At 64.0% G+C, this 55,179-nt stretch carries 56 protein-coding genes (1 of these 56 only partly in view); 30 read left to right on the top strand and 26 right to left on the bottom strand.

Going from position 1 to position 55,179, the window contains the following annotated elements; genetic code table 11:
* Positions 1 to 24 precede the first annotated feature (24 nt).
* The 8 genes from gpmA to K3152_RS11220 are packed head-to-tail and all read left to right on the top strand — an operon-like array spanning position 25 to position 7,526.
* A complete protein-coding gene (gene gpmA, locus K3152_RS11255) occupies positions 25 to 711 on the top strand; it encodes a 2,3-diphosphoglycerate-dependent phosphoglycerate mutase (RefSeq protein WP_221574188.1) in 687 nt (228 codons plus the stop codon).
* A gap of 1 nt (position 712) precedes the next feature.
* Positions 713 to 1,207 (top strand): 5-(carboxyamino)imidazole ribonucleotide mutase, encoded by a 495-nt coding sequence (purE, locus tag K3152_RS11250; RefSeq protein WP_221574187.1) that lies wholly within the window; start codon positions 713 to 715, stop codon positions 1,205 to 1,207.
* Positions 1,207 to 2,274: a 5-(carboxyamino)imidazole ribonucleotide synthase gene (locus K3152_RS11245; protein ID WP_221574186.1), complete on the top strand. Its 1,068-nt coding sequence runs from the start codon at positions 1,207 to 1,209 to the stop codon at positions 2,272 to 2,274. Before purE ends, K3152_RS11245 begins: the two co-directional genes overlap by 1 nt.
* On the top strand, positions 2,271 to 2,762 hold the full coding sequence (locus K3152_RS11240; RefSeq protein WP_221574185.1) for a dihydrofolate reductase: 492 nt from the start codon (positions 2,271 to 2,273) through the stop codon (positions 2,760 to 2,762). The genes K3152_RS11245 and K3152_RS11240 overlap by 4 nt, the downstream gene beginning before the upstream one ends.
* Entirely contained in the window at positions 2,759 to 3,700 is a 942-nt protein-coding gene (locus K3152_RS11235; RefSeq protein WP_221574184.1) for a bifunctional riboflavin kinase/FAD synthetase, read from the top strand. The genes K3152_RS11240 and K3152_RS11235 overlap by 4 nt, the downstream gene beginning before the upstream one ends.
* Positions 3,693 to 6,569 (top strand): isoleucine--tRNA ligase, encoded by a 2,877-nt coding sequence (gene ileS, locus K3152_RS11230; protein ID WP_221574183.1) that lies wholly within the window; start codon positions 3,693 to 3,695, stop codon positions 6,567 to 6,569. The genes K3152_RS11235 and ileS overlap by 8 nt, the downstream gene beginning before the upstream one ends.
* A 1-nt stretch (position 6,570) precedes the next feature.
* Entirely contained in the window at positions 6,571 to 7,116 is a 546-nt protein-coding gene (gene lspA, locus K3152_RS11225) for a signal peptidase II (protein WP_221574182.1), read from the top strand.
* On the top strand, positions 7,116 to 7,526 hold the full coding sequence (locus K3152_RS11220; protein ID WP_221574181.1) for a DUF3035 domain-containing protein: 411 nt from the start codon (positions 7,116 to 7,118) through the stop codon (positions 7,524 to 7,526). Before lspA ends, K3152_RS11220 begins: the two co-directional genes overlap by 1 nt.
* 292 nt (positions 7,527 to 7,818) lie before the next feature.
* On the opposite strand, the gene K3152_RS11215 is transcribed toward K3152_RS11220, so the two are convergent.
* Positions 7,819 to 9,144, bottom strand: a complete 1,326-nt coding sequence (locus tag K3152_RS11215; protein WP_221574180.1) for a hemolysin family protein — start codon at positions 9,142 to 9,144, stop codon at positions 7,819 to 7,821.
* A gap of 169 nt (positions 9,145 to 9,313) precedes the next feature.
* Here K3152_RS11215 and K3152_RS11210 point away from each other — a divergent pair, with 169 nt between their 5' ends.
* Positions 9,314 to 10,012, top strand: coding sequence for a YiaD family glycine zipper/OmpA-like lipoprotein (locus K3152_RS11210; protein ID WP_221574179.1), 699 nt, complete (start codon positions 9,314 to 9,316; stop codon positions 10,010 to 10,012).
* Between the two features lie 80 nt (positions 10,013 to 10,092).
* Here the strand turns inward: K3152_RS11210 and K3152_RS11205 are convergent, their stop codons facing one another.
* Positions 10,093 to 10,875 carry a 3'(2'),5'-bisphosphate nucleotidase CysQ gene (locus tag K3152_RS11205; protein WP_221574178.1) on the bottom strand — a complete coding sequence of 261 codons (783 nt, stop codon included), beginning with the start codon at positions 10,873 to 10,875 and terminating at the stop codon, positions 10,093 to 10,095.
* Between the two features lie 123 nt (positions 10,876 to 10,998).
* Here K3152_RS11205 and sucC point away from each other — a divergent pair, with 123 nt between their 5' ends.
* Positions 10,999 to 12,198, top strand: coding sequence for an ADP-forming succinate--CoA ligase subunit beta (gene sucC, locus K3152_RS11200; protein WP_040964818.1), 1,200 nt, complete (start codon positions 10,999 to 11,001; stop codon positions 12,196 to 12,198).
* Between the two features lie 60 nt (positions 12,199 to 12,258).
* Here the strand turns inward: sucC and K3152_RS11195 are convergent, their stop codons facing one another.
* On the bottom strand, positions 12,259 to 13,131 hold the full coding sequence (locus K3152_RS11195; protein ID WP_221574177.1) for a DUF6265 family protein: 873 nt from the start codon (positions 13,129 to 13,131) through the stop codon (positions 12,259 to 12,261).
* Between the two features lie 202 nt (positions 13,132 to 13,333).
* On the opposite strand from K3152_RS11195, the gene K3152_RS11190 reads away from it, so the two are divergent.
* The 4 genes from K3152_RS11190 to K3152_RS11175 all read left to right on the top strand — a co-directional run bounded on the left by K3152_RS11190 (position 13,334) and on the right by K3152_RS11175 (position 16,964).
* Entirely contained in the window at positions 13,334 to 14,080 is a 747-nt protein-coding gene (locus tag K3152_RS11190; protein ID WP_221574176.1) for an electron transfer flavoprotein subunit beta/FixA family protein, read from the top strand.
* A 27-nt stretch (positions 14,081 to 14,107) separates the two neighbouring features.
* The gene (locus K3152_RS11185) at positions 14,108 to 15,037 is read left to right on the top strand and encodes an electron transfer flavoprotein subunit alpha/FixB family protein (protein ID WP_221574175.1); all 930 of its coding nucleotides are present in this window, start codon (positions 14,108 to 14,110) and stop codon (positions 15,035 to 15,037) included.
* A 102-nt stretch (positions 15,038 to 15,139) separates the two neighbouring features.
* Positions 15,140 to 16,036 carry an energy transducer TonB gene (locus tag K3152_RS11180; protein ID WP_221574174.1) on the top strand — a complete coding sequence of 299 codons (897 nt, stop codon included), beginning with the start codon at positions 15,140 to 15,142 and terminating at the stop codon, positions 16,034 to 16,036.
* A gap of 10 nt (positions 16,037 to 16,046) precedes the next feature.
* Positions 16,047 to 16,964: an energy transducer TonB gene (locus tag K3152_RS11175; protein WP_221574173.1), complete on the top strand. Its 918-nt coding sequence runs from the start codon at positions 16,047 to 16,049 to the stop codon at positions 16,962 to 16,964.
* Between the two features lie 6 nt (positions 16,965 to 16,970).
* Here K3152_RS11175 and K3152_RS11170 read toward each other — a convergent pair whose 3' ends face one another.
* From K3152_RS11170 to K3152_RS11145, 6 genes are all read right to left on the bottom strand, one after another.
* Entirely contained in the window at positions 16,971 to 18,182 is a 1,212-nt protein-coding gene (locus K3152_RS11170) for a DUF445 domain-containing protein (protein WP_221574402.1), read from the bottom strand.
* 83 nt (positions 18,183 to 18,265) lie between these two features.
* Positions 18,266 to 21,463 (bottom strand): efflux RND transporter permease subunit, encoded by a 3,198-nt coding sequence (locus tag K3152_RS11165; protein ID WP_221574172.1) that lies wholly within the window; start codon positions 21,461 to 21,463, stop codon positions 18,266 to 18,268.
* A gap of 4 nt (positions 21,464 to 21,467) precedes the next feature.
* Entirely contained in the window at positions 21,468 to 22,661 is a 1,194-nt protein-coding gene (locus tag K3152_RS11160; protein WP_221574171.1) for an efflux RND transporter periplasmic adaptor subunit, read from the bottom strand.
* A gap of 246 nt (positions 22,662 to 22,907) precedes the next feature.
* Positions 22,908 to 23,174, bottom strand: a complete 267-nt coding sequence (locus K3152_RS11155; RefSeq protein ID WP_040964401.1) for a GlsB/YeaQ/YmgE family stress response membrane protein — start codon at positions 23,172 to 23,174, stop codon at positions 22,908 to 22,910.
* Between the two features lie 147 nt (positions 23,175 to 23,321).
* Positions 23,322 to 23,621 carry a CtrA inhibitor SciP gene (gene sciP / locus K3152_RS11150; protein ID WP_040964402.1) on the bottom strand — a complete coding sequence of 100 codons (300 nt, stop codon included), beginning with the start codon at positions 23,619 to 23,621 and terminating at the stop codon, positions 23,322 to 23,324.
* Positions 23,622 to 23,915, bottom strand: a complete 294-nt coding sequence (locus tag K3152_RS11145; protein ID WP_221574170.1) for a hypothetical protein — start codon at positions 23,913 to 23,915, stop codon at positions 23,622 to 23,624. It abuts the gene before it with no gap.
* A 105-nt stretch (positions 23,916 to 24,020) separates the two neighbouring features.
* Between K3152_RS11145 and mnmA the strand changes: the two genes are divergently transcribed.
* The 3 genes from mnmA to K3152_RS11130 are packed head-to-tail and all read left to right on the top strand — an operon-like array spanning position 24,021 to position 27,215.
* On the top strand, positions 24,021 to 25,175 hold the full coding sequence (mnmA, locus tag K3152_RS11140) for a tRNA 2-thiouridine(34) synthase MnmA (RefSeq protein ID WP_221574169.1): 1,155 nt from the start codon (positions 24,021 to 24,023) through the stop codon (positions 25,173 to 25,175).
* Positions 25,176 to 25,230: 55 nt separating this feature from the next.
* Positions 25,231 to 26,283 (top strand): GDP-mannose 4,6-dehydratase, encoded by a 1,053-nt coding sequence (gmd, locus tag K3152_RS11135; RefSeq protein WP_247713355.1) that lies wholly within the window; start codon positions 25,231 to 25,233, stop codon positions 26,281 to 26,283.
* Positions 26,280 to 27,215, top strand: coding sequence for a GDP-L-fucose synthase family protein (locus tag K3152_RS11130; RefSeq protein WP_345719804.1), 936 nt, complete (start codon positions 26,280 to 26,282; stop codon positions 27,213 to 27,215). The genes gmd and K3152_RS11130 overlap by 4 nt, the downstream gene beginning before the upstream one ends.
* Here the strand turns inward: K3152_RS11130 and K3152_RS11125 are convergent.
* Positions 27,212 to 27,550, bottom strand: coding sequence for a hypothetical protein (locus K3152_RS11125; protein WP_221574167.1), 339 nt, complete (start codon positions 27,548 to 27,550; stop codon positions 27,212 to 27,214). The two genes, K3152_RS11130 and K3152_RS11125, sit on opposite strands and share 4 nt — an antisense overlap.
* A gap of 35 nt (positions 27,551 to 27,585) precedes the next feature.
* Between K3152_RS11125 and K3152_RS11120 the strand changes: the two genes are divergently transcribed.
* The gene (locus tag K3152_RS11120; protein WP_221574166.1) at positions 27,586 to 28,719 is read left to right on the top strand and encodes a serine hydrolase domain-containing protein; all 1,134 of its coding nucleotides are present in this window, start codon (positions 27,586 to 27,588) and stop codon (positions 28,717 to 28,719) included.
* On the opposite strand, the gene K3152_RS11115 is transcribed toward K3152_RS11120, so the two are convergent.
* The 3 genes from K3152_RS11115 to pdxH all read right to left on the bottom strand — a co-directional run bounded on the left by K3152_RS11115 (position 28,698) and on the right by pdxH (position 31,174).
* Positions 28,698 to 29,498, bottom strand: a complete 801-nt coding sequence (locus K3152_RS11115; RefSeq protein ID WP_221574165.1) for a PhzF family phenazine biosynthesis protein — start codon at positions 29,496 to 29,498, stop codon at positions 28,698 to 28,700. The two genes, K3152_RS11120 and K3152_RS11115, sit on opposite strands and share 22 nt — an antisense overlap.
* A complete protein-coding gene (locus K3152_RS11110) occupies positions 29,495 to 30,433 on the bottom strand; it encodes a cation diffusion facilitator family transporter (RefSeq protein WP_345719803.1) in 939 nt (312 codons plus the stop codon). The genes K3152_RS11115 and K3152_RS11110 overlap by 4 nt, the downstream gene beginning before the upstream one ends.
* A 117-nt stretch (positions 30,434 to 30,550) precedes the next feature.
* Positions 30,551 to 31,174, bottom strand: coding sequence for a pyridoxamine 5'-phosphate oxidase (gene pdxH / locus K3152_RS11105; protein WP_221574163.1), 624 nt, complete (start codon positions 31,172 to 31,174; stop codon positions 30,551 to 30,553).
* A 213-nt stretch (positions 31,175 to 31,387) separates the two neighbouring features.
* On the opposite strand from pdxH, the gene K3152_RS11100 reads away from it, so the two are divergent.
* The 4 genes from K3152_RS11100 to K3152_RS11085 are packed head-to-tail and all read left to right on the top strand — an operon-like array spanning position 31,388 to position 35,213.
* Positions 31,388 to 32,374, top strand: a complete 987-nt coding sequence (locus tag K3152_RS11100; RefSeq protein WP_221574162.1) for a DnaJ C-terminal domain-containing protein — start codon at positions 31,388 to 31,390, stop codon at positions 32,372 to 32,374.
* Positions 32,328 to 33,404 carry a YihY/virulence factor BrkB family protein gene (locus K3152_RS11095; protein ID WP_247713354.1) on the top strand — a complete coding sequence of 359 codons (1,077 nt, stop codon included), beginning with the start codon at positions 32,328 to 32,330 and terminating at the stop codon, positions 33,402 to 33,404. The genes K3152_RS11100 and K3152_RS11095 overlap by 47 nt, the downstream gene beginning before the upstream one ends.
* Complete coding sequence (gene fabI / locus K3152_RS11090) at positions 33,401 to 34,210, top strand: enoyl-ACP reductase FabI (protein WP_221574161.1); 810 nt, start codon at positions 33,401 to 33,403, stop codon at positions 34,208 to 34,210. Before K3152_RS11095 ends, fabI begins: the two co-directional genes overlap by 4 nt.
* 1 nt (position 34,211) lies before the next feature.
* Positions 34,212 to 35,213, top strand: a complete 1,002-nt coding sequence (locus tag K3152_RS11085) for an SDR family NAD(P)-dependent oxidoreductase (protein WP_345719802.1) — start codon at positions 34,212 to 34,214, stop codon at positions 35,211 to 35,213.
* 4 nt (positions 35,214 to 35,217) lie between these two features.
* Here K3152_RS11085 and K3152_RS11080 read toward each other — a convergent pair whose 3' ends face one another.
* The 10 genes from K3152_RS11080 to K3152_RS11035 all read right to left on the bottom strand — a co-directional run bounded on the left by K3152_RS11080 (position 35,218) and on the right by K3152_RS11035 (position 42,905).
* Positions 35,218 to 35,589, bottom strand: coding sequence for a hypothetical protein (locus K3152_RS11080; protein WP_221574160.1), 372 nt, complete (start codon positions 35,587 to 35,589; stop codon positions 35,218 to 35,220).
* Positions 35,586 to 36,713, bottom strand: coding sequence for a non-hydrolyzing UDP-N-acetylglucosamine 2-epimerase (wecB, locus tag K3152_RS11075; protein ID WP_221574159.1), 1,128 nt, complete (start codon positions 36,711 to 36,713; stop codon positions 35,586 to 35,588). Before wecB ends, K3152_RS11080 begins: the two co-directional genes overlap by 4 nt.
* A 40-nt stretch (positions 36,714 to 36,753) precedes the next feature.
* Positions 36,754 to 37,353 carry a hypothetical protein gene (locus K3152_RS11070; RefSeq protein WP_221574158.1) on the bottom strand — a complete coding sequence of 200 codons (600 nt, stop codon included), beginning with the start codon at positions 37,351 to 37,353 and terminating at the stop codon, positions 36,754 to 36,756.
* 90 nt (positions 37,354 to 37,443) lie between these two features.
* The gene (locus K3152_RS11065) at positions 37,444 to 37,986 is read right to left on the bottom strand and encodes a demethoxyubiquinone hydroxylase family protein (protein WP_221574157.1); all 543 of its coding nucleotides are present in this window, start codon (positions 37,984 to 37,986) and stop codon (positions 37,444 to 37,446) included.
* Complete coding sequence (locus tag K3152_RS11060; RefSeq protein WP_221574156.1) at positions 37,983 to 38,465, bottom strand: disulfide bond formation protein B; 483 nt, start codon at positions 38,463 to 38,465, stop codon at positions 37,983 to 37,985. Before K3152_RS11060 ends, K3152_RS11065 begins: the two co-directional genes overlap by 4 nt.
* 16 nt (positions 38,466 to 38,481) lie before the next feature.
* A complete protein-coding gene (locus tag K3152_RS11055) occupies positions 38,482 to 39,822 on the bottom strand; it encodes a S41 family peptidase (protein ID WP_221574155.1) in 1,341 nt (446 codons plus the stop codon).
* Positions 39,823 to 39,942: 120 nt separating this feature from the next.
* Entirely contained in the window at positions 39,943 to 41,166 is a 1,224-nt protein-coding gene (locus tag K3152_RS11050) for a murein hydrolase activator EnvC family protein (protein WP_221574154.1), read from the bottom strand.
* A 33-nt stretch (positions 41,167 to 41,199) separates the two neighbouring features.
* A complete protein-coding gene (locus tag K3152_RS11045; RefSeq protein ID WP_221574153.1) occupies positions 41,200 to 41,622 on the bottom strand; it encodes a 23S rRNA (pseudouridine(1915)-N(3))-methyltransferase RlmH in 423 nt (140 codons plus the stop codon).
* A gap of 134 nt (positions 41,623 to 41,756) precedes the next feature.
* The gene (gene rsfS / locus K3152_RS11040) at positions 41,757 to 42,116 is read right to left on the bottom strand and encodes a ribosome silencing factor (protein ID WP_040964822.1); all 360 of its coding nucleotides are present in this window, start codon (positions 42,114 to 42,116) and stop codon (positions 41,757 to 41,759) included.
* A 132-nt stretch (positions 42,117 to 42,248) separates the two neighbouring features.
* Positions 42,249 to 42,905, bottom strand: a complete 657-nt coding sequence (locus K3152_RS11035; protein ID WP_221574152.1) for a nicotinate-nucleotide adenylyltransferase — start codon at positions 42,903 to 42,905, stop codon at positions 42,249 to 42,251.
* Positions 42,906 to 43,254: 349 nt separating this feature from the next.
* Here K3152_RS11035 and K3152_RS11030 point away from each other — a divergent pair, with 349 nt between their 5' ends.
* Both K3152_RS11030 and K3152_RS11025 read left to right on the top strand, forming a co-directional pair.
* A complete protein-coding gene (locus K3152_RS11030; RefSeq protein ID WP_221574398.1) occupies positions 43,255 to 44,343 on the top strand; it encodes a M23 family metallopeptidase in 1,089 nt (362 codons plus the stop codon).
* A gap of 19 nt (positions 44,344 to 44,362) precedes the next feature.
* The gene (locus tag K3152_RS11025) at positions 44,363 to 44,755 is read left to right on the top strand and encodes a bactofilin family protein (protein WP_221574151.1); all 393 of its coding nucleotides are present in this window, start codon (positions 44,363 to 44,365) and stop codon (positions 44,753 to 44,755) included.
* Positions 44,756 to 44,824: 69 nt separating this feature from the next.
* Here K3152_RS11025 and K3152_RS11020 read toward each other — a convergent pair whose 3' ends face one another.
* From K3152_RS11020 to K3152_RS11010, 3 genes are all read right to left on the bottom strand, one after another.
* Positions 44,825 to 46,492, bottom strand: a complete 1,668-nt coding sequence (locus tag K3152_RS11020; protein ID WP_221574397.1) for a long-chain-fatty-acid--CoA ligase — start codon at positions 46,490 to 46,492, stop codon at positions 44,825 to 44,827.
* Between the two features lie 92 nt (positions 46,493 to 46,584).
* Positions 46,585 to 47,310, bottom strand: coding sequence for a DUF1013 domain-containing protein (locus tag K3152_RS11015; protein WP_221574150.1), 726 nt, complete (start codon positions 47,308 to 47,310; stop codon positions 46,585 to 46,587).
* 123 nt (positions 47,311 to 47,433) lie between these two features.
* A complete protein-coding gene (locus K3152_RS11010; protein WP_247713352.1) occupies positions 47,434 to 48,414 on the bottom strand; it encodes an NAD(P)H-quinone oxidoreductase in 981 nt (326 codons plus the stop codon).
* 122 nt (positions 48,415 to 48,536) lie between these two features.
* Between K3152_RS11010 and K3152_RS11005 the strand changes: the two genes are divergently transcribed.
* The 6 genes from K3152_RS11005 to K3152_RS10980 form a co-directional block, all read left to right on the top strand.
* Positions 48,537 to 48,737 carry a DUF1192 domain-containing protein gene (locus K3152_RS11005; RefSeq protein WP_221574149.1) on the top strand — a complete coding sequence of 67 codons (201 nt, stop codon included), beginning with the start codon at positions 48,537 to 48,539 and terminating at the stop codon, positions 48,735 to 48,737.
* Between the two features lie 131 nt (positions 48,738 to 48,868).
* A complete protein-coding gene (gene clpA / locus K3152_RS11000; RefSeq protein ID WP_221574148.1) occupies positions 48,869 to 51,277 on the top strand; it encodes an ATP-dependent Clp protease ATP-binding subunit ClpA in 2,409 nt (802 codons plus the stop codon).
* A gap of 125 nt (positions 51,278 to 51,402) precedes the next feature.
* Positions 51,403 to 52,320: an ABC transporter ATP-binding protein gene (locus tag K3152_RS10995; RefSeq protein WP_221574147.1), complete on the top strand. Its 918-nt coding sequence runs from the start codon at positions 51,403 to 51,405 to the stop codon at positions 52,318 to 52,320.
* Entirely contained in the window at positions 52,317 to 53,804 is a 1,488-nt protein-coding gene (locus K3152_RS10990) for an ABC transporter permease (RefSeq protein ID WP_221574146.1), read from the top strand. The genes K3152_RS10995 and K3152_RS10990 overlap by 4 nt, the downstream gene beginning before the upstream one ends.
* Positions 53,805 to 53,845: 41 nt before the next feature.
* The gene (locus K3152_RS10985; protein WP_221574145.1) at positions 53,846 to 54,877 is read left to right on the top strand and encodes a ligase-associated DNA damage response exonuclease; all 1,032 of its coding nucleotides are present in this window, start codon (positions 53,846 to 53,848) and stop codon (positions 54,875 to 54,877) included.
* A gap of 4 nt (positions 54,878 to 54,881) precedes the next feature.
* Positions 54,882 to 55,179: the 5' portion of a cisplatin damage response ATP-dependent DNA ligase gene (locus K3152_RS10980; RefSeq protein ID WP_221574144.1), read on the top strand. 1,295 nt of this gene lie beyond the right edge of the window; the window shows 298 of its 1,593 coding nt (coding positions 1–298); the start codon lies at positions 54,882 to 54,884; its stop codon lies off the right edge, out of view.

The raw sequence follows: 55,179 nt of genomic DNA, 5'->3' as shown, positions 1-55,179 counted from the left end.
CCGGAGCCGAAAACGGGAGCGAATATGTCGAAGCTGATCCTCGTTCGCCACGGCCAGAGCGAGTGGAACCTCGCCAACCGTTTCACCGGCTGGTGGGATGTCGACCTCACCGAAAAGGGCGAAGCAGAAGCACGCGAGGCCGGACGGCTGATGAAGGCCAAAGGCGTGCTGCCCACCACCGCCTTCACCTCGCTCCAGAAACGCGCCATCAAGACGCTCAACCTCGCACTCGAAGAATGCGACCGGCTGTGGATCCCGGTGACCCGCGACTGGCACCTGAACGAGCGCCATTATGGCGGCCTCACCGGCCTCGACAAGCAGCAGACGCGCGACAAACATGGCGACGAGCAGGTCCACATCTGGCGCCGCAGTTTCGACGTTCCGCCGCCCGAAATGGAGCGCGGCAGCGAGTTCGACCTGTCGGACGACCCGCGCTACGCAGGTATCGACGTACCGCTGACCGAGAGCCTCAAGCTCACCATCGAGCGGGTGCTGCCTTACTGGGAGGAGGCGATCCTCCCGCTGCTGGGCAAGGGCGAGACGGTCATTATCTCAGCCCACGGCAATTCGCTGCGCGCGCTGGTGAAGCACTTGTCGAACATCTCAGATGACGAGATTACCGGCCTCGAAATCCCGACCGGCCAGCCCATCGTCTACGAATTCGACAGCACGACGCCCAAGGGCGAACGCTATTACCTGAAGGACGCGTAAGATGGCTCAAGGGGGAGGAGCAAAGGTCGCAATCGTTATGGGCAGCCAGTCGGACTGGTCCACGATGAAATGCGCCGCCGAGGTGCTGGCGGAACTGGGCGTCGAGACCGATGTCCGCATCGTGTCAGCCCATCGCACGCCCGACCGGATGTACGACTTCGCCAAGGCCGCCGAGAGTGAAGGCTTTCAGGTCATCATCGCAGGCGCAGGTGGCGCGGCGCATCTGCCGGGCATGATTGCCGCACTGACCCACGTGCCGGTGCTCGGCGTGCCGGTGCAGTCGAAGGCGCTTTCGGGACAGGACAGCCTGCTCTCCATCGTCCAGATGCCCGCCGGTGTTCCCGTGGGCACGCTCGCCATCGGCGAGGCAGGCGCGACCAATGCAGGCCTCTTCGCAGCCGCCATTCTCGCCAACAATGATGCCGGCCTTTCGCAGCGCCTCAAGGACTGGCGACAGGCGCGCTGCGACGCCGTGACCGAGAGGCCCGAAGACTGATGCTCAAACGCGGGTCCACCATCGGTATCCTCGGTGGCGGCCAGCTTGGCCGGATGATGGCCATGAGCGCCGCGCAATTGGGCTATCGCACAATCGGCTATGCGCCCGAAGGCGACAATGTCAGCCACAGCGTGAACGACGAATTCATCAGCGCCGGGTGGGACGACGAAACTGCCCTCGCCGCTTTTGCGGAGCGCTGCGATGTGGTGACATGGGAATTCGAGAACGTCCCCGTCGACACCGCCCGCGCCATTCCGCAGGCCAAGATTTTCCCCGACCCGCTCGCGCTCGAAACCGCGCAGGACCGGCTGAACGAAAAGCGCTTCATCGAGGGTCTCGGCGGCAGGCCCGCAGCCTATGCCAAGTGCGATTCGGGCTATGACCTCGAAAGCGCGGTGGACCGGCTGGGTGCACCCGGCATCCTCAAGACCCGCCGCGACGGATACGACGGCAAGGGCCAGTGGCGCATCATGTCGGTGCACGAGGCCTCCGCGCTGAAATTCCCCGATGCACCCTGCGTCTACGAAGGCTTTGTCGAATTCGACGCCGAATTTTCGGTCATCCTCGTGCGCAGCCAGGAAGGCGAAATCCGTTTCTGGGATTCGACCCGCAATGTGCATGAGGGCGGTATCCTCTCCGCCTCGCATTATCCGGCCACCAAGGAAATCGATGCGCAGGTCGCCGAAGCGCGCGAGCTGGCGCGCAAGGTGGCCGATGCGCTGAAATATGTCGGTGTGCTGACGCTCGAATTCTTCGCCACGCACGGAGGGCCCGTGTTCAACGAGATGGCGCCGCGGGTGCACAATTCGGGCCACTGGACCATTGAGGGCGCAGCCACGAGCCAGTTCGAGAACCACATCCGCGCCGTCGCCGGGCTGCCGCTGGGCGACACCCGCACCACCGCTGCGCGGGTGGAAATGCGCAACATCCTCGGCAGCGATATCGAGGAGGCGCACCGCCACCTCTCCGATTCGCGCGCGCACCTGCACGACTACGGCAAGGCCGAGGCGAAAGAGGGGCGCAAGATGGGCCACCTCACGCTGGTCTCGCGCGACACCCGCGGATGAGCCTGTTCCTCATCTACGCCCGCGCCGCCAATGGCGCGATCGGCAAGGAAGGCCGCCTGCCATGGCACCTCCCCGCCGACTTGAAGCGCTTCAAGGCGCTGACGATGGGCAGCCCGATGATCATGGGCCGCAAGACCTTCGAGAGCCTGCCCGGCCTCCTGCCCGGTCGCCGCCACATCGTGCTCACGCGGCGCGAGCGCTGGGATTCGACCGGCGCAGAAGTGGTGCGCTCGGTCGAGGAAGCCCTCGCCAAGGCGGGCGAAGGCGACATCGCGGTCATCGGCGGCGCGGCGATTTTCGACGTTTTCATGCCGCTTGCCGAGAAAATCGAACTCACCGAAATCCACCGCGATTTCGACGGCGACGTCTTCATGCCCCCGCTCGGCCCCGAATGGGAAATTGCCGGGCGCGAGGATTTCGAGGCGGAAGGCGACAGGCCGTCCTATTCCTTCCTCACCTACACCCGCATCGGGGAACCAGCCGCGTGAGGTTCCTCGACCACCGCGACCCGCTGCCCGAGAGCCTGCGCGGCGCCATCATCGCGCTCGGCAATTTCGACGGGTTCCACCTCGGCCACCAGGCGGTGGCGAAGGAAGCCATCGACTGGGCGCGCGCCGAGGGTCGGCCCTCCATCATCGCCACCTTCGACCCGCATCCGGTGCGCTTCTTCAAGCCCGATGCCGAGCCGTTCCGGCTGACCACGCTCGAACAGCGGCAGGAACTCTACCTTGCCGCCGGGGCCACCGCGATGCTGGTATTCCATTTCGACGGCGAGCTGGCCGGAACGACGGCGGAAGATTTCGTCCGCGTGTTGCTTGCTGAAAAGCTCGGCGCGAAGGGCGTCGTCACCGGGGGCGATTTCACCTTCGGCAAGGCGCGCGGCGGAAATTTCGAGCGGCTGGTCGAACTTGGCCGCGAGGTCGGCATCGAAGCGCGCGCGGTCGAGCCGGTGATGGACGGCGGCGAGGCGGTCTCCTCCAGCCGCGTGCGCGAGGCCCTGCGCGACGGCGACCCGCAGGAGGCTGCGCGCCTCCTCACCCGCCCCTTCGCGATTCGCGGCGTGGTCGAACATGGCGACAAGCGCGGCCGTACCATCGGCTACCCCACCGCCAACCTTTCCATCGAGAGCTACCTGCGCCCGAAATACGGCATCTACGCCGTCACGGGCCGCATCCTCTCGACCGGGCAAGAGCTGCAGGGCGCGGCCAATATCGGCGTGCGCCCGCAGTTCGAACCACCCAAGGAACTGCTCGAACCCTATTTCTTCGATTTCTCCGGCGACCTCTACGGTCAGGAAATCGAAGTCGCCTTCCACCACTTCCTGCGCGGTGAGGCGAAGTTCGCTTCCCTCGATGATTTGGTCGCGCAGATGGAGAAAGATTGCGAGAAAGCGCGCCATCTTCTAAGCGCGCGCGGCAATGACTGAACAGCGCGATTACAGAGACACGGTCTTCCTTCCCAAGACCGATTTTCCCATGAAGGCCGGCCTCCCCGCAAAGGAGCCGAAGATCCTTGCGCGCTGGCAGGAAGAAAACCTCTATGAAGAGCTGCGCGAGAGCCGCAAGGACCGCGAGAAGTTCATCCTTCACGACGGCCCGCCCTACGCCAATGGCGACATGCATATCGGCCATGCGCTGAACCGTATCCTCAAGGACATGGTGGTGCGTTCGCAGACGCTGCTTGGCAAGAATGCGCCTTTCGTGCCCGGCTGGGACTGCCACGGCCTGCCGATCGAGTGGAAGGTAGAGGAACAGTTTCGCAAGAAGAAGCGCGACAAGAACGCGATTCCGCCAAGCGAATTCCGCGCCGAATGCCGCGCCTATGCGCAGAAATGGGTCGATGTTCAGCGCGAACAGCTCAAACGCCTCGGCCTGATGGCGGATTTCGACAATCCGTACCTCACCATGCAGTTTGAAAGCGAGGCGACCATCGTTGCCGAGCTGATGAAGTTCGCCGAGGCCGGAAACCTCTATCGCGGATCGAAGCCGGTGATGTGGTCGCCGGTCGAAGAAACCGCGCTGGCCGAGGCCGAGGTCGAATACGAGGATATCACCTCGACCCAGATCGACGTGGCGTTCGAGATCGTGGAATCGCCGATTAAGGAACTGGTCGGCGCGCATGCGGTAATCTGGACCACCACGCCGTGGACGATCCCGGTGAACCAAGCTTTGGCCTATGGACCGGATGTCGATTACGTTCTTATCGAAGCGCTCGACGATAATGTCGAACCCATCGGTCGTTATCTAGTAGCCACCGAACTTTCTGAAGCATTTCAGGAGCGACTTCACGCAGCTGGACTTTGTGCGAAAGCGAACGCCGTCAGCGACTTTTACTTAGGCTCCGACCTCGCCGGAACCGTCGCGCGTCACCCGATGCACCATCTCGGCGGGTTCTACGCGAAGCCCCGTCCGCTGCTGGCGGGCGATTTCGTCACCACCGACAGCGGAACGGGCCTTGTCCATATGTCGCCCGACCATGGCGAGGACGACTTCCTGCTTTGCCGCGAGCACGGCATCGAGCCGGTTTTCGCGGTCATGGGCGACGGGCGCTATCGCGAGGACTGGGAATGGCTTGGCGGCAGCGACGACCGCCGCCGCGCGGTGATCAACAAGGCGTTCAATTCGCCCGACGGGCCGATCTGTTCGGACCTGCGCGAAGCAGGCGCGCTGCTTTCGGCCAGCGACGACTACGCACACTCCTATCCGCATTCGTGGCGCTCCAAGGCCAAGGTCATCTACCGCTGCACGCCGCAGTGGTTCGTGCCGATGGACAAGCCGCTCGACACGGGCGACTTCGATGTCGCCGTGCCCGAAGGCTTTGGCGCCGCTGTCGCCATGGCCACAAGCAAGGACCACTCGACCTTGCGCGAAATCGCCATGCGCGAAATCGAGCGGGTGAAGTTCTATCCCGAAAAGGGCCGCCGCCGCATCGGCTCGATGGTCGAGGGCCGTCCCGACTGGGTGCTCTCCCGCCAGCGCGCATGGGGCGTGCCGATCACGCTCTTCGTCCGCAGCGACGGCACCTATCTGCAAGATCCGCAGGTCAACGCCCGCGTGGTCGCAGCGGTGCGCGAACAGGGCGTCGATGCCTGGGACGAATCTCGCAAGGCCGAGTACCTTGGCGCCGCCCACGATCCGGCAGAATTCGAAATGGTCACCGACATTCTCGACGTCTGGTTCGATTCGGGCTGCACCCACGCCTTCACTCTCGAAGGCGACCGCTGGCCCGAACAGCGCTGGCCTGCCGACCTCTATCTCGAAGGCAGTGACCAGCATCGCGGCTGGTTCCAGTCGAGCCTGCTCGAAAGCTCCGCCACCCGCGGGCGCGCGCCCTATGACGCGGTGCTGACCCACGGCTTCACCATGGCGAGCGACGGCAAGAAGATGTCGAAGAGCCTCGGCAACACCATCGACCCGCTGAAGGTGATGGAGCAGTACGGCGCCGACATCATCCGCCTCTGGGCATTGAGCGTCGACTTCACCGAAGACCACCGAATCGGCGATGAAATCCTCAAGGGCGTGGGCGACCAGTACCGCCGCCTGCGCAACACTTTCCGCTACCTGCTCGGCGCGCTCGACGGTTTCGTCGGCGACATGGGCGATGCGGGCGAGATTCCCGGACTGGAAGTCTATGTCCTTGCGCTGCTGGCGGACCTCGACGGCAAGCTGAAGAAGGCGCTCGAAGAGTACGACTTCAACACCTACACGCGCCTGCTGGTCGATTTCTGCAACGAGGACCTCTCGGCCTTCTACTTCGATATCCGCAAGGACACGCTTTATTGCGACGGTCCGGATTCGACGCGCCGCAACGCCTATCGCACCGTGCTCGACCTCCTGTTCCACGCCCTCGTACGCTATGCCGCGCCGGTGCTGGTGTTCACGGCTGAAGAGGTCTGGACCACGCGCTATCCCGATGGCGGCAGCGTCCATTTGCTCGACTGGCCGCCGGTCCCCGGTGTCACCGCCGACGGGGCGCGCTGGGACAAGCTGCGCGCGCTGCGCGAGCGCGTGACCGAAGCCATCGAACCGCTGCGCCGCGACAAGACCATCCGCTCCAGCCTCGAGGCCGATGTGGTGGTCCCTGCCAGCGCCGTGCCCGAGGGCTTTACCGACGAAGACCTCGCCGAGCTGTTCATCACCGCGTCAGTGACGCGCGGCGATGAGGACACTGTGAAAGTCTCGCGCACCGATGAACACAAATGCGGCCGTTGCTGGCGTCTGCTGCCTTCCGTTGCGGAAGACGGCGCGCTGTGCGACCGCTGCGAACCCGTTGTCGCCCAGATGGATGCTGCCTGACATGAATCCGCTTCTTCGCATGCGCCTGATTGGCGTTGTCGTGGCTTTTGTCATCTATGCCGTGGACCAGTATGTGAAATGGCTCATGGTCGAACCGCTGCAGCTGCGCCAGAAAGGCGTCATCGACCTGCTGCCCTTCTTCGATTTGCGCTGGACGCAGAATTTCGGCGTTTCGATGGGCATGTTCGAGGCGGACAGTTTCGAATCGCGCTGGATACTGGTCGGCGTGACCGCGCTCATCGCGCTGGTGGTGACCGTCTGGATGTTCCGCGAGAAGACGTGGGGCGATATCCTCGGCCTGTCGCTCATCCTCGGCGGCGCGCTGGGCAACATCAAGGACCGCTATGAACTCGGCTATGTCATCGACTATGCCGACTTCCACATCGGGGAATTCCGCCCCTTCCTCATCTTCAACATTGCCGATGCAGCGATTACCATCGGCGTCCTGATAATCCTTGCCCGCGCCTTCTTCATGCGCGACAAGGACGACGAAGAGGTCGACGACCTCATGCAAGGCAAGCCGGCAGACGCCGCGGAGAGCAAGTAATGAACACCATCGCCCGTATCGCCCTTCTTGGCGCCACCACCAGCATGCTGGCCGCATGTGGCAGCGGCGGTTTCCTCAACCGTGACCGTCCGGACGAGTTCGCCGTGCAGCGCCAGGCCCCGCTGGTGGTCCCGCCCGATTTCAACCTCGTGCCGCCGGCTCCCGGCGCTCCGCGCCCGGCAGAAGGTTCGGCTGCCGAGCAGACTTTGGAAGCACTCTTCGGCGGCCCTGCACAGCGCAGCTCTGTCGAAACCAGCGCGCTCGACCGCGCCGGTGCAGCCGAGGCGGGCATCCGCTCCTCGGTCGGTTCGGAAGAAACCAACACGGTCGCCAAGGGCACCGTGGTCCGCGACATCATCGCGGCCCCCGAGGGTGACGGCGCATCGGCACAGGCCGTGATACCCGGCTAATCGCCGGGGATCACTTTCTCTTGTTTTAAGAGCCCGCCTCCGCGGGCTCATCCTCGGTGCTGTTTCGACGCGTGTCCGCGTCGAGCACCTGCGGGCGCGCGGTCGCGCTTGCCGGGCCTCCGCCGGCCCGGTTTTGGCGCGACGCTACCAGAATTCGGGTATGCCCTTGGTCACGGCAGTCATAGGGCGACCGCCCGCCCGCAGCGGGTGCAGCTTGCTGCACGTCTAGCGAGGACGAACCGACGGAGGTCGGTTCGAAAAACAAAAACCCTAGAGCCACTACGCCCGCAGTCTAGTCGCCCGAGACGTCATCGTCCTTCGCAGGCCCCACTGCGCTTACCAGGACCTTATCGATCCGGCGCTCGTCGAGGTCGACCACTTCGAAGCGCCAGCCCTGTTCCTCGAACCACTCGCCCTCGGCAGGGAGCTTTTTCAGCACCGCGAGGCAGAAACCTGCCACCGTGGCGAACTCGCGGTCGTCGCCATAGTCCAGCGCCAACCGGTCGGCGAGTGCGTCGGCACTGAGCGAACCTGCCACCAGCAGCGAACCATCGTCGCGCTCTACGATACCGGGGGTATCGTCGGGGTCCTGGTCGCTGGCGAAATCGCCGACCAGAGCAGTGAGGAGGTCCACCGGGGTCACGATGCCGTCGAGGTGGCCGTATTCGTCATGCACCATCGCCATGGCGATATCGGCCTGTTGCAGCACGCGCAGCGCGTCGACCGCGTCGAGCTGGTCGGGGACGACCTCCGCCTTGGTCATCAGCGCCTCGAGCTGCACGCCCTCGCCTGCCAGCAAGACCCCCAGCACCTCGCGCACCCGCACGAGGCCGAGCACCTTGTCGGGCGAGCCATCCGCCACCGGCCAGACCGAATGCGGGCTTTCCTCGAGCAGCGCGCGAATCGCGGCCTCGCCGGCGTTCACATCGATCCAGTCGACATCGGTACGCGGCGTCATCACCTCGCGCACCGGACGCTGTGCGAGGCGGACCACGCCCGCGAGCATCTGGTGCTGTTCGCTTTCGATAACGCCGGTATTGGTCGCTTCGGCGAAAAGCATGTGCAGCTCTTCCGCCGTTACCGAACTCTGCCCGCCAGGCTTGACCCCAAGCAGCCGTATCAAGGCGCCCGAGCTGGCGTCGAGCAGCCACACAAGCGGCGCGGCGACCCTCGCGAGAAGCGCCATCGGCCGCGACATGGTGACCGCAATCGGCACGGCTGCGCGCAGGGCGACCTGCTTGGGCACCAGCTCGCCGACCACGAGGCTGAAATAGGTCGTCAGCGCGATGACCAGCGCGAAACCGGCCTCGGCTGCCCAATCCGCCGGTACCCCGATGGCTTCGAGCCGCTCGCCCACCGGCCCGCCGAGGCTCGCGCCCGAATAGGCACCCGCCACGATGCCCACCAGCGTGATACCGATTTGCACGGTAGAGAGAAATCTACCCGGGTCCTCAGCCAGCTCGATGGCGGTCCTGGCCCCCGCGCTGCCCGCGCTCGCTGCGGTGCGCAGCTTGCCCGTGCGCGCGGAGACGATGGCCAGCTCGCTCATGGCGAAGACGCCGTTGAGCAGGATGAGCCCGGCAATGATGAGCAGGTCGGTCCAGGGAAAGGGTGTCACAAGCCTTTCGCTAGCACAATTCTGCGCCGCTGCCAGCGCTTCTCGGAACAGGCTGTGAATTCACGTGTTTGATACTCCCAGAGACGCTGGTGGGCGCGTCCCAAGGCACTCGGGCGGGTCAGGGGCAGGAGCCCTCTGCCAGCCCGGCTCGCAAAAAAGGGAATAGAACATGACAAAATCACGGATTTTCCTCGCAGGCTTTTCGGCAGTCGCCCTCATGGGCACCTCGGCCTGCGTGACCGACCCGAATACGGGTGAGAAGAAGGTTTCGCGCACCGTGCTCGGCGGTGTCGGCGGCGCGGTTGCCGGCGGCCTGCTCGGCGGCGTCATCGGCGGCAAGACCGGACGTATCATCGGCGCAGCAGCCGGCGGTGCGGCAGGCGGCTATGTCGGCTATCGCATGGACCAGCAGATCAAGGAACTGAAGGAACAGACCGCCGGTTCGGGTGTCGACGTGAGCGAAGTCGACGGCGGTGAAGCCATCCTCGTCAACCTCCCCGATGGCGTGACCTTCGCCACCGGCAGCGCCACGATCAACTCGACCTTCCGCGCGACGCTCAACAATGTCGCGGCCAGCCTGATCCAGTATCCCAACAGCCTCGTCGACGTATACGGCTATACCGACACGACCGGTTCGACCGAACTCAACCAGCGCCTGTCCGAGCAGCGCGCGCAGGCGGTTGCCAACTACCTTATCGGCCAGGGCGTGAGCTCCTCGCGTATCCGCTGGCAGGGCTATGGCGAACAGTACGAACACCTCAAGGTGAAGACGGCCGACGGCGTGAACGAGCCGCTCAACCGCCGCGTCGAAATCAAGATCATCCCCTTCGACCAAGAAGATGTCGAAGCGGCGCAGGCCAACCAGTAAGCCTGCAAGATCGAACAGTCGCAGAAAGAAGGGGCCGGGTCACTCCGGTCCCTTTTTTCGTGCCCCAGTCTTTTCGGGCCCTAGTCGCGTGCGAGCGAGTTCGCGCGTTCGGAAAGATGCTCGACCGTGGCGGCGTGAATACCCGGCGCGCTGGCGATGACGCCGAAGGCTCGCGGGTCGCGCTTGTTGTAGTTGAGCTTGCGACCGAAGCTGTCTGAGATTGCCGCCCCTGCCTCGCGGGCAATGAGACCAGCAGCCGCGATATCCCACTCGTAGCCCCAGCGCAGCGTCGCCACGAGGTCGGCGCGGTCGTCGGCGACCATGGCGATGCGCAGGGCGATGGAATTGGGCTGCTCGACCCTGGTGAGCATGCGGTCCTGCTTCATCAGGTCTGCCGCCGGGACGCGGGCGCCTGCGAACTCCTGGCGCGTCGAGGCCGAAATGCGCGTACCGTTGAGCGTCGCGCCCTGCCCCGCCACTGCCTGCCACACCTCGCCGCGCGCAGGCGCGCAGAGCGTACCGATGAGCGGCCGTCCGGCGCTGATGAGCGCTACCGAGACTGCCCAGCCCTTGCGGCCGCGGATGAAATCGCGCGTGCCGTCGACCGGGTCGACCAGCCAGATGAGGTCGCGCTCCAGCCGGTCGGGATTATCGACCGTCTCTTCGGACAGCCAGCCGGCAGACGGCAGCAAGGCTCCCAGTTCGCGCTTCAGGAAGGCATCGACTGCAAGATCCGCCTCGCACACCGGGCTGCCGGGGGTCTTCTCCCACGAATCGAGCTCGGCGCCTGCTCCGGGCCACAGGCCGAGCGCTATCTCGCCGGCGTGGCCGACGATGAATTCGAGGCGTTTGCTGTCAATCATGGAAGTGATGGTCGCCCTGCACCCGAAACCCGCTCTTTTCAAGAAGGCCTACGTATGCTTATGCGCGCATCGACTCCCTACCCCCCAAACGCGCGAGCCATGCGCGAAGGAATAGCGACCGACATGAACATCCACGAATACCAGGCCAAGGAACTCCTCGCGAAATACGGCATCGCCGTTCCCGCAGGACACGCAGCAATGACCGTCGAAGAGGCAGTCGCAGGCGCGAAGCAGCTTCCCGGGCCGCTCTATGTCGTGAAAGCGCAGATCCACGCCGGTGGCCGCGGCAAGGGCAAGTTCAAGGAACTCGGCCCCGATGCCAAGGGCGGCGTCCGCCTGTCGAAGAGCATCGAGGACGTCGAAGCCAACGCAAAGGAAATGCTCGGCAACACGCTGGTGACCATCCAGACCGGCGATGAGGGCAAGCAGGTCAACCGCCTCTACGTAACCGACGGTGTCGACATCGAGAAGGAATACTACCTGTCCATGCTCGTCGATCGCGCTACCGGCCAGGTCGCGATGATCGCTTCGACCGAAGGCGGCATGGACATCGAGGACGTCGCGCATGAGACGCCCGAGAAGATCACCACCATCACCATCGACCCGGCGCAGGGCTTCATGCCCCACCACGGCCGCGCGGTGGCCTTCGCGCTCAAGCTGACGGGCGACACCAACAAGCAGGCACAGAAGCTCGCCAAGCAGCTTTACACCGCCTTCATGGACCTCGACATGGAAATGCTCGAGATCAACCCGCTGGTGGAAGACAAGGAAGGTAATCTCCTCGTCCTCGACACCAAGATGAGCTTCGACGGCAATTCGCTCTATCGCCACAAGGACGTGGAAGCGATGCGCGACGAGACCGAGGAAGACCCGGCCGAAGTCGAAGCAAGCGAATACGACCTTGCCTACATCAAGCTCGACGGTAACATTGGCTGCATGGTCAACGGCGCAGGCCTTGCCATGGCGACGATGGACATCATCAAGCTGAATGGCGCGTTCCCCGCCAACTTCCTCGACGTGGGCGGCGGCGCGACGACCGAGAAGGTCACCGCGGCGTTCAAGATCATCCTCAAGGATCCGGCGGTCGAGGGTATCCTCGTCAACATCTTCGGCGGCATCATGCGCTGCGACACCATCGCGGAAGGCATCGTGGTTGCTGCGAAGGAAGTCGACCTCGACGTGCCGCTGGTGGTTCGCCTCGAAGGCACCAATGTCGAGAAGGGCAAGGAAATCCTCGCCAACTCGGGCTTGCCGATCGTACCGGCCGACGACCTGGGCGACGCCGCCCGTAAGATCGTGGCCGAGGTGAAGAAGGCGGCCTGAGCGCCCCTTCCAGACAGGTAGAAAGGCCGTGCCGGCTTCGTGTTGGCGCGGCCTTTTCCTTTACGGCGTGGTCTTCGGCTCTGGCAGGACGGGCGGCGTGCTGTCCATGTAGGTGAGCCAGTTGCTCCAGATTGTCAGTGTACGGTTGTCGGTCATGGAGATACTGCAGGTCAGCCCCATCACGCCGCGGATCGTGCCCTCCTTCCAGTCTTCGTAGACCGCCCCGCATTCCGCATCGCGATAGGCGAGGAAGGCCGCATCGCTGGCCTCGATTTCCTTCGCCAGCTCCGGCCGGTCGGCGTTTAGCTCGATTGCCTTTGCGAGATAGGCCTCGCGCCGTTCATCAGCGCGGGCAAGCACGCCGGCGTAGCATTCGTTCATATCGGAGGTAGTCATGGCGTCTGGGCAACGTTGTGGGTGGTCCGGGCCAAGCGCGTCGAAGCGAAATACCAGCTCCCCGCCTGACTGCATTCGAACTGCGGCCAGGATGCCCTCGCCCGGAAAGTTGGGATTGCGACACTTCAGCGTGAGCGCATGGAAATAGGCCGCGCAGTCCTCCACCGCGATGAGGCGGAAGGTCAGCATGCCGTCCTTCTCCTCCCATCCGGTAAGGTCGGCGTTGAAGTGCTTGAGGCGCAGCACCAGCGTGCCCTCCTCCTCCATGAGATAGAGATGTTCCGTGAAGCGGATTGCGCCCTCGGCGGTCTCCTGCACGAAGATTCCCACCATGGTGCCTCCGCTCGGGGGCAGCCAGCTCTCCATCGCGGGCGCCCCGCCAATTCCAGTTCCCACCCATTGGCCGATCAGCCAGTCCATTTGCCCGAGAGTAGCGAGAGGCGGAACATGATCTTCGGGAGCGACACGCGTTTCCTGAGCGGCAAGCACGCTCGCCGAAAGGGCGATCGGCCCTGCAATCATCATCCAGCCGCGCATCGCAAACCTCCCGTCTGACACGCGAAACTATTCGCCTCGCGAACCATAGTAAAGAAGAGTGGCCCGGCGCGCTTGACCTGCGGTTTTCCGCAGGCGAGGGAGCGGGACAAGCAATGCGAATTCCGGCCCGCCTCGCTTGACGTTTACGTAAACGCAAGCTAGGCGGGCGCCACAGTTTCTTATCGAGAGGAAGGTAACCCCCATGAAAATCCTCGTCCCCGTCAAGCGGGTGATCGATTACAACGTAAAACCGCGCGTGAAGGCCGATGGCTCGGGCGTGGACCTTGCCAACGTCAAGATGAGCATGAACCCCTTCGACGAAATCGCCGTCGAGGAAGCCATCCGCATCAAGGAAGCCGGCAAGGCGGAAGAAATCGTTGCCGTCTCCATCGGCCCGGCAAAGGCGCAGGAAACGCTGCGCACCGCACTCGCCATGGGTGCAGACCGCGCGATCCTCGTTGAAACCGACGACGAAGTCGAACCGCTTGCCGTCGCGAAGATCCTCAAGGCCATTGCCGAAGAGGAAAACCCGGGCATCGTGATGCTCGGCAAGCAGGCAATCGACGACGATTCGAACCAGACCGGCCAGATGCTCGCTGCCCTCATGGGCCGTCCGCAGGGCACCTTCGCCAACACCGTCGAAGTCGACGGTGACAGCGTTACGGTGAAGCGCGAAGTCGATGGCGGTCTCGAAACCGTGAAGCTGACGCTTCCGGCCATCGTCACCACCGACCTTCGTTTGAACGAGCCGCGCTATGCTTCGCTGCCGAACATCATGAAGGCGAAGAAGAAGCCGCTCGATACCAAGAGCCCGTCCGATTACGGCGTCGACACCGCGCCGCGCCTCAAGACCACCAATGTCTCCGAACCGCCGGTTCGCCAGGCTGGTGAAAAGGTCGAGGACGTCGATGCGCTGGTCGCCAAGATCAAAGCGCTCGGCATCGCGTAAGAACCCGGACTGGAAAGGAACAGAACTATGAAAACTCTCGTCTGGGTCGAACACGACAATGCCGAGATGAAGGACGCAACGCTGGCTGCAGTCACTGCGGCGAGCAAGCTGGGCGAAGTCCACCTGCTGGTTGCAGGTTCGGGCTGCCGCGCGGTTGCCGAACAGGCCGCCAAGGTCGCGGGCGTGGGCAAGGTCCACCTCGCCGACGATGCAGCCTACGAGCACGCGCTGGCAGAGAACGTCGCCCCGCTCATCGCCGATCAGATGGGCCACCACGATGCTTTTGTCGCGCCCGCCACCACCACCGGCAAGAACATCGCCCCGCGCGTCGCAGCGTTGCTCGACGTGATGCAGGTGTCGGACATCCTCTCGGTCGAAGGCGACAAGACCTTCACCCGCCCGATTTACGCCGGCAACGCCATTGCGACCGTCGAAAGCTCGGATGAAAAGCTCGTCATCACTGTGCGCGGCACGGCCTTCGACAAGGCCGCGACCGAAGGCGGTTCGGGCGAAATCGAGGAAATCTCGGGCCCTGCCGACGCTGGCATCTCCAGCTTCGTCAGCCAGGAAATCGCCGAGAGCGACCGTCCCGAACTCACCAGCGCCAAGGTCATTGTTTCGGGTGGCCGCGCGCTGAAGGACGGCGAAACCTTCGAGCAGATCATCACGCCCCTGGCGGACAAGCTCGGCGCAGGCATCGGCGCATCGCGCGCCGCAGTCGATGCGGGCTACGTGCCCAACGACTACCAGGTCGGCCAGACCGGCAAGATCGTGGCTCCGGAAGTCTACATCGCCATCGGCATCTCGGGCGCGATCCAGCACCTTGCCGGCATGAAGGATTCCAAGACCATCATCGCCATCAACAAGGACGAAGACGCCCCGATCTTCCAGGTCGCGGACATCGGCCTCGTGGCGGACCTGTTCAAGGCAGTGCCGGAGCTGACCGAAAAGCTCTAACTATCCAATGAAATTGTAAATCCCCCAGCTTCCTGTATTTTACCGGAAACAGGGGGATTTTCTTTGCGCCTTTTACCTTTCTTCGCCGCTCTATTTGGCTTGATGGCAGTTCCGGCCACACAAGCTTCGGCTGAAGAGTTCAAATCCAGCAAATATGCGCCGCAAGGCCAGTGGCGGCTCAACACTTCGGGTGACGGCTGCACCATCATCCGCGACTTCGCCTCGGGCGAGAACCGGCTGAAGTTCACGATCCAGCAGGTGCATCCGGGCGCCATCATGCAGTTCGGCATCTTCGGCGACGAGGTCGAAAAGCCTCGCAAGGAAATCAACGCGGGCTTCCTGCCGGCAGATTCGCTGGGCAAATACGACATGTGGGCAAGAGCCGGCGTTGGCGGTCTCGATGGCTTTGTCGTCGCCGGATTTCCCTTCCCCACCCTGGCGAACAAGGCACAACAACAGGACGGCTTCGAAGAGGCCCGGCAGGCCTATCTTGCCCGGATTGAGAAGAGCGAGACCTATTTCGTCCACGGCCTCGCCGATGTCCCGCTCGAACTGGAAACCGGCGCCATGCGCGAGCCCTTCGAGGCGCTGGAGGAATGCAACAAGCAGAAGCTAATCGCCATGGGCATCACCGACGAGGTTGCGCTGGCCCGCAAAAGCGGCCCGAAGCCCCTCGACATGCAGGTCTGGGCGAAAAAGCTGCAGGAAAACTACCCCGCAAAGGCTGCTCGTTCAGCCTGGGACGGCGTGGTCAACATGCGCCTTGTTATCGGCGCGAATGGGCGTGTCGAACATTGCCATGTCATCACCCAGATGACCGCAAAGGTGCTGCGCGACGCCGCGTGCAACGGGATGGTCGAGCACGCCCGTTACACGCCGGCGAAGGATGCTGACGGCAACTCGCTTCGCAGCCTAGTCCTCACCGCAATCCGGTTCACACTGCTCCGGGGCGAAGGCTTCTCCGCCGATGCCCATGGGTTCAAGATCAAGGATGACTAGGGTTCGCATCATGAGCACACGTACACCGAGAATTCTGGTTCTCGCCGCAGCAGCATCGACCACGCTGGTCGCGCCTGGTCTCCATGCGCGAGAGGCCCAACCCGGCCCCGTGCTCAAGCCTTCAAGTCCGTGGCACCTCGACGCGGCCAACGAGAAGTGCAGGCTTGCTCGCGAGTTCGGGGACGGAACTACGAAACACGTCCTGCTGATGGAGCTGGACGAGCCAAGCACCACTGCCGACTTCCTCGTCGCAGGGCCTGCAATCCGCGAAACGAAATGGAGGAAACCGGCAGGTTTCCGGTTCGGCACTCTCGAGCCCGTTTACGAGGAGCGATACAGCAAGGGCTCTTTCGGCGACTACGAGCCAGCCCTCATGACGGTCGAGACATCGCTTTCGGCCCCGGATCAGCGGGGCAAGGATATCGAGTACAACTGGAACGTCGAAAACGCATCCGGCCTTGCGAGCATCCCGACAGAACGATTTGTCGGTCATGAAATGCTGAGCGTCGTTCAGGACGACACGACCATCGTTACCCTGCAACTACCGAACCTCGTCCCGGCGCTCAGAGCGCTCAACCAGTGCGCCGAGAACCTCGTGGAGTTCTGGGGACTCGACCTCGAGCAGCACCGGACCATGCAGCGCGGTCCCGAATGGACCAATTCCAAGGTGGTCATTCGCAGATTTATGTCGGATTATCCCTCCAAGGCGCTGCGGCGCGGCGAACAGGGCTCGGTACGCTTTGTCGTGCTGGTCGATGAGAAGGGCGAGATCATCGAATGCCGCCAGTCGGATGCAACCGAGCTTGAAGCGCTTGATTCGCCGGCTTGCCGCGCCATGGAGCGCGCAAAGTTCGAGCCTGCGCTCGATGCGAACGGCCAGCCCATGCGCTCGTATTACGCGACGAAAATACGGTACGTGCTGCCCTAGGCAGCCCTAGCCGAGCATTTCGGACATGAAGTGGATGGTGAGGCCTACCAGCCCACCCACCAGCGTGCCGTTGATGCGGATGAACTGGAGGTCGCGGCCGACGGCGCTCTCGACGCGGTCGGTCAGCGTGGTGGCGTCCCAGCGGCGCACGGTCTCGCTCACCAGCTGGACGATCTGGTCGCCATAACGCTGGGCCACGCCGACAGCGGTGCGGCGCGCGAAGCGATTGACCTGCTGCTGGAGGCGCAGGTCGTCGCGTAGCGCGCCACCCAGCTCGGCCAGCGTCTCGCCGAGATAGCCCTTACCCGCGCCGCCGCTCTCGCGGATGCTCTTGATGAGCCGCGCGCGGATGCGTTCCCATACCGCCTGCCACCAGTCGGCAATGGCTGGATTCTTGAGCAGTTCGACCTTCATCCGCTCCACCCGCGCCTGCATTTCGGGGTCCTCGCGCATGCCGCGGGCCAGTTCGTGGAGGCCTTCCTCGATCTTGTCGCGCAAGGGATGCTCGGGATCGACCAGCACCTCGGCGAGCAGCTTGTAGAGGCCATCGATGACCGAATTGGCGAGCCGCTCGTCGAGACCGGTGAAGCGCAGTACGGCATTGGCGCGCTTGTGGACCATGTCGCGGACCATCTGCTCGTTGTCCTCGAGCACGAGTCCGGCCCAGCGGATAATCTTGTCGATGATGAGCTTGTGCCGCCCGTCCTCGATCATCGCATCGAGCATGCCGCCGATGAGCGGGGCAACTTCGAGCTTTTCTATCTGGGCAGCGAGGCCGGCGCGCACCTGTGTGCCGAGCCGTTCGGGGTCGAGCGATTCGAGCACTTCGACCGCGAGTTCGCCCGCGCCGACGCGCACACGCGAATCCTGCATCGCCTTGGGGTCGGCGAGGTAGCTCCCCACAGCCCCTGCAAGGTTCATCGCCCCCATGCGGCGCGCGACCACCTGCGGGGTGAGGAAATTCTCCCGCAGGAAGCCCGCCATCGTGTCGGCGATGCGGTCCTTGTTCTCGGGAATGATGGCCGTGTGCGGGATCGGCAGGCCCAGCGGCCGGCGGAACAATGCGGTGACCGCGAACCAGTCAGCCAGGCCGCCGACCATGGCCGCCTCGGCAAAGGCGTGGACGTAGCCCCATGCCGGATGGAGATCGAGCCAGCGCCCCGAGGCGATGAAGATAGCCGCCATCAGCACCAGCATGCCGGTGGCCGTGCGGCGCATAACCCGCGCACGGTCGGGCGGGAGCGGCGCTGCGCCCAGGGAAGAGAGAGTTTCGGGTTTGCCCGCCATATCCTAGGCGACGCTTACTCCGCCGGATGTATCCCGGGCTTCTGCCCGCGGATGGTGCCGTCGTCCATTCCCGGTCGATATGACAGGAGGCGATTACGCAGCCACGGCCCGACGCGCTTCTCGATGCCGTCGGCAAGGCTGAAGCCTGCCGGGACGATAAGCAGCGTGAGGAAGGTCGACAGGATCAGGCCGCCGATAACCGCGACGCCCATTGGCTGGCGCCAAGCGCCATCGGCCGAGAGCGAGACAGCGGTCGGGATCATGCCGGCAGTCATGGCGACCGTGGTCATCACGATGGGCTGCGCGCGCTTGCGCCCTGCTTCCATGATGGCGTCGTATTTGCGGTGGCCTTCGTCCATCGCCTCAATGGCGAAATCGACCAGCAGGATCGAGTTCTTCGCGACGATCCCGAAGAGGAGCAGGATGCCGATGAAGACCGGCAGCGAGAGCGAGATTCCCGCCAGCATGATGGCCAGGATGCCGCCCAGCGGTGCCAGGAGCAGCGAGCCCATGTTCACCAGCGGCGACATCAGGCGGCGGTAGAGCAATACCAGCACGGCAAAGACCAGCAGGATGCCCGCCACCAGCGCGATCTGGAAGTTGACGAAGAACTCCGCCAGCCAGCGGTCCTGCCCGCTCGGGGCGTTCGAGACGCCTAGCGGCAGGTCCTGCATGATCGGAAGCTGGTCGATCTTGCGCTTGGCAACGCCCTCTTCGGCGCCCGGCGAAAGGTCGGCGCTGACATAGACGCGGCGCTGGCGATCCTCGCGCTGGATACTCGTCGGGCCTGCACCGAAGCGGATATCGGCAACACGCGCGAGCGGGACTGAGCCGCCGGTCGCCGTGGGCACGGGCAGGTTCTGGATGGTGGCAATGCGGTCCCTCGAATCCTCGGGCAGCATCACGCGGATGGGAATCTGGCGTCCTTCGAGCGAGAAGCGCGCGGCATTCTGGTCGATTTCGCCGATTGTCGCGATCCGGATGGCCTGGCTGAGCGAGGCGGTCGTCACGCCGAGCGAGGCCGCAAGGTCGGCACGCGGCGTGATGATGAGTTCGGGCCGCTGGAGGTCGGCCTCGACACGCGGGCCTTGCAGGTCGGGGATCTCGCCCATCTGCTCGACCAGCGTTTCCGCGGTCCGTTCAAGCAGCTCGGGGTCGCTGCCCGACAGCATGACATTGATCGCGCGCCCGCGACCGCCGTCGCCGCCGCCCTGCATGTTGCGGAAGTTGAGCCGCGCATCGGGGACCTGGCGGAACTGGGTCGACACCTCGCGTGCGATCTCGTCGCTCTTGCGCTCGCGTTCGGGCAAGTAGGTGATGAAGAATTCGGCGCTGCCCTCGTTGACCGTCATCAGGACGTTGTCGACTTCAGGCTGCTCTTCGATGATGGCGAGGGCCTGCTCGGCGCGGTCCTGCGTCTGCTCGAGCGTCGTGCCCGGCACCATCGACATGCCGACTTGCGCGAAATCGAAGTCCGCATCGGGGAAGAACTGTTTCGGGGTGACGATGAAGAGGAAGATGGTGGCGATAAACGACAGGAGGCCCACGCCCATGATCCACGCGCGGTGATCGCCCCGCAAATGGGCGGCGAGCTTGCCGAAGAAACCGATGCGGCCCTTGCGGGCAATCTTGTCCGCCTTGATGGCACGGGCCTTGTCGCGGTCGAGGGTCCACTCGAGCACGCGCGAATACCGCTCGATCCACGGGCCGTTGGCGTGGTCGGCCTCGCCATGGTGCTGGAGGAAGTAGGCCGCCAGCATAGGCGTGATCATGCGCGCCACAGCAAGGCTCATTAGCACCGAGACGACGACGGTGACCCCGAAATTCTCGAAATACTGGCCGGCAATGCCCGGCAGGAGCGCCACGGGCAGGAACACCGCGACGATAGAGAAGCTGGTGGCTGCCACGGCAAGGCCGATTTCGTCGGCCGCATCGATGGAGGCCTGATAGGCCGTCTTGCCCATGCGCATATGGCGCACGATGTTCTCGATTTCGACGATCGCGTCATCGACCAGGACCCCCGCCACCAGTCCCAGCGCGAGCAGGCTCATCTGGTTGAGCGTGAAGCCCATGTAGTCGAGGAAGAAGAAGGTCGGGATGGCCGACAGCGGGATGGCGATTGCGGAAATAAGCGTCGCGCGCCAGTCGCGCAGGAAGAAGAACACCACGACCACCGCCAGAATGGCGCCTTCGATCAGCGCGGCAATCGAGCTTTCGTATTGCGCCTTGGTGTATTTGACGATGTTGAAGAGTTCGACGAACTCGATGCCCGGATATTCCTCTTCGATCTGCTGCATGACGATCTGGGCTTCGTCGTAGACCGTGACGTCCGACTTGCCGCGCGCGCGCGACAGGGCAATCGTGACCACGGGCTGGCCACCGACCTTGGATACGGAGGTAATCTCGCTCTGGCCGTCGCGCACATCCGCGATGTCCGCGAGCTTGACCGAGCGCCCGCCGCCGAGCGAAATGCGCTGCTGGCCGAGCTCGTAGGCGGTCTTTGCATTGCCAATCACGCGCACCGACTGGCGCGCACCGGCGATTTCCGCCTGGCCACCGCCTGCGTTCAGATTGTTCTGCCGCAGGAAGCCATTGACCTGCGAAGCGGTCACTCCGAGCGACTGCATCCGCGCCGGATCGAGAATAACGCGGATTTCGCGGTTCACCCCGCCGCTGCGCGATGCGCTCGCCATGCCGGGGACTGCGAGCAGGCGCTTGGAAACCGTGTCGTCGACGAACCAGCTCAGCTGCTCCATCGTCATGTCGTCGGCTACCACGGCGTAATTGGCGAAACTGCCGCCGCCAGCCCGCGCCTTGTAGACGCGCGGTTCGATGATGCCGTCGGGCAAGTCGCCGCGGATCTGGTCTATGTTCGACTTCGCCTCGTTGACGAGGTCGTTGACGTCGTTGCCGATCTCGAAGGTCACGAAAGTGCGCGAATTGCCCTCGCGCACGGTGCTGGTGATCGTCTCGACCCCTTCCATCGAGGAGATGGCGGATTCGACCTTCTCGGTAATCTGCGTGTCGATTTCGGTCGGCGCAGCGCCGGGCTGCGAGATGGAGATGATGACCGCAGGGAAATCGATATCCGGATCGTTCTGCACTTCCATCCGCAGGAAGCTGATCATGCCAGCGATGGTCAGTGCTACGAAGAGCACCAGCGGCACGACCGGGTTGCGAATGCTCCAGGCGGAGAGATAGCGGAAATTCATCGGCTCAGTTCGCGTTCTTTTGCAGCTTGGGCGCCACTTCCTGGCCTTCACGCAGGAAGCCGCCCGCCCTCAGCACGACGCGCTCGCTGCCGGTAAGGCCTTCGGTAATCGTCAGTCCCGCCGAGGTGATCATACCCGTTTCCACGTCGCGGCGTGCGACCTTGTTCTCGCTGTCGACGAGATAGACATAGGGCTGTCCGTCGTCGTCGAGGATGGCACTTTCGGGAAGGACCGGGGCGACGACCGTGCCGGAATTGATGGTCGCGCTCGCAAAGCCGCCGGGTTTCAGTTCGGGGCGGTAGGAGAGCGCCACCCGGGCGGTCCCCTGCCGGGTCTGCGGATCGATAGTCGGGGCGACCTGCCACACCTGGCCGGTAAAGCTCTGGTCGGAGCCCACCGGAGTGACTTCGGCGCTGGCGCCGGCACGAATGCTGGCGAGTTCGGTCTCGCCGAGCTGGGCGAGCATTTCCATCTCGCCGCCCTTGGCGATGGTGAACAGCGGCGGCGAGCCACCGCTCACCGTCTGGCCGGGCTCGACATTGCGCTCGAGGATGAGGCCCGCAGCAGGAGCGACAATGTTGAGACGGGCGTTGCGCGCCTGCAATTCGCGTGATTGCGCCTGCGCGACGCGGACGCGAGCCACCGCCGCATCGCGGGTAGCCGTGAGGCGATCGACATCCGCCTTGGAGACGAAACCACGCTCGACCAGCTGCAGCGCGCGGTCGAGATTGGCCTGTGCGAGATTGGCATCGGCCTGCGCGACCTGGATTTGTGCGGCGGCGCTTTGCGCCTGCTGCGACTGCACCGAACGGTCGATGACCGCCAGGACCTGGCCCTGGCGCACCCAGCTACCGGCGTCGACTGGCACGGAAACCACGCGGCCACCCTCGCCCACCACGCCCACAGGCATTGAGCGGCGCGCAGCCAGCGTCCCGGTGGCTGTAATCTCGCCCTCGACGGTGGTGCGGCCCGGCGCGACGACGGTCACGGCCTGGAGCTGCGGAGCCTGTTCGGCAGGCGCATCGTCACCGGCCATCAGGAAATAGGCGGCAATCGCGACGAGGACAGCAGCGATGAGTGCGAGCACGATATTGCGGCGTTTGCGACTCATCTGCTGTTTTCCCCCGAGCGTTTCGCCATCGAGACCCATCTCGACCGGCTCTGTGCCCTGCGCCCGAATTTCCGATTCATACGTCATTTTGCTGGCCCCGTTGGCAGCGGCTTGTCTTCGCTTGGTGTGTTAGTTGACTAAATCACAAAGCGCAAGCCTGCGGATTTCCCAATAGGACAGCGGGGGTTGAACGGCAATGTCGTGCTCGACGGGGAGGCGAAAACGGCGGACGAATGTCGAGCAGGTGTGCCCTCGCTGCCTCCGGCACATGGAAAAAGGGCGGCGCAACGCTTGTTGCACCGCCCATCCGGTAAGTTCTTGGCGTCCTCGGGGTTACCGCACGCGGCCACGCTGGACGAGATTGGCGATGCCGAGCAGCACAATGGCGCCGACGATTGCGATTATGAAGCCGGTCAGGTTGAACGACTGGATAGTGCCCTCGATGCCGAGCAGCGTGCCTGCCAGGAAATTGCCGATAAGCGCACCGACGATGCCGACAACGATATTCCAGAAAATGCCCATCGACGCGTCACGGTTCATGACGAGACTTGCGAGCCAGCCGGCGACGCCGCCGACGATGATTGCGATAATCCAACCCATTGTAAAACCTCCTGTTACACTCCCATCCGACCCTATGACACCCGAACGGGCGGCAAGACCGGCGGTTCCCTCTCCTCACAGCGGGGACAGGGAGTTGAGCGGATTCAGGAGGTTTTGGTTCCCGCACCGCTGTGCGGGAGCACGCGCTCAGTACTTGAACTGGCGCTCGTAAAGGTCGCGATAGTGCTGGATGCGGGTGACGCGAAGGCCCTGCATGCCCGAACGATCGACCGCGCGCTGCCAGGACGCGAATTCCTCCAGCGTGAGGCCGTAGCGCTCGAGCACTTCGTCGATAGTCAAGAGACCGCCGTTCACGGCTGCCACCACTTCCGCCTTGCGACGCACGACCCAGCGCTTCGTCGAAGGCTTGGGCAGGTCCTCAAGGGTCAGCGGCTCGCCAAGCGGGCCAATTACCTGTGCAGGGCGGATGTCCTGATTTTCGATCATCTATTTCTCTCGGTCGCCGTGCACCGCACCAGTTGCGGCTTGGCCCCCGTTTAGCGCCTCGTCTTTGCCATGCGCTAAACCAGTGTGGTTAACAGCCCGTTTACTTGTTTCGCCATTTTCGCGGCGGACTTCGCCAAAGGCCTCAAAACCCCCGGCTTCATTGCGCGCCAGCTCTTCACGCAGCTCGCGAGTCGCCGAAAGCTTGGCGACCAGCTCCGTCCAGCGGAACTGGTGCAAAACATCCGTTTTGCGCGCCTCTTCGACGCTCTTCTTGCTGAATTGCCCCTCAAACATGCCGACCCTGATAGGCGCACATGGTAAAGAGGTCGTGAATCATGTTTCGCGGCGGATTTCGGTAAATGCTGGAGCCGGACGCGCGCTTTGTGTAAGGGGCCGCGCATGCCCGAATCCCGTTATCTCGACCCGGCCGGCGCCGCCGCGCTGTTCGACCTTGGCAAGCCCGCGTCCGAGGCCCGCATCGTCGTGGCCATGTCGGGCGGCGTCGATTCCTCGGTCGTGGCAGCGCTGGCAGCGAAGAGCGGTGCCGAAGTGATCGGCATCACGCTGCAACTCTACGACTATGGCGCGGCGACGGGCCGCAAGGGCGCATGCTGCGCGGGCGACGACATCGCCGATGCCCGCGCCGTGGCCGACCGGCTCGGCATCGCGCATTACGTTTCCGACCACGAAAGCGCATTTCGCGAGGAAGTAGTCGAGACATTTGCCGACGAATATCTGTCCGGCCGTACGCCCGTCCCCTGCATCCGCTGCAATATGGGACCGAAATTCACCGACCTCTTCGCCATGGCGCGCGAACTCGGCGCGGATTGCCTCGCCACCGGCCACTATGTCCAGCGCGTGATGGGCGCGGCGGGCGCGGAACTCCACCGTGCGACCGACCCTGCCCGCGACCAGTCCTATTTCCTTTACGCGACGACCGACGACCAGCTCGATTACCTGCGCTTCCCCTTGGGCGGCCTGCCCAAGAGCGAAGTGCGCGAACTGGCCGAAGCATTTGGCCTTCGCAATGCGGCCAAGCCCGACAGCCAGGACATCTGCTTCGTCCCCGACGGCGATTACGCCAAGATCGTCAAGAAGATGCGCCCCGAAGGCGCGCGCGCCGGAGCCATCGTCCATGCCGCCACCGGCGAGGAATTGGGCGAGCATAAGGGTGTCATCCATTATACCGTCGGCCAGCGCCGCGGGCTCGATATCGGCGGACAGCCCGAACCGCTCTATGTTGTCGGTATCGACGCTGCCGAAGCGCAGGTGAAGGTCGGCCCGAAGCGCATGCTGGCGGTCTCGGCGGCGCATCTGGTCGAAACCAACCGCATCGGCCCGCTGCCAGACCTACCGCTGACCGCCAAGGTCCGCAGCCTTGCAAAACCGGTTCCCGTCACGCTCGAAGGCCCGCTGGGGGACGATGCGCCTACGACGCTGCGCTTCGAAACGCCCGAATTCGGCGTCGCGCCGGGGCAGGCCGCGGTCATCTATGCCGGAGAGCGGGTCGTGGGCGGCGGCTGGATCGATTCGACCACCGCCTGCGACGCCTGACTTGCCAAAGCGCCTCGCTGAGGCTTACCGCTTTCGAAAAACAAGGAGAAACGGGTTGAGCGCCAGGCGGGCATTGATAACCGGGGTGACCGGTCAGGACGGCAGCTATCTTGCGCGGCTGCTGCTGGAGAAGGGTTACGAGGTTCACGGCATCAAGCGCCGCTCCTCTTCCTTCAACACGGGCCGTATCGAGGACATTTACGAGGACCCGCACGACCCCAACCCTTCGATGCATCTGCATTTCGGCGATGTGACCGATGCCACCAATATCATCCGCGTGATGCAGGAAGTGCAGCCGCACGAAGTCTACAACCTCGCCGCGCAAAGCCATGTGCAGGTGAGCTTCGAGACGCCCGAATATACTGCCAATGCCGATGCGCTGGGTGCGCTGCGCCTGCTCGAGGCCATCCGCATCCTCAAGCTGGAAGGCCACACGCGCTATTTTCAGGCCAGCACCAGCGAGATGTTCGGCATGGTGCAGGAAATCCCTCAGACCGAGACTACACCCTTCTATCCGCGCAGCCCCTATGCGGTGGCCAAGCTCTATGCGCACTGGATTACGGTCAACTACCGCGAAGCGTACAACATGCACGCCAGCTGCGGCATCATGTTCAACCATGAGAGCCCGGTGCGCGGCGAGACCTTCGTGACTCGGAAGATTACCCGCGCGGCCGCCGCCATCAAGCTGGGGCGGCAGGACAAGCTCTACCTCGGCAATCTCGATGCCAAGCGCGACTGGGGCCATGCGAAGGAATATGCGCGCGGCATGTGGATGATGCTGCAGCAGGACATGCCGGGCGACTACGTGCTTGCCACCGGCGTCACCATCAGCGTACGCGAATTCACCCAGTGGGTGTTCGAGCATGCCGGTTTCGAACTCGAATGGCGCGGCACCGGCGAGGACGAGAAGGCCTATTGCAAGGCCACGGGCCGCTGCCTCGTCGAAATAGACCCGCGCTATTTCCGCCCGACCGAGGTCGATTTCCTCCTGGGCGATGCCAGCAAGGCGAAGGAAAAGCTCGGCTGGGAAGCCAGCACTCCGGTGCGCGAGCTGGCACGCGAAATGTACCAGAGCGATTTGGCCGAAGCCGAGGCAGGCGCGGCGTGAGCCTCTATCCGCTGGCGGGTAAGCGCATCTATGTCGCGGGCCACGGCGGCATGGTGGGCAAGGCTCTGGTCCGGCGGCTGGGAGCTGAGGATTGCGAGGTTCTCACCGCCGACCGCTCGATCGACCTGCGCGAACAGGCGCCGGTGCGCGGCTGGTTCGCCGAGCATAAGCCCGACGCGGTCATCCTCGCCGCAGCGCGGGTCGGCGGCATCATGGCGAATGCCACGCGGCCGGGCGAATTTCTCTATGACAATCTCGCCATCGCCGCGAATGTCATAGAGGCGGCGCGGCAGCAGCGGACCGAGAAGCTGCTCTTCCTCGGTTCGTCCTGCATCTACCCCAAGCATGCCGACCAGCCGATAACCGAAGACGCGCTGCTCACCGGCGCACTCGAGCCGACCAACGAGGCCTATGCGATTGCCAAGATTGCCGGGCTGAAGCTCGCCGCCGCCTATCGCACGCAATATGGCTGCGACTTCATCTCGGCCATGCCGACCAATCTCTACGGCCCGGGCGACAATTACGACCCGCAAGGCAGCCACGTCATCCCCGGCCTCATCCGCCGTTTCCACGAGGCGAAGCTCGCAGGTGCGGCGGAAGTCGCCATCTGGGGCACGGGCACGCCGAAGCGCGAGTTCCTCCATGTCGACGACCTCGCCGACGCCTGCATCTTCCTGCTCGCCAATTATTCGGGCGAATCGCACGTCAATGTCGGCTTCGGCGAGGATATCGCGATCCTCGACCTTGCCCGGAAGGTGGCCGCGACGGTGGGGTACGAAGGCCGCATCGTGACCGACACCTCGAAGCCCGACGGCACGCCGCGCAAACTGCTCGATTGCACGAAGCTTTCCGCGCTCGGCTGGTCGCCGTCAATCGGGCTGGAGGAAGGATTGCGGCATGCCTACGCCGCTTTCCTCGAGGCGGAAGCCTAGTCTTCCCACTTCTTCAGCATGCAGCCATAGCCCTCACGATAGGTCGCCGTGTCGGAGGCGATGAAGGGGATGGAAGCGGTCACGCTCCTGGTGGTCTCGTTGGCGCTGAAGGATATCATCTCCATGCCTTCGAGCTTGTCCTTGGCGCAGTCGTCCATGTCGCGCCCCGCCACGAAGCGGCAGGAACACGCCACCCGCGCGCCATAGGCCGTGCCTGCCGCGCCGGTCTTCGCCAGTCCCTCGCCATAGGCCAGCCATGCCGCGCCCAGCAGGGCTGCAACCAGCACGGCGAGCCAGAGCCACCAGCGGGACAGGAGAGAGCGTTTTTTCGCCATTGCGCGGGCACATTCCTCATGCGAGTGACGCGAGGATGTTCTCGCGGCCGCACCCCCTTATCGCCCTTGCCCTCGCTTCCACAAGCCTTGTCGGCTGCGGCGGTCCCGGACCTGCCGAAGAGCCCGAACTGAGCGCCGAAGCGCTGGCCGCGGTGACCGAGAATCCCGGCGCGCCGAGCAAGGCACTGGCCCGCGAGGTGGACGACCTTTTCACACAAGAAGGCCTCGGCGAAACGCGTGCGCTCATCGTGATGAAAGACGGCAAGATAGCCGCCGAACGCTATGCGGAAGGCTATGATGCCGAGACCCGCTTCATCAGCTGGTCGATGGCCAAGACGGTCACTGCCATCATGATCGGCCAGCTGGTCGGCGACGGGCTGCTGCGGCTCGACCAGCCTGCCCCCGTCCCGCGCTGGCAGCGGAGCGGCGACCCGCGCGCCGACATCACCCTGCGCCACCTGCTCCAGATGCGCAGCGGCCTCGAACATACCGAAGCCGGCGACCCGCCCTACGAGAGCAGCGAGGTGCGCATGCTCTTCCTCGACGGGCGCGACGACATGGCCGATTACGCCACTGCCCAACCGCCCGAGGCCGAGCCGGGCGAGAAGTTCGAATATTCATCGAACACGACGGTCATCCTTGCCGACATCGCTGCGCGGACTTTGTCCGATGCCGACCATGCCGAAGCGCGCCGCCGCGCGGTGTCCGACTATCTCCACGCCCGCCTGTTCGAGCCGCTGGGCGCCACCTCGATGGTCCCAGAATTCGACCGCGCAGGCACGCTCATCGGCGGGAGCCTGATGCATGCCAATGCGCGCGACTGGGCGAAGCTGGGCGAATTGCTGCGCAACAAGGGGTCCTACCGCGGCGAGCAGCTCGTCCCGCGCAGCTGGGTGGCCGAGATGGTCAAGCCCAGCCCCGCATCGCCGCAATACGGCCTCCAGACCTGGCTCAACCGGCCGACAGGCGGGACGCATCATCCGCTCTTCCCAGACCGTGCCCCGCATTCGGCCTTCTCGAAGATTGGCCACATGGGGCAATATGTCTTCGTCTCGCCCGAACAGGGGCTGACGGTGGTGCGGCTGGGCCATTCGAACCGCGCGGAGCGTATCGCCATGCTCCAGCAGCTCGCCGATATCGTCGAGCTTTACCCTTCCGAAGGCAGGTAGAAGCTTCCCTCCACCACGGTCACGCACTCGCCGCCGAGCACCGCGCGGTTGCCCTCGCGGCGGCATTGCGCATGACCGCCGCGCTGCGAGGCCTGGAAGGCGCTGAAGCTGTCGCGGCCCAGCTTTTCGCTCCAGAAATGGGTGAGGCAAGCGTGCGCCGAGCCGGTGAAGCTGTCCTCGTCCACCCCTCCGCCGGGCACGAAAACGCGGCTGACGACATCGGTAGTCTCCCCATAGGCGGTGCAGATGAACTGGTCGTTCCCGAGTGCTTTCAGGCCCTTGAGGTCAGGGTCGAGTGCCAGCACCTCGGCCTCGCTGTCGTAAAAATAGACGCCGTAGCCTTCGGGATTGAGCCAGACTTCCTTCGGCTCGGCCCCCAATAGCGCGACCGCCTCTTCCCATTCGTCCGGGCTTGTCTCGATGAGCGGGAGCGCGAGTTCATACCCCGCCTCGCTCCGCCGGACTTCGAGCACGCCAGCCTTCCTTGTCCGGAAAGTCACCGCATCGCCTCCGTCGCGCTCCAGCAGCACGTGTCCGCTCGCAAGCGTCGCATGCCCGCAGAGCCGTACTTCCTCGGTCGGCGTGAACCAGCGCAATTCCCAGTCGGCCTCGCCCGTCTCGTCTTTCACCACGAAGGCGGTTTCAGCGAAATTGTTCTCTTCCGCGATGGCCTGCAGCACTTCGTCATCGAGCCAAGCATCGAGCGGCATCACTGCCGCCTGGTTGCCGGTGAATGGGCGCGAGGCGAAGGCATCGACATGGGTATAGGGCAGCTTCATTTGGCATCGCCCTCCAGCTTGGCGAATTCATCTTCCTCGACCAGCGGGTTGTCGGGTTCGTCGACATGGCCCTCGGGGTCGATATGGATGAGTAGCTCCATGTTGGGGAAGCGGCGACACAGGTCTTCTTCCACCCGTTCGATGATGTCGTGCGCCTCTTCCACTGTCATGGTCGGCGGCATATCGACATGGAATTGCACGAAATCGCGGTTGCCGCTGGTGCGAGTGCGCAAATCGTGAAGGTTCGAAAGCTCGGGGTGCTTCGCCGCAGCTTCGACAAAGGCCAGCCGCTTTTCTTCGGGCCATTCGCGGTCCATCAAATCGTCAACGGCATCGCGCGCGGCCGAAAAGGCGCCCCAACCCAGCCATGCTGCAATCGCGAGGCCGAACAGCGGGTCGGCCATGCCCAATCCGGCATATTGGTCGAGCACCAGAGCGGCGATGACCGCGAGATTGAGGAACAGGTCCGATTTGTAGTGGAGGTGGTCGGTCGCAATCGCGAGGCTGCGCGTCCGGCGCATCACATAGCGCTGCCAGCCGAGCAGCGCGAATGTCAGCGCGATGGCGATGAGCGAGACCGCAATGCCTTCCTCCGCCGCCGTGGTCTGTCCACCCTCGACCAGCTGGCTGATCGCCCGCACCGCGATGCCGAAGGCCGAGAGCGTGATCAGCATGACCTGGAAAATCGCCGCCAGCGCCTCTGCCTTGCCATGGCCGAATCGGTGGTCCTCGTCCGCCGGCATGGAGGCAATCCATACGCCGGTCAGCGTGGCCATGCTGGCGATGAGGTCCAATGCGGAATCGGCGAGGCTGCCGAGCATGGCGGTCGAGCCGGTCTTCCAGCTCGCCCACGACTTCAGCGCAACGAGGATGACCGCCACCGTGATGGAGGCCATCGCTGCCGAACGGGCTAGTATGGCGCGATTATCGGTCACCCCGGCCTCCGTTCGTGTCGAGCGTAGTCGAGACATGTTGGCGCAATTTCGCCTGTATCTCGACTGCGGACTGCGTCCTCCGCTCGATACGAACGGAATTGAGGGAAGCGGATGATTTCATGGATAAAGCAGCGTATCCGACCACGCCTCCTTCGCGCCCGGGCGCGTGAACTGGCGCCGGTCGTGGAGGCGGAATTTGCGGTCGCGCCAGAATTCGATCGTGTGCGGGGTCAGGAGAAAGCCGGTCCAGTGCGGCGGGCGCGGGATATCGCCTTCGGGAAAACGCTCTTCCAGCGCCGCCACGCGGTCGAGATAGACCTGCCTGTCGGGCAGCGGGCGCGACTGGTCGCTGGCCGCGGAGCCGACTTGCGAGGCACGCGGGCGCGAGTGGAAATAGCTGTCGGCCTGTTCGCTCGACACTTCGGTCAGCGTGCCCTCGATACGGATCTGGCGGCGCAGGCTCTTCCAGTGGAACAGCAGCGCGGCCTGCATATTGGCGCGGATTTCCTCGCCCTTACGGCTCTGGGCGTTGGTGTAGAAGACGAAACCGCCGCCCTCACCCCATTGCGAGCCGTGACCCTTCAGCAGCACCATGCGCACCGAGGGGCGGCCATCGGGGGTGGCGGTGGCCAGCGCCATGGCGTTGGGGTCGTTGGGTTCGGCCGCCTTGGCTTCGCCAAACCATTCCTCGAACAAGGCGAAGGGGTCGGTGACCGGAATCGCGCTTTGTGCCTCGTTCATCGCAGGCTCCTACAGGATGGAACACGTGGAACACGGTCCATCGGCAGATAATCCGGGAGGCCGAATTCCCGGCTAAATCGCGGAACCTTGGCGGCTTTCGGCACATTGAGCGAGCACATGACCCATCCCCTAGCCGCCCCCGCAATCGTAGGAAAGCCCGCTGCGCGCGAGGGCATCTTGCGCGCATCCGGCGTAGCAACTAGCTAACACACCATGGCAGACCCCTATTCCACTCTCGGCGTTCCGCGTTCGGCCGACGAAAAAGCGATCAAGAGCGCTTATCGCAAGCTCGCCAAGGAGTTGCATCCGGACCGCAACAAGGACAACCCCAAGGCGGCGGAGAAGTTCTCCGACGTAACCAAGGCCTATGACCTCCTCTCCGACAAGGACAAGCGCGCGCAATTCGACCGCGGCGAAATCGACATGGAGGGCAATCCGACCAATCCCTTCGGCGGAATGGGCGGCGGAGGCGGCTTCGGTGGCGGCGGTTTCCGCGGCGGTGCAGGCGGCCAGCGCGGTTTCCGGGCAGAGGACTTCCAAGGCTTCGGCAATGAGCAGGTCGACCTCGGCGACATTTTCGAAGGCCTCTTCGGCGGAGGCCGCGGCGGCCCGCGTGGCGGCGCTCGTCCCGGTGGCGGCATGGGCGGCGACCCCTTTGGAGGGCGGCGCGCGCCTCCGCAAAAGGGTGCAGACATCGGCTATACGCTTCGCCTGTCCTTCGTCGAGGCAGCGACGCTCAAGGACCAGCGCATCACGCTGGCCGACGGCAAGACCATCGATTTGAAATTGCCCAAGGGTGTCGAAGACGGCACGCAGATGCGCCTCAAGGGCAAGGGCGAGCAGGGACCGGGCGGCCCGGGCGATGGCCTCGTCACCATCAAGATAGACCGCCACAAGCTTTACCAGCGCGACGGGTTCGATGTGCGCTTCGACCTGCCGATCACGCTCGACGAGGCGGTAAACGGCGGCAAGGTCCGCGTGCCGACGGTCGACGGGCCGGTGATGATGACCATCAAGCCCGGTACCAGCGGCGGAACCGTGCTGCGATTGAAGGGCAAGGGCTTCACCAGGAAGGACGGCAGCCGCGGCGACCAGCTCGTCACGCTCGAAATCCAGCTGCCGGAAGACCTTGGCGAACTTGCCAAGCGGCTCGATGGGTGGAAGGACGAAAGCGACCCGCGCAGCAAGCTCCAGGTGTAACCTGACCCAGCACCCCCTTCCCCCGCCCGAGGAACGCGAAGTCCATTCGCTGTCGCCCGAGGCGCGCCGGAAGGAGGCCCAGCATCTGGGCGGCCGCATCAAGAACCATGTCGGCCCGGGGACGCGCGCATGGGAAGTGGCCAAGCGCACGCTTGTCGGAACCTATAACGACGGTTTCATCCACGCCGGCAACCTCGCCTACCTCGCGATGCTGGCGATTTTTCCCTTCTTCATCCTCGGCGCGGCGATATTTTCCGCCATCGGCGAGGAAAGCGAGCGGGCGGCGACCATCAATGCCGTCCTCTTTGCCCTGCCCCCCGTGGTCGGCAATGTGATCGAGCCGGTGGCGCGCGATGTGGTCCAGGCCCGCTCGGGCTGGCTGCTGTGGGCCGGAGCGCTGGTGGCACTGTGGACTGTCGGCAGCCTCGTCGAGACCATCCGCGACATCCTGCGCCGGGCCTATGGCACCGAAGCGACCAAGGCTTTCTGGAAATACCGCCTGTTCTCGACCGGCGTCATCCTCGGCGCGGTGCTGCTCTTGATGCTCAGCCTGATGGCGCAATTCGTCATCGGGACCGCGCAGCAGGTCATCGAGGCCTATTTCCCCGAACTCGTGGACCGGCTGCTCGAACTGCAATTGTCACGCATCGTGCCCGCGCTCGGCCTGTTCGGCTCGCTGTACCTCATCTTCTACACGCTGACCCCTTCGAAATACCGCCGCCGCCGCTATCCCAAGTGGCCGGGCGTGCTGCTGACGACCATCTGGTGGATTGCCGTCACCACCATCATGCCCGCTGTGCTCAGCAACTTTTTCACCTACGACCTCACCTATGGCGGGCTGGCCGGGGTGATGATTGCGCTGTTCTTTTTCTGGCTTGTGGGCTTAGGGGTCGTTATCGGCGCGGAACTCAATGCTGCCCTAGCGGAAACTCCGGAAGAGGAGATGATCGCCATCGGGCAGGACGACGACCGGCGAAGGGCGCAGCTCGCACGGGAAATGCAGGAAGAGCAGGAAGGAAACGAGGAATGAGCGGTCTGATGAAGGGCAAACGCGGCCTCATCATGGGTCTGGCGAACGACAAGTCGCTGGCCTGGGGCATCGCCAGGCAGCTGCACGAGCAGGGCGCCGAGATGGCGTTCTCCTACCAGGGCGAAGCACTGAAGAAGCGTGTCGCGCCGCTCGCAGAGCAGCTCGGCAGCGACTTCGTCTTCGAATGCGATGTGTCGAACATGGACGCGCTCGACAGCGCCTTCGACACGCTGAAGGAACGCTGGGACACGATCGATTTCGTCGTCCACGCCATCGGCTTTTCGGACAAGAGCGAGCTGCGCGGCAAATATGTCGACACCAGCCTCGACAACTTCCTGATGACGATGAACATCTCCGCCTACAGCCTCGTCGCCGTCGCCAAGCGTGCGCGCGAGATGATGCCCAATGGCGGCAGCATCCTGACGCTGACATATTACGGCGCGGAGAAGGTCATCCCGCATTACAACGTGATGGGCGTGGCCAAGGCGGCGCTGGAAACGTCGGTGCAGTATCTCGCCAACGACCTCGGCCCCGAAGGCATTCGCGTGAACGCCATCAGTGCGGGGCCCATCAAGACGCTGGCCGCCAGCGGCATCGGCGACTTCCGCTACATCCTGAAATGGAACGAGTACAACTCGCCGCTGCGCCGCAATGTCACGATCGAGGATGTCGGTGGCTCGGGCCTTTACTTCCTGTCGGACCTGTCCTCGGGCGTGACCGGCGAGACGCATCACGTCGATGCGGGCTATCATGTCGTGGGTATGAAGCAGGAAGACGCGCCCGACATCGCGCTCGATAAGGTCTGAAGTGGCACGGGTCCTCGTCACCGGGGCGGCAGGCTTCATCGGCGCGGCCGTCGCCGAGCGGCTGTGTGCGCGCGGCGACGAGGTGCTCGGCATCGACAACCTCAACGACTATTACCAGGTCTCGCTGAAAAAGGACCGCGTGGCGCATGTCGCCGCGTCGGCGGGCGAGCGGTTTACCTTCAAGCAGGTCGATTTTTCCAACTGGGAGGCGCTGTCGGCCGCACTCGAAGGCGAGCACTTCGACAGCATCATCCATCTGGGCGCGCAGGCGGGCGTGCGCTACAGCCTCGAGAACCCGCGCGCCTATGTCGAGGCGAACCTTATGGGCCATGTGAACCTGCTCGAGGTCGCCCGCCACCGCAAGGTCGACCACATGGTCTATGCCAGCTCCTCGAGCGTCTATGGCGGCAACGACAAGCTGCCCTTCGCTGTCGAGGACCGCGCGGACCATCCCGTCTCGCTCTATGCCGCGACCAAGAAGGCGGACGAGTTGATGAGCGAAACCTACGCCCATCTCTATCGCACTCCGCTGACAGGCCTCAGGTTCTTCACCGTATACGGACCGTGGGGCCGCCCCGACATGGCGCTGTGGCTGTTCACCGATGCCATCCTCGCCGGACGCCCCATCAAGGTGTTCAACCACGGCGAGATGTGGCGCGATTTTACCTTCATCGACGATATCGTGAGCGGCGTGGTCGCCTGTCTCGATTCGCCGCCTGCCGATGACGGAGAGGAAAAGGCAGGCGGCAGCGTGAAGCCGCATGCGCTCTACAACATCGGCAACCATCGCAGCGAGAAGCTGACCCGCGTTATCGAGCTTATCGAGGAAGCTTGCGGCCAAAAGGCCGAGGTCGAGCTGCTGCCGATGCAGCCGGGCGATGTCGAGAAGACCTATGCCGATATCGATGCCATCCAGCGCGACATCGGCTACCAGCCAACCACGTCAATCGATGCGGGGGTGCCGAAATTCGTACAGTGGTTCAGGGATTACCACGGCCTGTGAGACTTCACACAACGCCGTTTGCAATAGCCACACCCAACCCCAAGAACAGAAGCAAAAGCGCGTAGAGTACGCCGCGCGCATAGGCCTGAGGTTCGCGCGCATCTTCAGGATGGCCTTCCGGAAAGCTCAGCGTCTCGATAGTGCCGATTTGCCTGGGAGTCTGGAAGGTATGGAGCACCGAATACTCTCTGCCTGAGTAGACGAAACTTAGGCGTGCAGTCGGTCCTTCGACAAACCAGAAACCACTCGGCATCTCATTTCCTATGACTTCTGCATCGACCGTTACGATTGGGCGAGTAAGTCGTCGCACATCCTTCCGCAGGAGGTGCTGAAGCCCAAAAAGGGCGAATGCGGCGAAGGCGATACCGACAATCATGCCCGATCCGCCAGCAAGTCGCAGATGCGCTGCGAGGAGTGCCCGTCACCAAAGGGATTATGCGCGCGGGCCATGGCGGAATAGGCTTGCGGGTCGTCGAGCAGCTTCTCCGTCTCGCGCACGATGGTGTCGGCATCGGTCCCGACCAGTTTCGCCGTTCCGGCCACAACGCCTTCGGGGCGCTCAGTGGTCTCGCGCATCACCAGCACCGGCTTGCCCAGCGCGGGCGCCTCTTCCTGCACGCCGCCGCTGTCGGTCAGCATGAGATGGCTGATGTCGAGCAGGCGTGCGAAATGCGGATAGTCGAGCGGTTCGATGAGCGCGACATTGTCGAGACCTTCGAGCTGTTCGTTCATCACAGCGCGGACATTGGGGTTCATATGCACGGGAAAAATCACCGCAACATCAGGTCGTGAAGCAATGTGCTTAACCGCATTGGCGATATTCTGCATGCCCTCGCCGAAATTCTCGCGGCGGTGGCTGGTCATGCCGATGATGCGCTTGCCTGCGAACCGCTGTTCAAGCTCCGAGAGGCCCGAGGCGAGCGAAGGCTGCTCCTCGATACGCTTCGTCACCCACTGGAGCGCATCGATAACCGTGTTGCCCGTCACGTGGACACTTGCCGGGTCGACATTTTCCCTCAGCAGTGCATCGGCGCTGGTCTGCGTCGGCGCGCAGTGCATTTTTGCGAAGGTCCCCACCACACGCCGATTCACCTCTTCAGGCCATGGCTGGTGGATATCCCCGCTCCTGAGGCCCGCCTCGACATGGCAAACGGGAATCCTGCGGTAATAGGCCGCGATGGCGCCCGCCATGACCGTGGTCGTATCGCCCTGCACCACCACCCAGTCGGGCTGCTCCTCGTCGAGCACCTTGCCGATGCCCGTCAGAGCGCGTGCGGTAAGTTCGTCGAGCGTCTGGCCCGCCGTCATCAGGTCGAGGTCGTGATGCGGCTCCACCCCGGCAATAGCCAGCACCTGGTCGAGCATTCCGCGATGCTGCGCCGATACGCAGACACGGCTGTCGAAGCGGTCGTCCGCTTGGAGCGCATGGACCAATGGGAACAGCTTGATCGCCTCGGGGCGGGTGCCGAAGACGGTGAGGATCTTGGGTTTGGCAGCCATTCTCACGGTCTAGCCGCAAATGACTGACAGAAAAGCGAAATCAGCCTTCGCTGTCGTCCTCGGCCACCACTTCCGCTTCGTCGACCGGGCCGACCGTCGGCAGGTCTTCCTCGCCCGGCGCAGGCGCATCGCGCTCTTTCTCGAGCCGCTCCATATATTCGCGCTCGATCATCTCGACCTCGGCCTGCGTACGTTCGGCGTCGGCATCGATGGTCGACAGGCGCTCTTCGCGCTTGGCGGCAATCACTTCGCCGAAGCGGACCGAAGATGCGTTTTCCTTGTCGGCATAGGCCGCCTCGATCATCTGCTGCGTGCAGCCGGTGAAACCGCCCGCACCTACGGGCGAACAGGACATGATGCCCGACTTCCCGACCGTTTCGAGGCGCTCGACGCGGTTGACCCAGGCTTCGGCCTTGGGCCCGTCGGTAAAACGCAGGCTTTCGGGGATGCGGTAGCGCTCGCTTTCGGCCTGGCGTGCGCAGACGACGATGGTGCCGTCCTCGCCCTGCGGGCATTCGTCGTCGCCATATACGATGACCATATTGTAGCTTTCATCGCCGGTATCGACGGGCGTCTGGGCCATGGCCGGTACAGCAAGACCGGCGGAAAGGGCGGCGAGAGCATAAAGGGACTTGGTCATCTTGGGCCTCTTGCGAGCGGGACATTCGCACATTGGCGCTATCCCGCGTGAACTATCGATGAAGCGAGCGAGAACGGGTCTGCGTTCCCGTCAGATACGCTCGGAAATCTTGATCGCCGCCTTGCAGCCCAGCCGGATGAGACCCGACAGCACCGGATAAGCGGGCGCGCGCTCGGCCCCGGCGGCCAGCGCGGCATCGCGGTGTTCGCGCTCGTCCTCGCGAAACTCCTCGATCATCGCGGCAAGTTCGGGGTCTTCGTTGGTCGCTTCGAGTTGGTCGAGCTGCTGCGAATAATGGAGGTCGATCTCGGTTTCGACCGCGGCGGTGCAGGCCATGGCGGCTTCCGGCCCGAGGAGCGCAGTCGCTGCGCCAAGCGCGAAGCCCGCCTTGTCCCAGAAGGGCTGGAGCGCGGTGGGGCGCACTCCGCGCCGCGCCATCAGCGCATCGAACTTGGCACGGTGGCCCGCTTCCTGTTCGGCCATGCCGGCAATTTCTGCGGAATCGGGCGCGCGGTCGCCCATGACGGCAAGCTGTCCTGCATAGATGCGGGTCGCGCCGAATTCGCCCGCCTGATCGACACGGATCATGCGCGCGATGTGGTCGGGGGTCCTGCTGGCTGGTGTTTTCGTCATGCCTTGGTGTCCTTCCGCAGCAGGTTGAAGACGAACAGGCTGGCCGCTGCCGAAATCAGGAAGTTGAAACCGGCAAGGCTGATACCGAGCAGCGTCCACGCCGGTTCGTCGCAGCGCACCAGCGGGGCGTTCATGATGACGTCGAGCGCGCTTTCACCCGAGCCTGTCTGCGGGATGGCGGCACAGGAGGTGATGCCTTCCCACCAGCCATATTCGACACCCGCATGGAACAGGCCGATGAGGCCCGAAGTCAGGATCCCGCCCGCAGCCAGCGCGACCCAAAGGCGCTTGGGCGGCGCGAAGAAGGGCACCAGCGCCAGCGCAACGGCGGCAAAATGCGGCCACCGTTGCCACCAGCACATTTCGCACGGGTAGAGGCCGAAGCCGTATTGCGAGATATAGGCGCCCGCCAGCAGGAGTGCGGGCACGGCGAGCGCGGTGCGCTGGGCCAGCTTCAGGTTCGGACTATCCGTGTTCACGCTTCAGCCGCTAGCCTTACTTCGAACGGCTGGCAACGGCCCTCGGCGTAGTGCGGCGCAGGGTCTCGAGCGCATAGTGCAGCTGGAAATCCTCGATCCCCTGCTCCTCGAGCTGTTCGGCAGTCTGCTGGAAGCGCGGGTCGTCGCGGTTGTCGCGCTCCAGATCCTCGTCCTTAATGCCGAGGTCGTTGATGAGATGGCCGCGCAGATCGCTCTCGCGCATGGTGAACTTGGCGCGCGCAGCGAGGTCGGGATCCGACAACTGCGGGACCATTATATCGGGCTTTATGCCGCCTTCCTGCACCGAATGGCCCGAGGGAGTGTAGTAACGCGCGGTCGTCAGCTTGAGTGCAGCATCGCGGCCCAGCGGCAGGAGCGACTGCACGCTGCCCTTGCCGAAGCTGCGGTCGCCCATGATGACGGCACGGCGATGGTCCTGCAGCGCGCCTGCGACGATTTCGCTGGCCGAGGCCGAACCTGCATCGATGAGCACGATGATCGGCAGGCCTTCGGCCATGTCGCCGCGCCACACGGTTTCGGCATCGTAGGAAATCGATTCGCCGCGCGCACGTCCGCGCTGCGAGACGATCTGGCCCTTCGTCAGGAAGAGGTCGGAGAGCGCGACGGCCTCGTCGAGCGAACCGCCCGGGTTGCTGCGCAGGTCGAGCACGAGGCCGTTCATCCGGCCCGTCGCCTCGGTCTGGAGCGCCTTCCACGCGGCGAATACATCGGCCCCCACGTCGCGGGAGAACTCGTTGACCATGATGTGGCCGATGTTGCCGTCCTGCAGTTCCCAGGTCACCGGCTCGAGCTCGATGACGCCGCGGGTGACGTCGACATCGAAGGGCTCGCTGCGCCCCGGACGGAATATGCGGACGTTAATCGAAGTGCCTGCCGGACCGCGCATCTGCGCAACGGCCTCGTCGAGCTCCAGCCCGACGATAAGGTCGCCGTTGATGTGGGTGATGAAGTCGCCGGCCTTGATGCCCGCCTTGTCGGCCGGGCTGCCGCGGAAGGGCGAAATGACCTTCACTGCGCCGTCTTCGCCCACTACCGAGAGGCCGAGGCCCGAATAGTTGCCCTCGATCATGGTTTCGAGACGCTGCAAATCGCTGCCGTCGAGATAGGCCGAATGCGGATCGAGCGCTGCCAGCATGCCGTCGATGGCGCCATTGATGAGCACCTCGTCCTCGACCGGCTCTACGTAGCTGGCCTTGACCCGTTGATATACCGCGAAAAGTTTCGAGAATTCGGGGCCTGCATTGCCTTCGACCTGCGCGAGGCCGGCAGTGGTGGCGGGCACCAGCGCGACCGCGGTGACGAGGGCTGCCGAGCGAAGGTAGGCGGCAAGTTTCATATCAGGCACAACTCCGAAGTCTGTGACGGCAGTCTATATCGCATTGCCGGTGAATGAAAGATGAGCCGGAATGTGCCGCGTTCGCGAGGAAATTTCTGCGAAGAGCGGATTTTCGCGCGTTCAGCGTAGCTGGTCGAGCGGATTGACCGGTTTACCCTTGCGCCTGAGCTCGAGGCCGATGGCTGGCGCACCGTTGGCGGCAAGGCCGAGAGGCGACCCTGCGGTGACGTCTTGGCCCGTGGTGACCGCAAGGCTCCTGAGGCCCGTCACAAGGCTCGTCCATTCGCCCGAATGTTCGAGAATGACAATCCGCCCATAACCCTCGTACTCCCCGGCGAAGGCCACGCGTCCGCCGGAAGGGGCGACAATTTGCGCCTGGGGGCGCGCGCGGATGGTAATGCCCGAACTGCGTCCGCCAGAGTTGGTGGCCTCGCCGAAGCCTGCCGTCACGCGGCCAGCGACGGGGAGGATATAGCTATCCAGGCTGCTCTGCGACGATCCACTGCCGGAGGAGCGCGATGGCAAGCCGGCGGCACCCGGCTGCGAGGGACGGGCAATCGGGCCATCGAGAGCAGCGAGACGCTGGCGGATGGTGGCGGACTCTTCGAGCCTCCCGACCAGCGCGTCGAGGTCTCGCGTCTGCTCGGCGAGTTCCATCGCGCGCTCTGCCTCGCGATTCGCGCCGCCTGACGCCTGCTCAGCCAACACGCGCTGCTCTTCGGCGAGAGCGACCATGTTGCGGCGGCGCTCGACCAGCAATTGTTCGGCCTCGCGGCGGTCGGCGACGAACTGGCGGCGTTCGGCCTCGAGCGATTGCGCGCGCTTCAAATCTCCACGCAGGGCGGCGGTGCGCTGGCGCACGATGGGGATGGCGCTGCCGAGGACCGCGCGGGTATGGACGACGTCACGCAGGCTGCCGGGCTGGAGTGCCGCCAGTGCCAGCGGGCGCCGCGCCATCGTTTCGAGCGCACCGGTAAGGCGGGCTAGCGGCTCGCGGCGGCGTGCAAGGTCGCGCGACAGGCTGCGCCGTTCGCGCTCGACGAGGGCAAGCTCGGCTTCGGCGGCGGAAACGTTCGCCTCCGCTTGCTGGACGCGTGCCGCCAGGGCAGCAGCATCGGCAATCGCCTTGGCCGACGCTTCCTCGGCGGCCTCGCCCTGTGCTTCCAGCTGTTCGGCACGGCGGCGGGCATTACGCTGTTGCTGCCGCGCAATGGCAAGCGCCTCGCGTGCTTCAGCAGCGCTTTCGGAGGTTGACGCAGTTTGCGCAGTAAGCGGGCCAAGGCCTTGTGTCCCCACGATAATCGCGAGGATGACGGCAACAAGGCTGGCGGCGGCGCGGTTCATGACGTCAGGCTTTCCACGGCGTCTGATGCCCGATTATCCGCTGCGATGGTAGGGGTGACCGGCAATGATCGTCGTCGCGCGGTAAAGCTGCTCTGCCAGCATGGCGCGGGCGAGCAGATGCGGCCAGGTCGCCTTGCCGAAAGCAAGCAGCAGGTCGGCATCGCGCCGCTCCTCCTCGGAATGCCCGTCGGCAGCGCCCAGCACGAAACGGCACTCGCGCATGCCGTCGTCGCGCCAGCGTTCGAGAGTTTCAGCCAGTTTTTCGGAGGAAATATCCTTCCCGCGCTCGTCGAGCAGCACGGTCCTGAAAGGGGTCTGCGGCTCAGGAATGCGCCCGCCGGTCTCGGGCAATTCGGTGAATTTCACCGGCCACGTCAGCCGCTTCTCGTACCGCGCCACGAGGTCGGCCTCGGGCGAACGCGCGATCTTACCTCGGGCGATGACGTGAAGAAGCAAGGCAAAACCTCATGGTTCGCACCCGTTCTGGGTCACGGCAGTCAAAGGGCGACCGCCCGCCCGCAGGTGCTCGACGCTGCAAGCGTCGAAATAGCGCCGAGGACGCGCCGACGGAGGTCGGCGCGAAAAACAGATTACGCCGTGCCCGCCACGGGCGGCGCGTCTCCGAACGCCCACATGCGTTCGAGATTGTAGAAGCTGCGCACTTCGGGGCGGAACAGGTGGACCACGATGTCGCCCGCGTCGAGCAGCACCCAGTCGGCCGCCGGAAGCCCTTCGAGCTTCACCGGGCCATAGCCGTTCTGCTTCAGCTTTTCGGCGAGCTTCTGCGCGATCGAGGCAACCTGGCGCGTCGAACGGCCCGAGGCGATTACCATGTAATCGGCAATCGAGCTCTTGCCCTCGAGATCGATGGTCACAACCTCCTGCGCCTGATCGTCGTCGAGCTGCTTCAGCACGAAGTCGAGCAGTTCCTTCTTGTCGGCATCAGTCATGCGAATGACCTTCGCCGTTGTCGTCCCGGAGACAGCCGGATCTGTATGCGCCTGAGTCATAGGCGTTTATCGTACTCCTGAGTTGGTATGCCCTCGAGATAGGGTGCGTCATGGAAAGAACAACGCGATTCCTCACGTGGTCGTTTCCTCCCTTGCGGGAATCAGACGGTGTGTAACCTGGTCTCGCGGGGAAAAACCGGCGTGGCGTGATGCCCAGTCGGGGTCGGCGCGGCGGATGGCCGTGGCCGAACGCGGGTCGGGATCGAAACGCAATGTCACCAGTGCCGGTGCGCTCCATTCGCCCCCATTTCGAAAGCTGGACAAAGGCAGCTGGAAGCGCCTCAACCAGGCCATCGCGGGGCTTGCGACAGCATCTGCATCATAGCCGGGCCGCGCGATGACTGCAATCGGCATCGCTCGCGCTATCCCACGCCAATCCTTCCAGCGGTGGAACTGGGCAAGGTTGTCCGAACCCATGAGCCACACGAATTCGCGCTTGGGATAGCGGCGCTTGAGCGCGGCGAGCGTGTCGACGGTGAAGCGGGTCCCTAGTTCGCGCTCGATGGCAGAAACCCGGATTCTCGCGCGTTTGGCCTGCTCGATAGCAGAGACGACCCGCGCGGCGAGCGGCGCCATTCCAGCCTTTGGTTTGAGCGGATTTCCGGGCGAGACAAGCCACCAGACCTCGTCCAGCCCGAGCGCCTCGAGCGCGAAGAGCGAGATGCGGCGATGCCCGCCATGCGCCGGATTGAAGCTGCCCCCGAGCAGGCCGATGCGAGTGCTGCGCATTCCCATGCGAATCAGCAGTTTCCGGCTCGTTCCATGTTTCGCGCCCTAGCAGCCACGCAAGTCCTTGTCAGCGCATGTGAACGTTCTCGATTCGCTGGAATATGGTTAACTCTTTTGAAACTTTTTAATCTCCAAATTTTCCGAAAATTTTGCAGCGATGAAACGCTTCACCGCATCGAGAACTCAACTCGTGGATTCTATGGGAACCCGGATTCGATTTTATTAGGATTCTCCCATACGACCCATGGCAGGGATATAGACCAAGGGACGGGTCGTTTTGGACATTTCAACTTCAACCGATGGCTGGGTAAGCCGTATCAACAGCTGGTTTCCGGACCGTGAGTTCTTCATGCGTTCGGAAGGCCAGGTTCGATTCATCACCATTTCGTCGCGCGTGCAGAAGGCTGCTGCAGCCACTGCTGTCGGCGTCGCCGTGGTGTGGGCTGCATCGCTGGGCGTGGCCGGCTGGGCGCAGTACAGCGCCAGCGCCGATCGCGACAGCCTGCTGAGCCGCGAAGCGAAGGTCGCCACATCGGAAGAACGTCTCGCCGCTTACGGCGACAACCTCGAGGCGGTCAGCACCGACCTCGACCGCCGCATGGAATTCATCGAAGGCGTTGCCGAACTGCTGCCGGCCGACATGAAGGTCGACACCAAGGTCAGCGATTCCTCGACCGAAGCTGCTGCCACCGTCCAGAAAGTCAGCGCCGCCTTCCCTCAGGCCGCAGAACTCGCCAAGATCGAAGCCCGCCAGCTGGCGGTCGTCGAAGGCCTTACCCGCTATGCCGACTGGCGCGCCAATCGTGCTGCTGCCGCGCTGAAGAAACTCGAACTCAACCCCGATGCCGTGATTCGCCGCAGCGAGAGCCAGGCGATGGGTGGTCCGCTTGAAGGGCTAGCCACCGACAGCAAGGGCAATATCGACCCGCGCTTCGAACGTCTCGGCCTTTCGATGGCCCGCATGTCGGCTTTGGAAGAAGCGCTCAGCGGCGTTCCGCAGTTCGCCCCGGCGCGGCGTGACATGATTTCTAGCGGCTTCGGCTATCGCCGCGACCCGTTCAACCGCCGCGCTGCCATGCACAAGGGCCTCGACTTCCGTGGCGGCATCGGCGCTCCGATCTATGCCGCAGCCAAGGGCCGTGTCAGCTTCGTCGGCTGGAAGGGTGGCTACGGCAAGACCGTGGAAATTACCCATGGCAACGGCCTGATGACCCGCTATGCCCACCTCTCGCGCTACGACGCCAAGGTCGGCGACAGCGTCGGCGCTGGCGACATCATCGCCAAGATGGGCAGCACCGGTCGTTCGACCGGCCCGCACCTCCACTTCGAGGTCCGTATCAACGGCCGCGCCGTCAATCCCCGCACCTTCCTGGAGACAGCCCCCAATGTTCTCGAAGAAATCCGCCGAGCCCCAGAGCTCGCCCACGCCTCCCACTAATCCAGGACGCAGCGCCCCCATGGCTTCCAAGAATAGCAGCACGTTTTCGGTCCTCGGTTCGGACCTCGCCATCAAGGGCGACATCAAGGCATCGGCCGACCTTCATATCGACGGCAATGTCGAAGGCGACATCGCCTGCACCAGCCTCGTGCAGGGCGAAACCAGCAAGGTCACCGGCGCAGTCGAAGCCGAGAGCGCCCGCCTCGCCGGGACGGTCGAAGGCTCGATCACCGCGCGTGAACTGGTCATCCTCAAGACCGCCCGCATCACCGGCGACGTCTTCTATGATGCGCTGACCATCGAGCAGGGCGCGCAGGTCGAAGGCCGCTTCGCCCACCGCGATCCGAAGAAGAGCGCGCCGGCTGCCGCCCCCAAGGCAGACGCCAAGCCCGAGCTGCAGCTCGCCAACTGATTTCTCCAGCTAGGAGAGGATTGGGCCGCCCCGTGAGAAGACGGGTGCGGCCCTTTCTTTATGCGGAGGTCAAATGCCCAGTTCGGCGCGCAGGGCCTTGCGGTCGAGTTTGCCGACCAGCGTCTTGGGCAGTTCCTCGCGGATGACGATGCTCTCGACCCGCTCGTGCTTGCCGACGCGAGCGTTGAGCCATTCGCATAACTCGTCAGCGGTCGCAGTGACGTCGTTAAGCGTCACATAGGCGCGCGGACGCTCACCGAGGTATTCGTCGGGCACGCCAATGACGAGCACTTCTTTCACGGCATCGTTTTCAAGCAGCACGTCCTCGACCTGGCTCGGGAAGACCTTGAACCCGCCGACGGCAATCATGTCCTTGATGCGGTCGACGATTTCGAGGAAGCCGTCTTCGTCCATCACAGCGACATCGCCGGTGCGCAGCCAACGCTTGCCGTCGCGCTCGACGAAAGTGTCGTTCCCGGTCTCGGGCTTGTTCCAGTAGCCGACCATGATCTGCGGGCCATGGACGGCAAGCTCGCCGGGCTCGCCTTCAGGAGCGAGCTTTTCGGGGTCTTCCTTGTCGAGGAAGATGACCTCGGTACCCATGATGAGCTGGCCGATGGTGCCCTTTTTGCGCACGCCTTCATAGGGATTGGCCGATACCACGCCCGAGCTCTCGGTGAGGCCATAGCCTTCGACCACGCGCACGCCGGTGACCTTTTCGAACTTGTCATGCACCGGCGCGGGCATGGGCGCGCCACCCGAAATGCAAACCTTGATGGAGGATATATCGGTCTTGGCCAGCTTGGGGTGGTCGAGCAGTGCCTGGAACATGGTCGGCACGCCGGGAAAGCCGGTCGTCTTGTACTTCGCTATCGTGTCGAGCACCTGCCCTGCATCGAAACGCGGGACCATGGCAATCGAGGCACCTGTCACCATCGCATGGTTGAGCAGCGCGGTGTTGGCGAAAACATGGAAGAATGGCAGCGCCCCCATGAAGACTTCTTGCGAAGGCGTGCCGAAGGGATTGAGCCCGGCGGTCTGCTGCGCGTTCATCGCCAGCTGCGAATGGCCGAGCATTGCGCCCTTTGGCCGTCCGGTGGTGCCGCCGGTATATTGCAGCAGCGCGATGTCGTGTGCCGCATCGATGGCAGGGAATGTCGCGGAAGAAGCATCGCCAAGCGTGTCCGCCCAGCCGAGCGTGGTCTTCGAATAGCCGACCTTGGCCACCTTGCTGCGGCCCAGCGTCTTCAAGGCCAGTCCCTTGTACCAGGGCAGCATGTCGGCGAGCGAGCCGACCACCAGCGTCTCCAGCTGCGATTGCTCGAGGACCTCGGCCGCAGTCGCATAGAGTTCGGGCACGTCGAGCGTGACGAGCAGGCGGGTACCGGAGTCGGCGACCTGCCAGCTCAATTCCTCGACGGTGTAGAGCGGCGAGAAATTCACCACCACCGCGCCCGCCATCATCGCGCCGTAATAGGCGGAGGCGTAGATCGGCACATTCGGCAGGAACAGGCCGACGCGGTCGCCCGGCTCGATCCCGCGCGCCATCAGGCCGGCGGCAAAGCGCTTCGCCTCTTCGTGGATGTCGCGATAGCTGTACGTCTTGCCGAGGAAGTGCAGGAACGGTGCCTGCGGGGCCTTGGCGACGGTTTGCGCCAGCAGGTCCGGCAGGCTCGCCAGCTGGAATTGCGCGTCCCACGGCGTGGGATGGTGATAGGCATAGCTATTTACATCCATGTCAATAACATGCCGCATCCCGCCTTAAACGCAAGCAAAAAGGGCGGGAGAAGCAACTGCCTCTCCCGCCCTTTTGTGTCCGGCCCAAAGCCTTAGGCTTCTTCGGCGCCCTCGCCAGCCTCTTCGGCGGCGCGCTTGGCGGTGAGCCAAGCCTCGGCCTCGGCCTCCTGCGCGGCTTCGGCAGCAGCCTTTTCATTGGCATCGCGTTCGGCGCGCAGCTCTTCGATGAGCTTCTCGCGGTCGCTGACACCGCTGACGGCGGGTGCTGCCTCTTCGCCCTCTTCTGGAGCGGGCAGGTTCTTGGCCGCCTTGGCCACGACAGCGTCGAGTTCGCGCTGCGAGCACAGGCCGAGCGTCACCGGGTCCTTGGGCTGGATGTTCTGGATGTTCCAGTGGCTGCGCTCGCGGATGGCGCCGATGGTGTTGCGCGTCGTGCCGATGAGCTTGCCAATCTGCGCGTCGGAAATTTCCGGGTGGTTGCGCAGGATCCAGGCGATGCCGTCGGGCTTGTCCTGGCGCTTCGACACCGGCGTGTAGCGCGGGCCCTTGGTGCGGCTGACCGCGACCGGCGCGCGCTGCATCTTGAGGCGATATTCGCTGTCTTCCTCGCCCTTGGTAATCTCGGCCTGCGTCAGCTCGCCCGAATGGAGCGGGTCGCGGCCCGTATACTTGCTGCCCGCAAGGTCATCGGCCATCGCCTGCACTTCGAGGATGTGAAGGCCGCAGAATTCGGCAATCTGCTCGAAGGAAAGGCCGGTGTTGTCGACCAGCCAGGTGGCGGTAGCATGCGGCATCAGCGGGGTGGGTTGGTCGGCCATGAAAAGTGCCTTTTGAAGGTTCCGAAAATAGAAGGGCCGCCCCTTTCGGAGCGGCCATTGCGGTTTTCATGTAGGCGAGAGGAGCGGATTCGGCAAGCGATAGCGTGCCGAGGGTCCCGAGCCTCAACGAACCTGCAATACTATCTTCCCAATATGCTCGCCTGCTTCCATCCGCTGGTGCGCGGCTGTCACCTCGGCGAGCGGGAAAATCTTGTCCATCACCGGTGCAATTGTGCGGTCTTCGAACAGGGGCCAGGCGTGGTTGTAGATTTCGTCCGCCAGCACCGCCTTGAACTCGTCCGAACGGGGGCGCAGCGTGGAGCCGGTCATCATCTGGCGCTTGCTCATCAGCTTGGCCATGTTGATTTCGGCCTTGAGCCCGCCGAGCACCGCGATGGTGACGTGGCGGCCATCCTCGGCGAGGCAGTCGAGATTGCGCTGGACATAACTGCCCGACACCATGTCGAGAACGACGTCAACGCCCTTACCGCCCGTGAATGACTTCACCTCCTCGACGAAGTCCTGCGTCTTGTAATTGATGGCAAGGTCCGCGCCCAACTCGCGGGCAGCGCTGCATTTTTCCTCGCTTCCGGCGGTCGTGATGACGGTCATCTCGAAAGCCTTGGCGAGCTGGATCGCCATGGTGCCGATACCGCTGGTGCCGCCATGGACGAGCAATGTCTCGCCATCGGCCGCAAACCCGCGTTCGAAGACATTGTGCCACACGGTGAAGAGCGTTTCGGGAATGGCGGCGGCATCGGCCATCTCCATGTGCCGCGGCACCGCAAGGCAATGCGCCGCATGCGCGAGGCAGTATTCGGCATAGCCACCACCGCTCACCAGCGCGCACACCCTGCGGTTGAGCATTTCGGGCGCGACACCCTTGCCGATGGCCACCACCTTGCCCGAGACTTCCAGTCCCGGAATGGGCGAGGCGCCCGGCGGCGGCGGGTAGAAGCCCTGCCGCTGGATGACGTCGGGACGGTTCACCCCCGCATGGCTGACTTCGATGAGGACCTGGTTTTCGCCTGGCTCGGGCACAGGAATAGTTTCAGGTCGGAAAACGTCCGGACCGCCGGGCTCGTCGTAACCCATTGCAGTCATTGTCTCTGGTAAGCCAGTCGCCAAAAGAGCCCCCTGATAGCCTGGCGTCATTGCCGAAATCTGCGGTGCATTAACCCGCGCTCGTGTTGACAGCAACCGGGCTGCGGTGGATTGTGGAGTGCATGGAAGACGACGACCGCCCGCGCCCCCGGGGCGATGCCGCGAGCAAGCTCGCGAGCGAGGACCTCGGCCCCTATTCGCAAGAGGAGCTGGAGGAGCGCATCGGCCTGCTGAAGGCCGAGATCGCCCGCGTCGAAACCCACCGGGACAAGGCCGCCGCGCACCGCGATGCCGCCGAGGCGCTTTTCGGGCGAAAGAGCTGAGCGATGGGGCAAGGCCTTCAAACCAGCCGCCACGCCCCCATATCTTCGGAACATACAGCTTTGGCTAACCTTCATAAGGTAGCCTGTCTTTATCTCGCAGACCCGCGAGTCCTTCGGAAAGCAGAGACCTGATGCCCAGTTTTGCCGCCAACCTCGAAAAGACCCTCCACGCCGCATTGACCGATGCGGCGGAGCGACGTCACGAATACGCCACGCTCGAGCATTTGCTGCTCGCGCTCATCGGCGACGAGGATGCAGCAGGCGTGATGACCGCCTGCGGTGTCGACACCGGTGAATTGTCGGCGGTGGTGAAGCAATATCTCGAACAGGAATACCAGTCGCTCAAAAGCGAGGAAGGCGCGGACCCGCAGCCGACCGCCGGTTTCCAGCGTGTCATCCAGCGCGCCATCCTCCATGTCCAGTCCTCGGGCAAGGACACGGTGACCGGCGCCAATGTGCTGGTTGCGCTATTCTCCGAGCGGGACAGCTATGCGGTCTATTTCCTCCAGCAGCAGGATATGAGCCGTCTCGATGCGGTGAGCTTCATCAGCCACGGCATCGGCAAGGGCGGCAAGCAGGTCGAGAGCAAGCCCCCTCAGGGCGCGGAAGAGGCGCAGGGCGGCGAGCCCGGCGCAGAAGGTGGCAAGGCTGCCGACAAGAAGGAAACCGCGCTCGACCAGTTCACGGTGAACCTCAACCAGAAAGCCGAGGACGGGCGGATCGACCCGCTCATCGGCCGCGGCCCGGAAGTCGACCGTACGGTGCAGATCCTCTGCCGCCGTTCGAAGAACAACCCGCTTTATGTGGGCGATCCGGGCGTGGGCAAGACCGCGATTGCCGAAGGCCTCGCGCGCAAGATCGTAGAGGGCGATGTGCCCGAAGTGCTCGAGGAAGCGATCATCTACTCGCTCGACATGGGCGCGCTGCTGGCGGGCACGCGCTATCGCGGCGATTTCGAGGAGCGGCTGAAGCAGGTCGTAAACGAGCTCGAAGGCATGCCCGAGGCCATCCTCTTCATCGACGAAATCCACACGGTCATCGGTGCGGGCGCAACCAGCGGCGGGGCCATGGACGCCTCCAACCTGCTGAAGCCAGCCCTTTCCAGCGGCGCTATCCGCTGCATCGGGTCGACCACCTACAAGGAATTCCGCAACCACTTCGAGAAGGACCGCGCGCTGCTGCGCCGCTTCCAGAAGATCGACGTCAACGAGCCGACCATCGAGGATACGATTGCCATCCTCAAGGGCCTGCGGACCGCTTTCGAAGAGCATCACAAGGTCAAGTACACGCCCGATGCGCTCAAGACCGCGGTCGAGCTCTCGGCGCGCTACATCAACGACCGCAAGCTGCCCGACAAGGCGATCGACGTGATCGACGAGGTCGGCGCGATGCAGATGCTTGTCCCGCCCAGCCGCCGGAAGAAGAAGATCACCGCCAAGGAAATCGAGGCCGTGATCGCGACCATGGCGCGCATCCCGCCCAAATCGGTGTCGAGTGACGACAAGAAGGCGCTCCAGAACCTCGATCGCGACCTCAAGCACGTCGTCTTCGGACAGGATGCGGCCGTCGACAAGCTCTCGACCGCGATGAAGCTCAGCCGTGCAGGCCTGCGCGATCCGGACAAGCCCATCGGCTCGTTCCTGTTCTCCGGCCCGACCGGCGTCGGCAAGACCGAAGTCGCGCGGCAGCTCGCCAGCATCATGGGAATCGAGCTCAAGCGCTTCGACATGTCCGAATATATGGAGCGCCACAGCGTCTCGCGCCTTATCGGTGCGCCTCCGGGCTATGTCGGATACGACCAGGGCGGCCTCCTCACCGATGCCATCGACCAGAACCCGCATTGCGTGTTGCTGCTCGACGAAATCGAAAAAGCGCATCCCGACCTCTTCAACATCCTGCTGCAGGTGATGGATAACGGCCGCCTGACCGACCATCACGGCAAGACGGTCGACTTCCGCAACGTGGTGCTCATCATGACCACCAATGCGGGCGCGTCCGACATGGCCAAGCAGGGCATCGGTTTCGGCGACGTGTCGAAGGAAGATGCGAGCGAGGAAGCGGTGAAGCGCATGTTCACGCCGGAATTCCGCAACCGCCTCGATGCGATCGTGCCCTTCGGCTACCTGGGCAAGAGCACGGTCGCCCGCGTGGTCGACAAGTTCATCCTCCAGCTCGAACTGCAGCTGGCCGAACAGAATGTCGATATCCAGTTCGACAAGGAAAGCCGCGCGTGGCTGGCCGACAAGGGCTATGACAAGCTCTACGGCGCGAGGCCCATGGGCCGCCTGATCCAGGAGAAGATCAAGCAGCCGCTCGCCGAAGAGCTATTGTTCGGCAAGCTGGCCGATGGCGGCGAGGTGTCGGTGACGATGAAGGACGGCAAGCCCGCCTTCGAACTCACTCCTGCACCGCCCAAGGCCAAACCGGCGGCAAAGAAAAAGCCGGCCGCCAAGAAGAAGGCTGCGCCCAAGAAAAAGCCTGACGCCGGAGCCAGCGAAGGCCCGGAGAAGAGCGGCGACAAGGGTGACGGCGAGAGCTGAGAAAATCTGCCAGAACAACACGAAGGGGTCGGCGCAAACCGGCCCCTTTTCTGTCCGGCCTCAGCCAGCTTGCCCTGACGCTCCATAATCCATAGGGTCCGGCCACTCTTGGGGGCGAGGCAGCCATGTCGGTTCTGGAAGTAAGCAATCTCGTCAAGCGCTTCGGCGATGTGCTGGCAGTGAATGATCTGTCCTTCGAGGTAGCGCCAGGCGAAATCTTCGGCTTCCTCGGCGGCAATGGTGCAGGCAAGACCACGACGCTGCGCATGGTGCTCGACATCATCCGACCGACCTCGGGCAGCATTTCCGTTCTCGGGGCCGCGCCGGATCGCAGGCAATCAAGCGCGATCGGCTTCCTTCCCGAAGAGCGCGGGCTCTATGCAGCGATGAGCGCCATCGACACGATCATCTATTTCGGACGGCTTAAGGGCATGGATACGGCCACGGCAAGGGCGCGCGGCATGCAATTGCTCGAACGCTTCGACCTGGCCGACCGCGCAAAGAGCGAGATCGGCGACATGTCCAAGGGCATGGCGCAAAAGGTCCAGCTGGCGACCAGCCTCGTCAACCAGCCCGAACTCCTCATGCTCGACGAGCCGTTCTCCGGTCTCGACCCCGTCAACCAGGGACTGCTGGAGAACGAAATCCTGCGGGCATCGCAGCGCGGCGCGGCGGTCATCTTCTCGACCCATGTCATGCAGCATGCCGAGCGCCTGTGCGACCGCCTGCTGCTGCTGCGCAAGGGACGCAAGCGTTTCGAAGGCACGCTTGAAGAAGCACGCGCGCAATTGCCGGCGCATATCGCCGTCGTATCGAACCACAAGGTGACCGCCCTTCCCGGCGTACACTCGGCCGACCCTGTCGGCGCTCCGGTCGATGGCTGGCAGGAATGGCAGGTGGAGCTCGACCCCGGCGTCCAGCCCGAAAGCGTGCTCGAACACTGTTCCACCTCGGGCATCGCACTACGCCGGTGGAACGAGCACCGCGCGAGCCTGCACGACATATTCGTCGAACTGGTTGGCGGCGAGGGAGTGGAAGAATGATGGGCAATGTCCTCCTCGTCGCAAAGCGCGAGTTTCGCCAGATCCTTGCTTTGAAGAGCTTCTGGCTCACACTCCTCATTCTTCCCGCCGCGCTGGCACTGGGGCCCATTTTCACCCGTACGCTCGGCAGCGCCGAGGCGACCCGGGTCGCGCTGGTCGATCTGTCGGGTACCGATGCTGCCGCCGAGATCGAGGCCCGCTTCAACGAAGACGCCGACCGCGAGACGCTTCGCCGCCTGTCGCGGCACAGCCAGCGGTACGATCTCGACGGCGTGGCGCCCGGCGCACCGTGGACCCAGCACGACCGCTGGTACACCGCCGAAGACATCGACGCATTCCGCCGCGCCGGAGGAGTCGAGGGGGCGGTGGAAAAGCTGCAATCGGCAAGCCCCGAAGGGGTCCCCGAATTCGAGCCGGAGAGTCCGGACTACACGTTCCTCGCCGCCGGCGACGAGCTTGCCGCGCTCGATCGCGAGGAATTCAGCAATGCCGCGCAGGCGCTGTTCGAGGCCGACAGCGCCGACGCGCCGGAGATTATCGTCCGCATCGGCGAGAACTACCCCGCCGACCCGCGCATCGACCTCTACTCTGCCAACCAGCCCCGCCCGAGCTTCGTGGCCACGCTGCAGGAGGTGCTGACCGGCGACCTGCGTACACGCCTGCTCGCCCAGCGCGGCGTGAGCGGAGCGGATGCCGCCGCCATCCAGGGTGCGGTGCCGGCCATTTCCGTCACCACCCCGCCCCCCGGTGGCGGTGCGCGTGAGGCGCTGCTGGTGCGCTCCATCGTACCTCTGGCGCTTTCCTACATCCTGATGATGAGCCTGATGCTCTCGGGCAGCTGGATGCTGCAGGGCAGCGTGGAGGAACGTTCGAACAAGCTCCTCGAATCGCTGCTCGCCTGCATCCGCCCCGAAGAGCTGATGTACGGCAAGCTGCTCGGCAGCCTTGCGGTCGGCCTGCTGATGATCGCGGTCTGGGCCGCCTGCGCCGCTGCAGCCGCCTTTGCCACGCAGGGCACGATATCGGACATGATCCGCCCCGCGCTGGAACCGGTGTCCTCGCCCGGCATCATCATCGCCATCCTCTATTTCTTCATCGCGGGATATATCGGCATTTCGGCCATCTTCGTCGCCATCGGCGCAATGGTGGATTCGATGAGCGAGGCACAGGGCTATCTCATGCCTGTCCTGCTCGCCATCTTGCTGCCGATCACCTTCCTCCTGCAGGCCATCCTTGCAGGCAAGGGCGGGGTCATGGTCGACCTTCTGACCTGGATACCGCTTTGGACGCCCTTTGCCGTGCTCGCGCGCCTTGGGATGGGTATCGAGACCTGGGTGCTCATCGGCTCGGGGATCTTGCTCGCCATCGCGATTGCGGTCGAGATGGTCTTCATCGGCCGCCTGTTCCGCGCCAGCCTGCTCTCGACCGGCCAGAAACCGACTTTCCGGCGCGTGCTCGAACGGTTTCGCGCCCGCCCGCGATGAGCTGACGGGAACGCATCGCCCGGCGCTTGCTTGAATCGGCGATGGCCGCGCCTTTTTCCTGGATAAAGCCCGAACCGCACGGGATCTACATCCCCCCCGCCGATTGCTGGGTCGATCCCAGCCGCGCGGTGGACAACGCGCTCGTCACCCACGGCCATGCCGACCACGCGCGCGGAGGCCACGGCCAGACCGTCGCCACGCCCGAAACGCTCGCCATCATGGAATTGCGCTATCGCACCGGGGCCGAGGACGATGCCGGTGAAATCCCGCACAAGGCCGTGCCAATCGAATATGGCGAGACCATCCGCCTCAAGGGCGGCGTCGATGCGACATACATCCCTGCAGGCCACGTCCTCGGCAGCGCGCAAATCCTGCTCGAACATGCCGGCGAGCGGGTCATCGTGACCGGCGATTACAAGCGCCGCGCGGACCCGACCTGCCCGCCTTTCGAGGTCACGGCCTGCGACATCTTCATCACCGAGGCGACCTTCGGGCTGCCGGTCTTCGAGCATCCGCCCATCGAGGAGGAAATGCGCAAGCTGCTGGACCGGCTGGCAGCGCATCCCGACCGCTGCGTACTCGTCGGTGCCTATGCGCTGGGCAAGGCGCAGCGCGTCATCGCCGAATTGCGCGCGGCGGGGCATCACCAGCCGATCTACCTCCATGGCGCGATGGAGAAGATGTGCCGGCTTTACGAGGAGCACGGCGTCGATCTCGGCGAGTTGCGCCTCGTTGCCGATGCGAAGAAGGGCGATTTGCGGGGGGCTATCGTCATCAGCCCGCCCTCGGCCTTGAACGACCGCTGGAGCCGCCGTCTCCCCGAACCCATCACCGCCATGGCGAGCGGCTGGATGCGCGTGCGCCAGCGTGCCCGCCAGCGCAATGTCGAGCTGCCCCTCGTCATTTCCGACCATGCCGACTGGAGCGAACTCACCCGCACCATCCGCGAAGTCGACGCACAGGAGAACTGGATTACACACGGCCGCGAGGACGCGCTGCTCAGATGGTGCCAGCTTCACCAGCGCCGCGCCAAGGCGCTCGCGCTGGTGGGATACGAGGACGAGGACGACTGAAGGCGTGGAAGAGTTCGCCGCCCTCATCGACGCGCTGGTCTATACGCGCAGCCGCAACGAGAAATTGCGGCTGATTGCCGCGTATCTGCAGGCCACCCCCGACCCTGACCGCGGATGGGCGCTCGCGGCGCTGTCGGACGGGCTCGATTTCCCCGCAGTTAAAAGCTCCACCATCCGCAATCTCCTGAAAGACCGTATCGACCCGGTGCTGTGGACCTTGAGTCGCGATTTCGTGGGCGATACCGCCGAGACGGCAAGCCTGCTCTGGCCCGCGCCGCAAGAGCCGCCCTCACCGCCCTCGG

This window comes from Qipengyuania polymorpha, assembly GCF_019711435.1.
GTDB lineage: Bacteria > Pseudomonadota > Alphaproteobacteria > Sphingomonadales > Sphingomonadaceae > Qipengyuania > Qipengyuania polymorpha.
This window is presented reverse-complemented; position numbering and strand designations above follow the sequence as displayed.

What these genes read in the sequence shown, in the direction of transcription:
- K3152_RS11155 (WP_040964401.1), bottom strand. Translation starts at nt 23,174, where the DNA reads ATGGGTTGGATTATCGCAATCATCGTCGGCGGCGTCGCCGGCTGGCTC.
- K3152_RS11165 (WP_221574172.1), bottom strand. Translation starts at nt 21,463, where the DNA reads ATGAATTTCCGCTATCTCTCCGCCTGGAGCATTCGCAACCCGGTCGTG.
- K3152_RS11005 (WP_221574149.1), top strand. Translation starts at nt 48,537, where the DNA reads ATGGAAGACGACGACCGCCCGCGCCCCCGGGGCGATGCCGCGAGCAAG.
- K3152_RS11010 (WP_247713352.1), bottom strand. Translation starts at nt 48,414, where the DNA reads ATGACTGCAATGGGTTACGACGAGCCCGGCGGTCCGGACGTTTTCCGA.
- mnmA (WP_221574169.1), top strand. Translation starts at nt 24,021, where the DNA reads ATGCCCGAATCCCGTTATCTCGACCCGGCCGGCGCCGCCGCGCTGTTC.
- K3152_RS10985 (WP_221574145.1), top strand. Translation starts at nt 53,846, where the DNA reads ATGGCCGCGCCTTTTTCCTGGATAAAGCCCGAACCGCACGGGATCTAC.
- gpmA (WP_221574188.1), top strand. Translation starts at nt 25, where the DNA reads ATGTCGAAGCTGATCCTCGTTCGCCACGGCCAGAGCGAGTGGAACCTC.
- clpA (WP_221574148.1), top strand. Translation starts at nt 48,869, where the DNA reads ATGCCCAGTTTTGCCGCCAACCTCGAAAAGACCCTCCACGCCGCATTG.
- lspA (WP_221574182.1), top strand. Translation starts at nt 6,571, where the DNA reads ATGAATCCGCTTCTTCGCATGCGCCTGATTGGCGTTGTCGTGGCTTTT.
- K3152_RS11100 (WP_221574162.1), top strand. Translation starts at nt 31,388, where the DNA reads ATGGCAGACCCCTATTCCACTCTCGGCGTTCCGCGTTCGGCCGACGAA.
- sciP (WP_040964402.1), bottom strand. Translation starts at nt 23,621, where the DNA reads ATGATCGAAAATCAGGACATCCGCCCTGCACAGGTAATTGGCCCGCTT.
- wecB (WP_221574159.1), bottom strand. Translation starts at nt 36,713, where the DNA reads ATGGCTGCCAAACCCAAGATCCTCACCGTCTTCGGCACCCGCCCCGAG.
- sucC (WP_040964818.1), top strand. Translation starts at nt 10,999, where the DNA reads ATGAACATCCACGAATACCAGGCCAAGGAACTCCTCGCGAAATACGGC.
- K3152_RS11185 (WP_221574175.1), top strand. Translation starts at nt 14,108, where the DNA reads ATGAAAACTCTCGTCTGGGTCGAACACGACAATGCCGAGATGAAGGAC.
- K3152_RS11175 (WP_221574173.1), top strand. Translation starts at nt 16,047, where the DNA reads ATGAGCACACGTACACCGAGAATTCTGGTTCTCGCCGCAGCAGCATCG.
- K3152_RS11245 (WP_221574186.1), top strand. Translation starts at nt 1,207, where the DNA reads ATGCTCAAACGCGGGTCCACCATCGGTATCCTCGGTGGCGGCCAGCTT.
- K3152_RS11050 (WP_221574154.1), bottom strand. Translation starts at nt 41,166, where the DNA reads ATGAACCGCGCCGCCGCCAGCCTTGTTGCCGTCATCCTCGCGATTATC.
- K3152_RS11195 (WP_221574177.1), bottom strand. Translation starts at nt 13,131, where the DNA reads ATGCGCGGCTGGATGATGATTGCAGGGCCGATCGCCCTTTCGGCGAGC.
- K3152_RS11025 (WP_221574151.1), top strand. Translation starts at nt 44,363, where the DNA reads ATGGCTTCCAAGAATAGCAGCACGTTTTCGGTCCTCGGTTCGGACCTC.
- K3152_RS11220 (WP_221574181.1), top strand. Translation starts at nt 7,116, where the DNA reads ATGAACACCATCGCCCGTATCGCCCTTCTTGGCGCCACCACCAGCATG.
- pdxH (WP_221574163.1), bottom strand. Translation starts at nt 31,174, where the DNA reads ATGAACGAGGCACAAAGCGCGATTCCGGTCACCGACCCCTTCGCCTTG.
- K3152_RS11160 (WP_221574171.1), bottom strand. Translation starts at nt 22,661, where the DNA reads ATGACGTATGAATCGGAAATTCGGGCGCAGGGCACAGAGCCGGTCGAG.
- K3152_RS10990 (WP_221574146.1), top strand. Translation starts at nt 52,317, where the DNA reads ATGATGGGCAATGTCCTCCTCGTCGCAAAGCGCGAGTTTCGCCAGATC.
- K3152_RS11125 (WP_221574167.1), bottom strand. Translation starts at nt 27,550, where the DNA reads ATGGCGAAAAAACGCTCTCTCCTGTCCCGCTGGTGGCTCTGGCTCGCC.
- K3152_RS11115 (WP_221574165.1), bottom strand. Translation starts at nt 29,498, where the DNA reads ATGAAGCTGCCCTATACCCATGTCGATGCCTTCGCCTCGCGCCCATTC.
- ileS (WP_221574183.1), top strand. Translation starts at nt 3,693, where the DNA reads ATGACTGAACAGCGCGATTACAGAGACACGGTCTTCCTTCCCAAGACC.
- K3152_RS11065 (WP_221574157.1), bottom strand. Translation starts at nt 37,986, where the DNA reads ATGACGAAAACACCAGCCAGCAGGACCCCCGACCACATCGCGCGCATG.
- K3152_RS11095 (WP_247713354.1), top strand. Translation starts at nt 32,328, where the DNA reads ATGGGTGGAAGGACGAAAGCGACCCGCGCAGCAAGCTCCAGGTGTAAC.
- K3152_RS11205 (WP_221574178.1), bottom strand. Translation starts at nt 10,875, where the DNA reads ATGATTGACAGCAAACGCCTCGAATTCATCGTCGGCCACGCCGGCGAG.
- K3152_RS11240 (WP_221574185.1), top strand. Translation starts at nt 2,271, where the DNA reads ATGAGCCTGTTCCTCATCTACGCCCGCGCCGCCAATGGCGCGATCGGC.
- K3152_RS11055 (WP_221574155.1), bottom strand. Translation starts at nt 39,822, where the DNA reads ATGAAACTTGCCGCCTACCTTCGCTCGGCAGCCCTCGTCACCGCGGTC.
- K3152_RS11020 (WP_221574397.1), bottom strand. Translation starts at nt 46,492, where the DNA reads ATGGATGTAAATAGCTATGCCTATCACCATCCCACGCCGTGGGACGCG.
- fabI (WP_221574161.1), top strand. Translation starts at nt 33,401, where the DNA reads ATGAGCGGTCTGATGAAGGGCAAACGCGGCCTCATCATGGGTCTGGCG.
- K3152_RS11030 (WP_221574398.1), top strand. Translation starts at nt 43,255, where the DNA reads ATGCGTTCGGAAGGCCAGGTTCGATTCATCACCATTTCGTCGCGCGTG.
- K3152_RS11080 (WP_221574160.1), bottom strand. Translation starts at nt 35,589, where the DNA reads ATGATTGTCGGTATCGCCTTCGCCGCATTCGCCCTTTTTGGGCTTCAG.
- K3152_RS11015 (WP_221574150.1), bottom strand. Translation starts at nt 47,310, where the DNA reads ATGGCCGACCAACCCACCCCGCTGATGCCGCATGCTACCGCCACCTGG.
- purE (WP_221574187.1), top strand. Translation starts at nt 713, where the DNA reads ATGGCTCAAGGGGGAGGAGCAAAGGTCGCAATCGTTATGGGCAGCCAG.
- K3152_RS11120 (WP_221574166.1), top strand. Translation starts at nt 27,586, where the DNA reads ATGTTCTCGCGGCCGCACCCCCTTATCGCCCTTGCCCTCGCTTCCACA.
- K3152_RS11190 (WP_221574176.1), top strand. Translation starts at nt 13,334, where the DNA reads ATGAAAATCCTCGTCCCCGTCAAGCGGGTGATCGATTACAACGTAAAA.
- K3152_RS11070 (WP_221574158.1), bottom strand. Translation starts at nt 37,353, where the DNA reads ATGACCAAGTCCCTTTATGCTCTCGCCGCCCTTTCCGCCGGTCTTGCT.
- K3152_RS10995 (WP_221574147.1), top strand. Translation starts at nt 51,403, where the DNA reads ATGTCGGTTCTGGAAGTAAGCAATCTCGTCAAGCGCTTCGGCGATGTG.
- rsfS (WP_040964822.1), bottom strand. Translation starts at nt 42,116, where the DNA reads ATGACTGATGCCGACAAGAAGGAACTGCTCGACTTCGTGCTGAAGCAG.
- K3152_RS11145 (WP_221574170.1), bottom strand. Translation starts at nt 23,915, where the DNA reads ATGTTTGAGGGGCAATTCAGCAAGAAGAGCGTCGAAGAGGCGCGCAAA.
- K3152_RS11210 (WP_221574179.1), top strand. Translation starts at nt 9,314, where the DNA reads ATGACAAAATCACGGATTTTCCTCGCAGGCTTTTCGGCAGTCGCCCTC.
- K3152_RS11180 (WP_221574174.1), top strand. Translation starts at nt 15,140, where the DNA reads ATGGCAGTTCCGGCCACACAAGCTTCGGCTGAAGAGTTCAAATCCAGC.
- K3152_RS11170 (WP_221574402.1), bottom strand. Translation starts at nt 18,182, where the DNA reads ATGCGCCGCACGGCCACCGGCATGCTGGTGCTGATGGCGGCTATCTTC.
- K3152_RS11035 (WP_221574152.1), bottom strand. Translation starts at nt 42,905, where the DNA reads ATGCGCAGCACTCGCATCGGCCTGCTCGGGGGCAGCTTCAATCCGGCG.